Source organism: Acinetobacter sp. YH01008, assembly GCF_013420435.1.
Taxonomy (GTDB): domain Bacteria; phylum Pseudomonadota; class Gammaproteobacteria; order Pseudomonadales; family Moraxellaceae; genus Acinetobacter; species Acinetobacter pseudolwoffii.
In genome coordinates, this window is record NZ_VOYD01000012.1 from 1 (window position 1) to 57,671 (window position 57,671).

The window sequence follows — 57,671 nt, forward strand, 5'->3', positions numbered from 1 at the left end:
GAATAATTCAAGTGAATTTGTTTGAAAGAAGAACTTTAAAAGCTTTATTTTCACCCGATAAAATACCCATAAAACAAGAGGAAGCACAAATGAGCTTCCTCTTGTGAAAAATTGTGGGACAGCAATGCCTTAAGGTGCTTTTTTTATTGCTGGGCTAAATTATAGCGCAACGATATTGATCGCGTTCGGGCCTTTTTGACCTTCAACTACGCTGAAAGAAACGCGTTGGCCTTCAAACAATGTTTTGAAGCCAGAACTGCTAATTTCTTTAAAATGAGCAAAAACGTCAGGACCTGATTCTTGTTGAATAAAACCAAAACCTTTAGTTTCGTTAAACCATTTCACTGTACCGGTAACTGTAGTAGACATAATATAACCTATCAAATTTTTAATAATTTTAGCCATTGAAATGACTATGGATAACTTTGAAAAACAACAAGAATTGAAATAAAGATCTGAAAAAACTGAGGATTATAAAATAACACTGCGGTACTTAAAGAAGTTTAACTAAACAACACTTTTTTCTAGTTGAGTACAGCATAACCTAAATCAGCAAATATTCAAGTTTTTTATATTTATTATTTATTTTTCTTATAAATATGGGTGGATCTTTCTTTTTAAATATGTGCTGGTCAATTTTTTTAGTATGACTGACTGTATAAAAGATTTACTCAAGCAAAACAACAAACATACATTTTACTTACGTTACTTTATGTTAATCAAACTGAACCAGTACGCGGCAATATTTTTCTAAGTGAATGTATTTTATAACATTGGGTAAATTTGTAGCTGGCTTGTTTAAGATAGTTCTGGTCATTGTTCAGCTATTCAAAGGCCCCTATATTAAAAACACATGGAAAAATTAACTATAAGAATTTCTTAATTTTAATTTAAAACCAGAATAAGAGTGAGTCTCATGGATTACTGGAATTGTGTTTTATTAATCTCCATTATTGCAGTTGTAGGCCTAACGATTATTATCCTGCTAGTCGGCTGTAAAATCTGGAAAAACCTGATCGTCACTTTACTGATTTCGACCATAATGAGTTTTTTGATTATCTATGCCATCAACTTTATCTTTGGAAAGAGTCTGCATTTCCTTTGGGGTCACCGGGAAGTCGGGAATCTTGACTTTATGCTTGAAATTGGGCTGATGAGTCTGGTGATTGGTGGGGTAATCACCTTTATGATTATGTTAGGCACCTTGATTGCCAAAAGTAATGATAAACAGAGTGAGGAATAGAAACAGAGAGCAGGCAGTAGCAATGCTTTCTCTGGACAATACACAGCCTCCTTCTCTTGAGTCAATTTAATAACAGCCGACGAAGTATGAATGGGTTTTTCATACTTCGTCGTGGTCTTACCTTTTATCTTAAAAATGATAATCCGTCCTTAAAACATCATTTTAAGTCCTAAAGCATAGATCCAGACCCGGTCAGAGCCGGATGCCTGCTGCCAGACAGCCTGTTTGTTTCCTTTGCTATATTCATAGCCAACCTGCAGATAAGGCATGACTTTTTTACTGATCTCATAACGGGTTTCCAATCCTAATGTCGCATGACTCAGACCAGATTTTTTCGCACTCGCAGCTTGATCATTGAAAATGATATCCAGTTCAATAAAGGGCTGCATAATCAGTTTCTGAGTCAGCAACAGGTCACGTTCTGTTTCCAGTTTGAATCCGACAAAATCATCTTCACCGACATAGAGATAGGCATCGGTTTCAAAAAAATAAGGGGCCAGGCCATGCAGTCCAAGCACTGCATCGAAACGTTCATTTTGTAGGGAAGCTGTATGCTGGCTTATATTTTCCTGACGGTAGCGCAAACCGGTTTGTACATCCCAGAAATCGGAAATATTACGGCTATACAGGATTTCGGCCGCATAGTCAGCCTGACTCGATTCAGATTTATCTGCCTGCAGCTTGAGAAAAACCTTGTTTTCATCAGTACCAATTCTGGCTTCATTCTCTGATTTAAAAGCGCCATTTCCAGCTGAATTGATTTGCCATTTCTGGTCCAGAATGACTTGGCTATAAATCTGTGCACCATGTTCTTTCCGATGGTCATGCTCCGCAGTAGCGCCAACAGGTTTTTCGTGCCCTACAGATTCTTGATCAGATAAAGATCGAGCTTGTTGGGTATGTGAGCGTAGATCCGGCACTGCAATAGGAGCGCTGTGATGTACTGCGGTTTTGCTAGGATGATGATCCTGATGATCCTGATGATCCTGATGATCCTGATGATCCTGATGATCCTGATGATCCTGATGATCCGCTGCCAATATACCGAAACTCGCCACGAGCAGTGCACTGCTTAATACCGATTTTAAAAAGAGCTTAGTGATGTGCATGGCTTTCTCCTTGATCCACTGCTGGCTTTGACGGCATTTGTTGCGGCGAAGCATGAGAAGCTTGATCGTCATTCACATGTGCCACAATCAGCTTATTCATCATGCCGGCACTCATGTGATAGAGCAGATGGCAGTGAATCGCCCATTCTCCCAGTTCATCTGCCGTTAATAAGGTTGTGAGCGTTTTTCCAGGTGGCACAATCACGGTGTGTTTATTTGGCATCTGTGCAGCAGATTGACCATTTTCCAACTGCATAAACATGCCATGTAAATGCATCGGATGCGCCATCATGCTGTCATTGATAAATTTCAAACGGATCCGTTCGCCATATTGCACCTGCAATGGTTCGGCATCACTGAATTTTTTACCATTGATGGTCCAGATATAACGTTCCATGGTTCCACCCAGACGAATCACCAGTTCACGTTCTGCGGCTCGGGTATCGGTTTGTGGCGTCAGGGCTTTGAGGTCTTGATATTGCAATGCTTTATGCCCTGCAGGCGTAGACATATTGACCCAACCCTCAACCGGTGGATGAGACGGATTTGTCTTGGGTATAGCACTGTGACCTGCGTGCATGTCGTGCTGGGCATGCTCATCATGTTTAGGCGTATCTGTTGCAGATTTCGTGGTCTGACTGCTGTGTGCGGTATGAGACATGTCATGCGGTTCGCCATGTCCCATATCTTCCATGGTCAATAAGGCACGTGGACGTGGCGTCGGTAATTGAATCGGATGTGTCGCTGGATCAGCCTCATTGTGCAAGCTGCCAATGGCAAAGCCTGAACGGTCGATCGATTCGGCTTCAATCTGGTAATGAGGTGCAGTTGGTTCCACAATCACATCATACGTTTCAGCAGTTCCGATACGGAATTCATCTACAGCGACCGGCTGTACAGCTTGTCCATCGGCGCTAACCACGGTCATTTTAAGCTGGGGAATACGTACATCGAAAAACGACATGGCCGAGGCATTAATGAATCGCAGACGAACCTTTTCATTCGGTTTAAATTGGCCGCTCCAGTTCTGTTGCGGGGTTTTGCCATTGATTAAAAAGGTATAACCGCTGACATCAGACAGGTCGGTTTTCAACATGCGCATCTGGTTCCACATTTTGCGATCTGACCAGGTGGCCTTGAGACCGTCACGTTTTACCTGCTGGAGTACATCGCCCACGGTTTCACGCTGATTCTGATAATATTCGGCCGATTTTTTTAAATTATTCTGAATCTGTTGGCTGCCCTGTTCATGAAAATCCGACAGCATCACCACATAATCCCGCTCGGTTTTTTCATGCTCAGGCACCGGTGTTTGTGCTTTGGGATAAATCACCAAGGCACCATATAAACCGTCCTGTTCCTGACCTTTGGAATGCGCATGATACCAATAGGTACCGTTTTGACGAACCTTGAAACGATAAGTAAAAGACTGCTTCGGTTTGATACCCTGAAAACCATTAAATCCAGGGACACCATCCATTAGGCCGGGCAGGAGCAGGCCATGCCAGTGCAGCGAGGTATCTTGATTTTTCAGGTTGTTTTGCACATGAATCACCGCATCATCACCTTCTTCAAATTCAAGCAAGGGGGCAGGGAATTTTCCGTTTACGGTAATCCGTTTGACCGTCTTGCCGGTGAGATTGAGCGGGCTTTCATCAATGACCAGATGATATTCTTTAACAGCTGCAAAAACTGCAGACGATGACATCAGGCAAATGCCCAGACATAGGCATTGGGGAATTTTAATTAACATCACTTAATCCTTAATTAATAAAAAATTGAATATTCAGGATTAAGTTTTGGGTGGGCGCAGGATTTCCTGCCAATAACCGGCAAGGTGTTTGGCATGATAAGTTGGGAGGAGGGTTCTTTCTAGAGAATGATGGTCGAATACTGTCAGTTCAGGGACTGAAATTTGCAAGCCGCTCATCTGGCTTTGACAGGCCATCGTACTGCAATCCAGACAGTCTTGTGAGTGCTGTGGCATATCCGGAAAACAGTCAGCCTGTGTCAGGTCTTGATCTGAGTTATGCGCAGATTCATGCATAGCATGAGAGGTGGAGGCTTTTACCATATCCAGACAATGGCTGCTCATCTGTTCAGACGACATGACCAAATGCATGGTTGTTGCAGAAGCAATAGACACACTGCTCCAGCCTATGGCAAAAACCATAAGCATCACCAACCAGATTTGTTTGACGAGCCGTGTGAGCAAAGTCCACCCTGAAAAAATACGCTGCATGTTTGAGCAATAAAAGCATAAACGCAGTGACTGCAATTAGCAAATCCTGTGCGAGATTATTTTTAGTCAGCTACATCACACTTTTATAGGTTCAGGTTTCAGTTTCGCACTTTTCACATTTTTTACAATCCAGCAGCATGCCAAGCTTTTCTTTGCGACCTTGCTCGGTCATCACCCAGGGCCGATTTTGCCACGGCGGGGTATGCCGTACATGCTGGCCATGTCCGCAGGCCAGCTCTGCAACCCAATGCTGTTCTTCATCCAAATGAAAACCGATAATTGCCTGTTGCATGGCAAACCTCCTTTTGAGCTCAATCTGCCTCAGTACTTATCTAAAAATCTATACAGAACAAGTCATGCAAAATCACCATAAACAAAAGAATCCACACAAGCTATACTCCTTGCTAAGTCATTTTTTGAAAAAGAGCAGAGACACATGCGCGTACTTGTTGTGATGGATCCCATCGAAAATGTAAACCTGAAGAAAGACTCGACCATGGCCATGCTTTGGGCAGCAGCACGCCGTGGGCATGAGCTTGGTTATGCATTACAACAAGATTTATATATTGAGCAGGGCAAAGCTTTTGGTTTGATAGCGCCGCTACAGGTGTTTGAAGACTATGATCACTATTATGAACTCGGTGAAAAAAAGAAAGAATCCATCGCTGCTTATGATGTGGTGTTAATGCGTAAAGATCCACCTTTTGATATGAATTTTGTCTACACCACTTATATTCTGGAGCAGGCAGAACGCGAAGGTGCATGGATTATTAACAAGCCACAAAGCCTGCGTGACTGTAATGAAAAACTGGTTGCGACCCAGTTCCCGCATCTGCAAGTTCCGACACTGGTGACTTCGCAGCAAAGCCTGATTCGTGAGTTTCTCAAAGAACAGGTCGATGTGATTGTGAAACCGCTGGATGGCATGGGGGGTACTGGAATTTTCCGCCTGTATCAGGATGGCATCAATATTGGTTCAACCATTGAAATGCTGACCAATAACGGTACCCAGCCGATTATGGCACAGCGTTATATTCCTGAAATTGTCGAAGGCGATAAACGTATCCTGATGATTAATGGCGAGCCAGTACCATATTGCTTGGCCCGTATTCCACAAAATGGTGAAGTGCGCGGCAATCTGGCGGCAGGCGGTCTGGGAGAAGCACGTCCACTGACTGAAAATGACCGCGCCATTGCGGCAAAAGTAGGCCCTTATCTTAGAGAAAAAGGTCTGGTTTTTGTAGGACTGGATGTGATTGGTAATTATGTCACTGAAATTAATGTAACCAGCCCAACCTGTATTCGTGAAATTGATGACCAGTTTGGAACCTCAATTGCCGATGATCTGTTTGCTGTATTAGAGGCAGGCCGTTCGCAGCAGGTTTAAACCAGACAGAAAAAGAGCCTCATCTGAGGTAATGCTGATCAGTTAAGGAGTTTAGAAATAGACTCTTTAATTTTTTAGTCATTCAATGCGGAGTATTAATGTTATAAATCAAATTCTTGTAAATAATTTGTTACTTTGGTTTCGCCCAAATGAGAAGCGAAGCTTCGCAAGGAAGGCATCTTGCGGAGCAACACTCCTCACCGCAAAACTCGTCAGCCTCCATCGACTAGTAAATTTGTCGCAGAAACAATCATTTTTAAATCTAGTCCTGCCTCAAACAGTTGCGGATGACTTTTCTACTTGTCAAATATGATCATGAATTTAAAAAAGAAAATTCTAGTCAATTTCTTAACTGACTGGCATTACTCATCTGAGGCTCTTTTTTATTGAGCATAACGCTTAAATAAAAGCAGCGTCATCAATATTCCTAAGATAGAAAGACAGGCTGTGACTGTCGCGATATGGGCCCATTGTTGTGTCGTGGATACCAGTGCCGCACTCAGAGGAGGTACAAAGAATTGCCCACAGGCTGAAACCTGTAAAACCAGACCGACACTGGCGGCTGCGGCATTGGCATGCGGTGCATAGCGCAGGGTAATCGCAAAAATTGTGGTCGGAATCATCCCGCCAATGAGTGAAAACAGTACGGCACTCACAAGCTGTAATTCAAATAACAGCCAAGAGCTTGCCGCAAAAGCCAGCAAACTGCTGCACAGCATGGCGATAAATCCTGTGCTTAACAGGGTTTTGGGTTTCCAGCCACCTTGCAGCAACATACCTGCGCCAAAGGTACCGCCTAAATTGGCAAGCACCACCATCGAGACCAGAGCCCCTGCGACTTTTAAGTCAATCCCATGTTCGACATACAGGGTAGGCAAGAATCCAGTCACGGTTATCCACTGACTGGTATAACAGGCAAAAATAATGGCCAAACACAAAATCGGTGGGTGAGTCAGGGTCACTTTAATAATTTGCCAGAAGGAGGTATTTTCTGTGCCGGCTTGCGGGTGATTCGGCTGTACCGGTGTGACCGCTTCAAGATATAAATACCGTTTAATCATCACTGCAATGAGCAGACAGAGACTCCCTAAAATGGCCCAAATGCTTTGCCAGCTCAGGTATTCAAGCAACATGGGAATGGTAAAGACAGCAAGACTGACACCAACCCCCATATAGGAACTCCAGAGTCCCATTTTAAAATTGAGTGTTTCAGCTCGGCTGATACGTTTGAGAATGGCAGGGGCACATAAGGAGATGGTTAAAAATCCGATCCCTTCAGTAAAACGGAAGAAATACAACGCCGCGACATGCTGAATCCAGAGGCCTGCCATACTGCTGAGGCCTAAAATGATCAACGCCAAGATCAGGCAGCGTTTTAAACCGACTTTTTCTGACAATGCACCAATACACAAGGCAAACAGCATCCCCGCGCCTTGAACCAGAGACAGGGAAAAACCGGCTTGCGTAAAGCTGAGACCTAAATCCTGTTGTAAAATGGGAATAACCGCAGAAAGTTTCCCGACATGAATAGCCGCCAAATAGCCGGCCAAAATAATCCATAGGTCATGAATTGATATTTTTGACATTTATAATGATTTAATCCATTCAATCAATGTGCTAATACAGCTAAAAAAATGTATATAGCGATATGGATAACATAAAATTTTATTAAGATTTATATGATTTAGGCATAAGTTAATAGAGCAATTAAACTGGCGAATGAATAGGAATTGTTGAGAAAATCCTGGAAAACAAATAGATCTAACAAATACCGTGAGGGAAAGATTAAATGAAAGAGGGTTAAAATTGTGTTTATATGTCACTTAAGTCTAAGGAAAAATGCCTGCCTGATAACAAAACTAGTTTAAACTTTAAAATCGTATGAAAAAAACAATTAATGCCTTGTTGAAATAAAGTAAATAAACTTTCAAGGCCCTACAATTGTGATTACAATTGACCACTTAAATCAGATTTCCTGTTCCATTTTTTAAATTGAAGAATTAGACCGTGACCGACGCTCAGCAAAAACAGCCTAAACATGTCATGATGATGGCCGCAGGTACGGGTGGACATGTGTTTCCAGCGTTAGCCGTGGCAAAAGATTTACAACAACAAGGGATTGAAGTGTCTTGGCTGGCTACGCCTGCAGGCATGGAAAATCGTTTATTAAAAAATCAGAATATTCCTATTTATCAAATTGATATTCAGGGTGTGCGTGGTAATGGTTTTGTGCGTAAGGCCTTGGCCCCTTTTAAAATCATGAAAGCGACTTTTAGTGCCATGAAATACATGAAGCAGCTAAAAGTCGATGCCGTAGCCGGCTTTGGTGGTTATGTGGCAGGGCCGGGTGGTTTGGCTGCGCGTATTCTAGGCATTCCGGTGCTGGTTCATGAGCAGAATGCGGTGGCCGGTTTTACCAATAGCCAATTGTCGCGTGTTGCCAAGATGGTGTGTCAGGCGTTTCCGGACACCTTTCCCGCACAGGATAAAATCGTGACCACGGGCAATCCGGTGCGCCAAGAAATTAGTGACATTTTAAATCCGTCCTGGCGTTATCAGGAGCGTGAAAAAGCAGGATTACCCTTACGCATTTTAATCGTGGGCGGATCTTTGGGGGCGCAGGCCTTAAATGAACGGGTGCCTGAAGCCTTAAAACAGTTCAATGTGCCTTTAAATGTCTATCATCAGTGTGGTCAAAACCATGCTGAGGCGACGCGTGTACGTTATGCCAATGCTCCGGCAAATCTGCACGTCGAAGTCCAGCCCTTTATTGAAGATATGGCCAAAGCCTATTCTGATGCCGATCTGGTGATTTGCCGTGCCGGAGCTTTGACGGTGACCGAAATTGCCACTGCCGGCGTAGCTGCGATTTTTGTACCGCTTCCAAGTGCGGTGGATGATCACCAGACTGCCAATGCCGGCTTTCTGGCCAAGATCAATGCAGCAAAAATCTGCCCACAGGCCAGCATGACCCCGGAAAGTTTAAAAACCTTATTAGAGCCGATGCTGAATCGCCAGCTATTAATGGAGATGGCGGTAAAAGCACGTCGACAGGCTCAACCCGATGCGACTCAACATGTGGTCCGTTTAATTCAAGAATTATCATTCGAGTAAACTATGTCTCCAGTAACCCCAGCTGAACAAGCGAAAAAATTAATTAAAGTGCCGGAAATGCGCCGTATCAAACACATTCATTTTGTGGGCATTGGTGGTGCAGGCATGTGTGGTATTGCCGAAGTATTGAAAAATCAGGGCTATAAAGTTTCCGGTTCAGATATCAAGGCATCCAATACCACGGCGCAGCTGGAAGAAAATGGGATCAAGGTTTATATCGGGCACACTGCAAATAATATTAAAGGGGCCAATGTGATCGTGGTGTCTACTGCGATTGACAAGGAAAACCCGGAAATTAAAACCGCGATTGAAAGTCGTATTCCCGTGGTTCGCCGTGCAGAAATGCTGGGTGAGCTGATGCGTTACCGTCATGGTATTGCGGTTGCCGGCACTCATGGTAAAACCACCACCACCAGCCTGATCACCTGTATGCTGGCCGAAGAAAACATGGATCCAACCTACGTGATCGGTGGTTTGCTGAATCGTACCGGCATGAATGCTGCTCTGGGTGCCAGTCGTTATATCGTGGCAGAAGCCGATGAATCGGATGCCTCTTTCCTGCATCTGGAACCGATGGCTGCCGTGGTCACCAATATTGATGCCGACCATATGGACACTTATGGCGGTAGCTTCGATGTGCTGAAAGATACCTTTATCCAGTTCCTGCAAAAGCTGCCATTTTACGGCTTGGCTGTGGTCTGCGGTGATGATGCCAATATCCGTGAAATCATGCCGCGGATTGCGCGTCCGGTGCTGACTTATGGTTTCAATGAAGACAATGACATCCGTGCGATCGATGTCGATCAGGATGGCATGCAGACTCATTTTACCGTATTGCGTAAAGACCGTGAGCCATTACGTGTCACCGTCAATCAGCCGGGCTTGCATAATGTCCTGAATGCTTTGGCCGCGATTGGTGTTGCGACCGATGAGGGCGTGTCTGATGCTTCAATCTGCCGTGCACTGGAAGGGTTTAGCGGGGTAGGTCGCCGTTTCGAAGTTCAGGGCGAGTTTGAAATTGACGGTGGTAATGTGAAACTGGTGGATGACTATGGTCATCATCCGAAAGAAGTTGAAGCCACCATTAAAGCCGCGCGTCAGAGTCATCCGGATCGTCGCCTGGTGATGATGTTCCAGCCGCATCGTTATAGCCGTACCCGTGACTGTTTTGATGACTTCGTGGAAGTGCTTTCTAGTGTAGACCAATTATTATTACTGGATGTTTATCCTGCTGGTGAAAAACCGATTGTGGGTGCTGACAGCCGTACTTTAGCCCGCAGTATCCGTTTGCGGGGTGAAGTCGAACCGATTCTGGTCGATGCGGTGGACGGTAATCTGAATCAGATCATGAGAAAAGTATTGCAAGCAAATGACTTGTTATTAACCCAAGGCGCAGGTAATGTTGGAGCAATCTCAGTTGAACTTGCGCAAAATCACTTATATATAAAATAGTCATCTTGCATGACTGAATTGAATTGACCAGATTGAAAAAAGTTTAAGGATATAAACGTGTCAAATGCTTCAAAATTCGGAAAAGTTGCCGTGTTGCTTGGTGGTAAATCTGCAGAGCGTGAGGTTTCTCTAGACAGTGGTACGGCGGTACTTGAGGCATTAGTGCGTTCAGGGGTCAATGCGGAAGCTTTTGACCCGCAGCAACGTAGTGTCACAGAACTGGTAAATTATGACCGTGCTTTCATTGTATTGCATGGTCGTGGTGGTGAAGACGGTCAGATTCAGGGTGTACTGGAATGGCTAAATGTGCCCTATACCGGTACGGGGGTACAAGGCTCTGCAATCGGCATGGACAAGGTCAAGACCAAGCAGGTCTGGCAGGGTTCGGAATTGCCGACAGCGCCTTATCGTATTGTTACCAAAGATTCCGATGCAGCTGATATCGTCAATTCTTTAGGCCTGCCTTTGATTATCAAACCGGTACATGAAGGTTCCAGTATCGGCATGAGCAAGGTTGAAAAAATTGAAGACTTTGCAGAAGCAATTGCCAAGGCAACTGAACATGATGCCGTGGTGATGGCAGAACAATGGATTACCGGCCGTGAATTCACCATTGTGGTTTTAAATGGTCAGGCGCTGCCAGTGATTCGTCTTGAACCACCTCAAGATGTTGCTTTCTATGATTATGAAGCCAAATATAACCGTAACGATGTGCAATATGGCATTCCATGTGGTTTGACCGAAGCTGAAGAGCAACAGTTAAAAGCCTTGAGTCTGCGTGCATTTCAGGCAGTCGGTGCCAGCGGTTGGGGCCGGATTGATGCCATGCAGGATGAACGGGGCAACTTCTGGCTGCTGGAAGTGAATACCGTACCGGGCATGACCAGTCATTCTTTGGTGCCAAAAGCGGCAGCTGCAGTCGGTTATAGTTTTGATGACCTGTGTGTTGCGATTCTGGAACAGACCCTGACCGGGTCGGCACACTAAATATGGCTCAACTTCCTGTTTCCATGCGCCGTAAACGTGCTGCGATTACCTCAATTCACGACAAGCCGCCGACACGCAAAGAAAAGCTGTCCAATTTTGGTGGCTGGTTATTGTTGTGTATTGCAGTGCTAGTGCTGGCCTTTGGAATATTGGGCTTATATAAAGTCATGACCAATACCGAAGTGGCAGAGCTGGGCGTGTTAGGTACCCGCTCGGCTGCTGAACAGCGTCAGGTCATGCAATATGTGTCACCGGTTGTGACCGAAAACTATTTTACTTCGGATCTGGAAGCGATCCGAGATCGTACCCTGGAGCTGTCCTGGGTGGATCGGGTGGTGGTTTCCCGAGCATGGCCAAATGGCATTCGGGTACGGATCATGCCACATCATGCGATTGCACGTTGGGGCACAGGACGTTTATTGAGTGACAGTGGTGTCATTTTCACCGAAGTCACACCCAAGAATTATGAGGCATTACCGTTACTACATGGGCCGGCGAGCCATGCAGAAACCATGATGCGTCGTTATAATGAAATTAATCAGTTATTTTTGCCACACGGCATTCGTCTAAAAGAACTCTATCTCACCGAGCGAATGACCTGGTTTATGCAGTTTGATTCGGGTTTAAGAATAATTGTTGATAAAGATCAGACCATGAGCAAATTACAGCGCTTGAGCCATCTGTCTCAAAGCGACTTAAAGTCGGTCTGGTCTAAAATTTCGGCCATCGACCTGCGTTATCGCAATGGATTGTCGATACAGTGGAAAAATTCAATTCCGCCTAAAATTGTAAATGGGCATTTTATTGTAACCATTGATGACACGGGCGTTGAGAATAATGTAACAGTAAAGCCATAATGATCGGCTTTAAAAAATAGAGGCATTCAAGCCATAAATCTAACAAACATGTAATGGTAGTAGTGAATAATGAGTGAAGCTGTTCCCTCGGTTGTGGCGATTGACATTGGGACACACAAAGTTTCAGTTTTGATTGGCAAGGTACACGCGCCAGACAATATCCAAGTGATTGGTATGGCTACCGCTCGTAACCGAGGCATGAGTAAAGGGAAAATTGTCAGTCTCGATAAAGTTATTACCGCAATTAAAAATGCCGTCCAAGAAGCAGAAGATATGGCGGAGTGTCGGGTGCATTCTGCTTGGGTTTCTATTCCAAGTGCCGAATTAAAAAGCTTTTATGCTTCAGGTCGAACCTCGATCGACAATAGCGAACATGCGATTACCACCAGCGAAGTGGTTCGTGCACTGGAGTTGGCCAAAGCCAGTCATTTGACTTCAGACCATTATCTGGTCAGTGCTGTGCCTCTGGGCTTCGAGCTGGATGACTCATCAGAGTGGGTGCTGAATCCGATTCGCATGTCTGCACATAGCATGACTGGTCATTATCATCTGATGATGCTGCCGATTAGCACCATGCAAAATATTGACCGTGCCCTCAAGGGCGCCAATATTGGTGTGGAAAAAATGGTGGTCTCAAGTCTGGCAACTGCTGAGGCCAGTCTGCTCAAAGATGAAAAAGAATATGGCGTCTGTCTGGTCGATATCGGTGCCGGCACCACCAATGTGGCGGTGTATGTGGATGGTCGTCTGGCCTTAACCCATACCTTCCAGCGTGGTGGCGAGCATGTGACCCGTGATATTGCGGCGGTGTTGCAGACCACGACCGAAGAAGCTGAACGCCTGAAACTGCTGTATGGCTGCGTAGACCTGAAAGTGGTTAAGCCTGACCATATGATTCAGTTCCAGGGGATTGATGGGCCACAAACCATCAGCCGGATTGAGCTGACCGAAATTATCATGGCGCGTTATGACGAAATTCTTGGATTGGTGCGTGATGAACTGGTGAAAAATGGCGCGATGCAGGGCTTGTATCATGGTGTGGTCCTGACCGGTGATGCCAGTCATATTGAAGGTATGGTGAGTTTTGTACGCCGTACCTTGGGTGTGTCAGCTCATTTGGGTAATCCACCAACGCAGGTGTATGCCGATGAACAGCATCAGGCGGCGCTACGCCGTTCGCAATATAGTACGGTCGCGGGTTTGCTGATGTTTAGTCAGAGTGATACTCAAGACACGATTGTAGAACAGGATGATGTAGAGCGATTATCGTTAACTCAGCGCGTCAAGCGGGCTTGGTCTGGCTTTAATGACACCTTGAAATCAATCTTTTAAGTCGATTTTTATTGTGAATATTGTTGAGAAGATGTAGTTAATCGGGCTTGTACTTGACAAGTTAACGCATGAGCAGCATTCTTAAAAACAATTTTATTAAGATTAAGGCAGTGTACGGGCTTAGTGACTGCCAATTATGAATTAGGAATTTTATAGGTCATGGCCTCATTTGAATTTTTCGAAGACGATCATAGCGATAGCAATGGTCAAGCCCGTTTCACTGTGTTTGGTGTAGGCGGTGCGGGTGGTAATGCTGTACAACACATGTTGCAGTCTGATATCCAGGGCGTAAAGTTTGTTTGTGCCAATACGGACAAGCAGGCACTCGATCGCATGGAAGCCGAATTTAAAATTCAGCTGGGTGAGCAAAGTACCCGTGGTCTGGGTGCAGGTGCCAATCCGCAAGTGGGTCAGACTGCCGCAGAAGAAAGCCGTGAACTGATCCGCCAGCAGCTTGAAGGGACCGATATGGTCTTTGTCACTGCGGGTATGGGCGGTGGTACCGGAACGGGTGCTGCGCCAGTGGTTGCTGAAATTGCCAAAGAAATGGGTATCCTGACGGTTGGTGTAGTGACGACGCCATTCAACTTTGAGGGCAAGCGCCGTTTACAATCTGCGGAAAAAGGCATTGAAGCGCTTGAGCAGCATGTCGACTCATTGATTATCATTCCAAATCAGCGTTTATTGAAAGTCTTCCGTGATATTTCAATGAAAGATGCCTATAAAAAAGCGGATGATGTGCTACTGAATGCGGTACGCAGTATTTTTGATCTTGTGGTACGTCCGGGTCATATTAACCTTGACTTCGCCGATTTGAAAACAGCGATGAGTACTCGTGGTTATGCCATGATGGGTGTTGGTTTAGGCCGTGGTGAAAACCGTGCCCGTCAGGCTGCTGAACAGGCTATTCGTAGCCCATTACTCGATAACGTAACCATCATGAATGCCAAAGGTATTCTGATTAACGTAACGGGTGGCGATGATGTCACTTTCGGTGAAATTGAAGAAATCACCGATGTTGTTAACCAGATTGTCGATTTGGATGAAGGTCAGGTGTTCTACGGTACGGTATTTGATCCGGATGCACGTGATGAAATCAGTGTGACCGTGATTGCAACGGGTTTAACCCGTCATGCAGCGGATTCAGTTGAACCGACCAAACGTACCAATGTACAGGCAACGCGCCCAGCAGCAGCCTCACAGGCTGTGGTAGAAGATGATGATGTACCAGCGATTCAGCGCCAACAGCATGAAACCGCTACGCCAGCGAATGCTGCAGCATCAGTTTCAAGCCCGCGTCCAACGCCAATGAGTATTCAGGATTATCTTAAGAATCAACAGCGTAAATAACATGTAACATCATGTGTTTACCATGATTACACAGGAAAGGTGGCTTTTAAGCCACCTTTTTGTTTTTTCTCAATGGCCAAATATGCTAACGTATAGCGGTTTTATTGATGAACAGATGAAAGAAGCATGTTGAAACAACGTACCCTGAAACGTATCGTGAAAGCGAGCGGAATCGGTCTTCACAGTGGGCAAAAAGTCATGATTAACTTTGTGCCGCACCATGCCGATGGGGGAATTGTGTTTCGTCGTATTGACCTGAATCCGCCGGTCGACATTCCTGCCGATGCGATGCTGATTCAGGAAGCTTTCATGTGCTCGAATCTGGTTCAGGAAAATGCCAAAGTCGGTACGATTGAACATGTCATGAGTGCGATTGCCGGTTTAGGAATTGATAACCTGATTATCGAAGTCTCTGCCTCGGAAGTGCCGATTATGGATGGCAGTGCAGGCCCGTTTATCTATTTGCTCATGCAAGGTGGTCTGCAAGAACTGGATGCTGCGAAAAAATTCGTCAAGATTATTAAACCGGTTGAAGCACTGATTGATGATAAGCGTGCCATTTTTAGTCCGCACCATGGCTTCCAGCTGAATTTCACCATTGATTTTGATCATCCTGCTTTTAAAAAAGAACATCAGTCCGCCAGTATCGATTTCTCGACTGAAACTTTTGTTTATGAGGTTAGTGAAGCACGTACCTTTGGTTTTATGAAAGATCTGGATTATCTCAAAGCCAATAATCTGGCACTGGGAGCCAGTTTGGAGAATGCCATTGGTGTGGATGAAACCGGAGTGGTGAATGAAGAGGGTCTAAGGTTCTCTGATGAATTTGTACGCCATAAAATTTTGGATGCAGTCGGGGATTTGTATCTGCTTGGACATCAGATCATTGCCAAATTTGATGGTTATAAATCTGGACATGCTTTGAATAATCAGCTGTTGCGCAATGTGAAAAGTGACCCAAGCTGCTATGAAATTGTAACATTTGATGACGAGGCCAATTGTCCAATCATGTATGTGAATGTGACATAAGTCATTGTGTTTGTGTCTTTATGTTTTAGTTATTGCGTCAATAGTGTGACATGTGTCGCATAATACTGCTTTTCTAATTTATTACATTTGATTGCTATGTTACTTTTTATTGCTTGCCAAACGTAGCAAAGCTTGGCTAAGCTTAGGGTCGCTTATAAAGTCAGCTGCACCACGAAGTAATTCCTGTGTTTCTGCATTTAAGGCTCTTTCAGGTGTTGCTGCAACAGGTTGCGTTTGTGAAGGATTCCGCAAACAAACTTGAAGTTTTGTAAGATCTGTTAATTCATTTATTTGAGAGAGTTGTGAAATGTATTGCTTTTGAAGATAGGCCAATTGACTGATCATGGCCTGGTTTTCACCGGTAATCGTTAACACACCATTTTGATAGCACACAACTTGCCAGCGTTCCGGTTGGGGCAATAGCGGTTGTACGAGTTTCGTAAGTTTCTGCCAGGCAGCAACTTGTGATGAGAGAAACGAAAAGTTTCCTGTTTTTATCTGTTTTCTGGTTTGTTGAAAAACGTTGACAGGTTCTGACATACATAATTCCTACATGTTTATGTCTTAATCTTATGCGCTTCTTTTAGTGGATATCAAGGATAGAGATCTTCAAGGAACTCGATTAAAGCAGTTTAGAGAGGTTTTTTATGCATATGCGACGTATTTTGTTGGCATTTTCTTTATCAGTTTCAGCTGCTTCGGTAGCGTTTGCAGATTTAGTCAATCTAAATCAAGAAAATGGTTCAACAGATCGTATCGAGCAATTGACGCGTACTCTGGCACAGGGTGCATATACTCATCCAGATGATATCGATATTCCAGCGCAAACCAAATTGAATGTCCAGCTACGTGAAAAGCCAGTTGAGCTTAACAATCGCACGCTGGCACAGAAGTATGCAAATACCTCATCTAATCGAGCTGCTGCAAATAGTGCTTATTCCTGGCTGATCGCTCATCCCTTACCCAATTCTCGCGTAAGTTCAAATTACGGTGGTCGTACCATGGGTGGCCGTGCTGAAAATCACTCAGGTCTTGATCTTGCAGCGCCAAGTGGTACACCAATTTATGCCACAGGCCCAGGTATTGTAACCAAATCAGGTTGGGGTACGGGTTATGGTCAATATGTTGAAATCAATCATGGCAATGGCTATTTAACACGTTATGCTCATGCTTCACGTCTTATTGCACGTGTGGGAGAGCAGGTACAGGCAGGTGATCATATTGCCAATGTAGGCTGTACTGGCCGCTGTACCGGTCCACACTTGCATTATGAAGTTGTAAAAGACGGTCAACGTAAAAACCCATCTACTTATTTGGCTATGTTACCTTAAGTATAGACCTGAATTTCTATTAGGCTCTTTATACATAAGCATCTCTCCAATAAGCATTTCAAAGCGATTAAGCTAAGGCTCTTCAACCCACATTGAAGGGTTCTTCAGATAATCGCTTTTAAGTCTGATATTATCACCAACTATTATAATGAATGTATAATAAATCTCCTATATTGACTATTTTTTGTTATGTTGTGTAATTAAACGTCACCAATCATTTAGTTCCTAAATAGTACTGCCAAATCGCATTCAGCCAGAGCCATACCTGCTGAGGTCTCAAATATGGTACATATAAGACATTAAATTAGGCTTTTAGGAACTGTAGATTATGGCGTTTTATGGCGATACAGACGCGCAAGAAACCCAAGAATGGCAAGATGCATTTGACTCTGTTTTGCAACACATGGGTACCGAGCGTGCAGCATTTTTATTAGAAAAACTTTATCAACGCGCAATTGCAAAGCATGTTCCTATTCAGCGTTTAAATACTCCCTACTTAAATACGATTTCCGTTGAAGAACAACCGGCAATGCCGGGCGACCAGGACATGGAGCGCCGGATTCGTGCGCTGATCCGCTGGAATGCCTTGGCAATGGTATTGCGCGCGAATAAAACCGGTGATGACCTCGGTGGTCACCTGGCAAGTTTTGCTTCTTCCGCAACCCTTTATGATGTGGGCTTTAACCACTTCTTCCGCGCCAATAGCGACAACTTTGGCGGCGACATGATCTATTACCAAGGGCACTGTGCACCGGGTATTTATGCGCGTTCATTTTTAGAAGGCCGTTTGACGGAAGAGCATCTGAATAATTTCCGTCGTGAAGTGGGCGGTAAAGGTTTGCCATCTTATCCGCATCCTTATTTGATGCCGGACTACTGGCAGTTCCCGACTGTATCGATGGGTCTGGGCCCGATCATGTCGATTTATCAGGCGCATATTCAGAAGTACCTGATGAACCGTGGTCTGATCAAAGAAGAAGATCGTAAGGTCTGGGCATATTTGGGCGATGGCGAGATGGATGAGCCGGAAAGCCTGGGTGCAATTTCTCTGGCAGGTCGTGAAAAGCTGGATAACCTGATCTGGGTGGTGAACTGTAACTTGCAACGTCTGGATGGTCCGGTACGTGGTAATGGCAAGATCATTCAGGAACTGGAATCCTTGTTCCGTGGTGCAGGCTGGCGTGTGATTAAAGTCGTGTGGGGCCGTCACTGGGATCCACTGCTGGATAAAGATAAGTCCGGCGCTTTGAAAGCGGTGATGGAAGAAGCGGTCGATGGCGATTTCCAGCGTTACCAGGTCAAAGGCGGTGCCTATGCACGCGAAAAGTTCTTTGGCAAATATCCTGAAGCTGCAGAGCTGGTGAAAGATTTAAGCGATGAAGATATTGATAATCTGAACCGTGGTGGTCACGATCCGTACAAAGTTTTTGCTGCTTATGCTGAAGCATGTACGGCCAAAGGTCAGCCAACGGTGATTCTGGCGAAAACCGTCAAAGGTTATGGCTTGTCTGAAGAAATCGAAGCAGTCAACAAAACGCACCAAATCAAGAAGATGCAGATCAATTCTTTGAAATATGTGCGTGACCGTTTCAATCTTCCGTTCACCGATGAGCAACTGGAAGAAGTACCGTTCTATCGTCCAAGCGAAAACTCACCTGAAATCAAATATATGAAGGCGCGTCGTGAGGCGCTGGGTGGTTATCTGCCGGCACGTCGTAAGGAAAGCGAACAGCTGGCGATTCCTGGACTTTCAGTATTTGATTCGGTCTTGGCCGGTTCAAATGGTAAAGAACAATCGACCACGATGGTGATGGTACGTTTAATCTCTGCGCTTCTTAAAGAGAAAGCAATTAAAGACCGTGTTGTTCCGATTGTGCCAGATGAAGCACGTACTTTTGGTTTGGAGGGCATGTTCCGCCAGCTCGGTATCTATGCTGCGCATGGTCAGAAATATACGCCTGAAGACCAAGAACAGTTGATGCATTATCGTGAAGCCAAAGACGGACACATGTTGCAAGAAGGAATTAACGAAGCCGGCGCCATGAGTGCCTGGGCCGCGTTAGGCACCAGTTATTCAACCAATAACCTGCCAATGATCCCGATGTACATGTACTACTCGATGTTCGGTTTCCAGCGTATCGGTGATATTGCATGGGCAGCCGGTGATGCACAGGCACAAGGTTTCTTGCTCGGTGCAACTGCAGGTCGTACTACACTAAACGGCGAAGGCTTGCAGCATCAGGACGGTCATTCCCATATTCTGGCCAATACCATTCCAAACTGTGTCTCTTATGACCCATGTTTTGGTTATGAACTGGCAGTGATCGTGCATGACGGTTTACAACGTATGTATGTCAATCAGGAACGTGTGTTCTATTACCTGACCGTGATGAACGAAAACTACGAGCATCCGGAAATGCCAAAAGGTGTTGAAGAAGGCATCAAGCGTGGTATGTACTTACTGGAAGAAGATGAAAAAGCCACGGTTCAGTTACTGGGCTCGGGTGTGATCCTGCGTGAAGTGATCAAGGCGGCGAAGATTCTGCGTGAGGAATATCAAATTCACTCAAATGTCTACAGTGTCACCAGCTTCAATGAACTGGCACGTGATGGTATGGCATGTGAAGAATACAACCGCCTGCATCCACTGGCTGAGGATGTGAAAGAAGCATGGATATCGAAACAGCTACGCGGTACCGAAGGTATTGTGGTGTCTGCAACTGATCATATGCGTGCCTATAGCGAACAGATTCGTGCCTATCTTCCAGATGGCCGCCCATTTGTGGCACTCGGTACCGATGGTTATGGCCGTTCAGATACACGTGGTAATTTACGTAGCTACTTCGGTGTCGATGCTGCCCATATTGTGGTGGCAACTCTGAAAAAACTGGCAGATGAAGGTGAAGTTGATCCGCGCCTGGTGAAAGACGCGATCTCGACGTTTGAGCTGGATACCGATCGTCCGGTGGCTTGGGCACCGCAAGACACCCCATCTGTACATGCTGTTGCTGACTACAAAGAGGAGAACTAAGCATGCAAATTACGACTCCCGATATTGGTGTAGATCAGGCAACCGTGGCCGAAATTCTGGTCAAAGTCGGTGATACGATTGCGATTGATGACAGCATCGTGTTGCTTGAATCCGATAAAGCCTCTGTTGAAGTGCCCAGCACTTCAGCAGGGGTGGTGAAAAGCATTCTGGTCAGTCAGGGTGATGAAGTGACTGAAGGCGCGGTACTGATTGAACTGCAAGCTGAAGATGGCAGTACGGATGTGGTCGAGCCACAGCAAGCAGATGCCTCACAAAAAACCTCAGAAAATACACCTACGTCTTTGCCTGATCAGGAAATCATGCAAGAACTGGCATCACATCAGCCAAAAGTTTCTGCTGCGCCTGAGGCTCAAGCAAGTTCACAAGTGGTCGATGTTCAAGTCCCCGATATTGGTGTAGAGAAAGCCACTGTCGGTGAAATTTTGGTCTCTGTCGGTGATGAAATCGAGGTGGATCAAAGCATCGTGGTGGTGGAATCGGACAAGGCGACTGTTGAAGTGCCAAGTACGGTTGCAGGTACGGTGGAATCCATCGACATTAAAGAAGGCGACACGATTAAAGAAGGTGTGGTGATTCTAAAAGTGAAAACTTCAGGATCGACCCCGACTGTTGCAGCAGAAGCGCCAAAAGCTGAAGCTGCGCCAGTTCAAGATGCTAAAGCGGAGCCAGTGGCTCAAGCTGCAGCAGCACCTGCGGGTGATGTTGAAGTGATGGTGCCTGATCTGGGTGTAGACAAAGCAGCTGTGGCTGAAATTCTGGTTTCTGTCGGTGATACGGTTGAAAAAGACCAGAGCATCATCGTGGTGGAATCAGACAAAGCCACGGTTGAAGTGCCAAGCACAACTGCTGGGGTGATCAAGGCGATTCATGTTGAGCTGGGACAAAATGTCTCTGAAGGCATTGCACTGATGACAATTCAAGCTGAAGCGCAAGCAGAGGCTGCACCTGTTGCGGCTAAAGCGGAAGCACCGAAAGCAGCTGTTGCACCAGTAGAGACCACCAAAGCAGCACCTGCGGCATCTTCTACTCCAGCGGTGGCGACCTCTGACAATGCCGACAAGCTGACGAAAGAGCAGAATGTCGCCAACTCGAAAGTCTATGCCGGCCCTGCTGTACGTAAACTGGCACGTGAACTGGGCGTAGTATTGTCAGAAGTTCAGGCTTCAGGTTCCAATGCCCGGGTGATGAAAGAAGATCTGAAGGCTTATGTCAAAGCGCGCCTGACTGCGCCGCAGGCTGCTCCTGTAGCCGCTGCTGTTCAAGCCGCAGGTCTACCAAAATTGCCAGACTTTAGTGCTTTTGGTGGTGTGGAAGAAAAAGCCTTGACGCGTTTGCAACAAGTGTCTATTCCGCAGTTGTCGCTGAATAATTTCATTCCGCAAGTGACCCAGTTTGATGCAGCCGATATTACTGAACTGGAAGCGTGGCGTAATGAGCTGAAAGGCAACTTCAAGAAAGAAGGCCTGAGCCTGACCATTATGGCCTTCATCATCAAAGCAGTTGCGCACTTGTTAAAAGAAGAGTGCGAGTTTGCTGGTCACTTGGCCGATGATGGCAAGTCAGTCCTGCTACGTAACGAGATCCATATGGGGATCGCGGTGGCAACGCCAGATGGTTTAACGGTTCCGGTATTGCGTCATCCCGATCAGAAGTCGATTAAACAGATTGCCACTGAGCTGGGAAGCTTGGGTCAAAAAGCGCGTGACAAGAAATTGTCGCCGAAAGATCTGCAAGGGGCGAACTTTACCATTACCAGCCTGGGCTCAATTGGTGGTACGGCATTTACGCCGCTGGTGAACTGGCCGCAAGTGGCAATTCTGGGAATTTCACCTGCCACCATGCAACCGGTCTGGAATGGTGAAGGTTTTGATCCACGCTTGATGCTACCGTTGTCTTTGTCATACGATCACCGTGTGATTAATGGTGCAGATGCTGCGCGTTTCACCAACAAGCTGACCCAGCTGCTTAAAGATATTCGTACTTTATTGATCTAATCTGATCAGATCATTTCAATCATAAACCTTGCTTCGGCGGGGTTTATTTTTGCCACATTGAAAAATAATGGATTTGATTCTATACTTGGCGCACTTCATTGGGGAGTAGCCGCCTTTTGCGCAAAGCAGAAGGGTGATGGTCAACATATTTGTCCTGAACCGGACATGGTCATCATAGCAAAGAACCAAATGAGCTTCTCGAAGCTTTCTTTTGTTGGCAAGACCTTTGATTTACCACTCTGCAGATTTTGGCTAGCAGGAGCGGTGAGTCATTGGTATTGGATGCTAGCCAGAGAAAGACCTCATGTATGAATTCTTACTGTCGACCGCAATCGTGGCACTGGCTGAAATGGGTGATAAAACCCAACTGCTGGCTTTGCTGCTTGCCGCACGTTTTCGCAAACCCATTCCTATTTTAGTTGCTATTTTATTGGCGACGCTGATTAACCATGGCCTTTCTGCGGTATTGGGGCAATGGATCACCACGGTGATTGGGCCGGAAGTGTTGCTGTGGATTGTGTCGATTGGTTTTATTGCGATGGCGGCCTGGATGCTGATTCCGGATGAACTCGGAGATGAAAATGCCAGTATCAATAAATGGCAAAAATTCGGGGTATTTGCTGCAACCTTCATTTTGTTCTTTCTGGCAGAAATTGGCGATAAAACCCAGATTGCCACAGTCGCGCTGGCAGCACGTTTCGATAGTATATTCTGGGTGATGCTCGGTACCACTTTGGGGATGATGCTGGCCAATGCACCTGCGGTATTTCTAGGAGATAAACTGGCGAACAGGCTGCCGATCAGCCTGATTCATAAAATTGGCGCGGCCATTTTCCTGGTGATTGGTGTCGCCACTCTGCTTCAATATTATTTATTTTAAAAATACAGTAATAATTGCATGAATCCTGAGCTAAAAGCTCAGGATTTTTTATGCCTAAAATAAGCTTAAAACTTTGATAAGTAGTGTGATATGGCCAGTTTTATTGATTGTAAGTTCAACTAAATACTTATATGTTATATGGGTATAAAACAGCACTTTTAAATTTAAATCGGGGAATATATACATGGTTTTTGAACGCACCACATCGCAGGTCCTGTTTGATAACGGGACACATAAATGCATCAGTTTTACCAGTCTGGTCAAAGGTGAAGGCGTTCAGGCAAACCAGTTTTTAATCATTGATAACGAGCGGGCGGCGGTACTCGATCCGGGTGGTGATCTCACCTATGTTCCGCTAACCATGGAACTGAATAAATACACCCGGTTGACCAATCTGGATTATGTCATGGCTTCGCATCAGGATCCTGACATCATTACTTCGATGCCACGCTGGCTGGTATATACCGATGCCAAAGTGGTGGCTTCCAAGCTCTGGGCGCGTTTTTTGCCACATTTAAACTCGGCCTTTATGAGTGACCGGATGAAAGGCAACTGGCTGGATCGGCTGGTCGAGCTCCCGGATCACGGCCAGATCGTTCCCCTGGGCAATGCCAATATCGTGGCGGTGCCAGCGCATTTTCTGCATTCGGTGGGCAATTTCCAGTTTTATGATCCGATTGCCAAGATCCTGTTTTCGGGAGATATGGGTGCATCGATGGTCGATGATGCTGCCAAACCATTGGAAAACTTTGCTGCGCATATCCCAAAAATGAAAAGCTTTCATCAGCGTTATATGTGCAATAACAAGGTGATTCGTCTTTGGGTGAACATGGTGCGGGGCATGGATATCGAGATGATTGTGCCGCAGCATGGCACGCCTTTTATGGGTAAAGAGCAGATCACCCAGTTTCTGGACTGGATTGAAACGCTGCAATGTGGCACCGACCTGATGGACGAAACTGTTTTTACCTGTCCTGAATAGTTCACAGAAAAATAAAATTTTTCTTGTGTAGAAAAACAACATTTTTCTTGTGTAGAAAAACAACATTTTTTATATTTCTTCTCCAAAAAACTTTTTTTTGATCATGAGAACTTATAAGAAATGTTATCTCAAGTTCCAACACCAGATGCATGTTTAAGCTGCGGGGCGTGCTGCGCCTATTTCAGGGTTTCGTTTTACTGGGCTGAAGGGATTCATATGCCTGAGCATTATACGGAACCTGTAACAGCAGTTTATTCATGTATGGCTGGAACCAATCAAAAAAATCCACGCTGTATTGCACTGGATGGCACCATTGGCCAGCAGGTCAGTTGCGGTATGTATGAGCTGCGCAGTTCATCCTGCAAAGAAGTACAGATCGCCGATGATCAATGCAATAAAGCCCGTTTGGCACATAATATGTTGCCTTTTATTCAGATTGAAAATGATGAAGCTGACAATGATGACAGTTTTGAATACGTCAGCTAAATCGACCCAAAGCAGAGTTTAGGCTCTGCTTTTTAGCTTTTCAAAGTATCGGGATTGAGTTCAAGCATCAGGCTACTGTGGTCAGTTCTTTTCTGATGTCGTAGTTCTCAAATTGATTCACTGGAAAAAATCCAGCCCTCAAAACTATTTTAATGCAAAAATAATTTTGCAATTGCAATGAAATTTAAGTCGATATTTGTTTATAATAGTGCACGGAAATTACCAGTGAGACTGTTATGTTGACCATCGTTCAAGACGCGTTAACCTTCGATGATGTCCTATTACTCCCTGCCTATTCTACTGTTCTCCCAAAAGATGTCTCTCTAAAGACACGCCTGACCCGTGGCATTAACCTGAATATTCCTCTTGTGTCTGCAGCGATGGATACGGTGACTGAGTCCCGTATGGCAATTGCAATGGCGCAAAACGGTGGTATCGGTATTTTGCACAAGAACATGGATATCGCTGTTCAGGCTGCAGAAGTGCGCCGTGTGAAAAAATTCGAAGCGGGTATGGTCAAAGACCCGATTACAGTTACTCCTGAAACCACAGTACGTGAATTGATTGCTTTGACTCAAGCCAACAATATCAGTGGTGTACCAGTGGTGAAAGACGGCAAAGTGGTCGGTATTGTGACAGGTCGCGATACACGCTTTGAAACCAATCTTGAGCAGCCAGTCAGCAACATCATGACTGGTCAGGATCGTCTGGTAACAGTTCGCGAAGGCGAATCGAAAGAAAATATCCAAGCCTTATTACAGCAGCACCGTATTGAAAAAGTATTGGTGGTGAATGATCAGCAAGAGCTGAAAGGCTTGATTACGGTGACAGATTTCCGTAAAGCTGAACTTTATCCAAACAGCTGTAAAGATGATTTAGGTCGTCTACGTGTCGGTGCTGCAGTCGGTACCGGTGCAGAAACTCCAAGCCGTGTTGAAGCGCTGGTTGAAGCCGGTGTCGATGCGATTGTTGTCGATACAGCACATGGTCATTCTGCGGGTGTGATCGAGCGGGTACGTTGGGTGAAAGCCAACTATCCACAAGTTCAGGTGATTGGCGGTAACATCGCAACTGGCGATGCTGCATTGGCCTTACTTGATGCAGGTGCGGATGCGGTTAAAGTCGGGATTGGTCCGGGTTCAATCTGTACCACACGTATTGTGGCCGGTATTGGTATGCCGCAAATTTCTGCAATCGATTCTGTGGCCAATGCGCTGAAAGATCAGATTCCGTTGATCGCGGATGGTGGTATCCGTTTCTCTGGCGATATGGCCAAAGCGATTGGTGCGGGTGCAAGTACCATTATGGTTGGTTCATTGATGGCCGGTACTGAAGAAGCACCGGGCGAAGTTGAATTCTTCCAGGGCCGTTACTACAAAGCCTACCGCGGTATGGGTTCGTTGGGTGCCATGGCGGGTGCAACCGGTTCGGCTGACCGTTACTTCCAGGACTCTAAAGCCGGTGCCGAGAAACTGGTTCCTGAAGGCATTGAAGGTCGCGTACCGTACAAAGGTCCAATGGGCAATATCGTGCATCAGATGATGGGCGGCCTACGTTCTTCGATGGGTTATACCGGTTCTGCCGTGATTGAAGACCTGCGTCAAAATGCCAAGTTTGTGAAAATCACTTCTGCCGGTATGTCGGAATCACATGTGCATGATGTGACCATTACCAAAGAAGCACCCAACTATCGCGTGGGTTAATCTCCTGTGATTTAAAATTTTTAAAAGCCGTCATGCAAATGACGGCTTTTTTATTTTGGTGTAAAGTGTGGCACAGGGAAAAAATGGGTGAGATCAATCATCCGCTAAGAAGTGAGATAAAGATGAGTTATTTTGGTACGGATGGTATTCGTGGAAAGTTTGGCGAATTGCCGATTACCCCTGAGTTTGCCCTGAAATTGGGGTTTGCAGCCGGTAAGGTTTTAAAGCGTCATAGTAAAAAAGCCAAGCCCTTGGTGGTTTTGGGTAAAGATACCCGTTTGTCTGGCTATATCCTGGAAGCCGCCTTGCAGGCAGGTTTAAATGCGGCTGGCGTCTATGTTCATCTTTTAGGCCCACTGCCAACACCGGCGATTGCCCATTTGACCCGCGCCTTGCATGCCAGCCTGGGAATTGTAATTTCTGCTTCGCATAATCCGTATTTCGATAACGGTATTAAGTTTTTCTCGGCGGAAGGCAAGAAATTACCGGATGCCTTGCAAGAAGAAATCAATCAGGAACTTGAACAAGATTTCATCATTGAAGATACCGCGAGCCTGGGTAAAAGTATCCGGGTCAAAGATGCTAATGGTCGCTATATTGAATTCTGTAAATCGACTTTCCCCTATCATCTGGACTTGAATGAACTCACCATTGTGGTGGATTGTGCCAATGGTGCCGCCTATAACGTCGGGCCTGCTGTGTTCCGTGAGCTGGGCGCACGTGTGATTGCCATTCATAATGAACCGACCGGGTTAAATATCAATAAAGACTGTGGTTCGACTCATCCTGAAAGCTTGCAACAAGCCGTGATCCAGCATCAGGCCGACTTAGGTGTTGCTTTTGATGGCGATGCCGACCGTGTAGTTCTGGTGGATAAGTCTGGAAAGCTGATTGATGGCGACCATATTCTGTATATTCTTGCCACGCAAAGCTCGAAAAAGCCGGCAGGTATCGTCGGTACCTTAATGAGCAATATGGCACTGGAACTGGCACTGGAAAAAGCTCAAGTGCCATTATTACGTGCCAAAGTCGGCGACCGTTATGTGTTGCAAGGTCTGGAAGAAAACGGCTGGACGATTGGTGGCGAGCCTTCTGGGCATATTCTGACCTTGGACAAGAGCACCACCGGCGATGCCATTATTGCCGCCTTGCAAGTGCTGACAGTCATGGTTGAACAGAAGAAAGCCCTGCATGAGCTGGTGGCTGATTTTCAACTGTTGCCAAATGTCCTGGTCAATGTGCGTTTAGATGCCATGTTTGATCCTTATTCAGTACCGGCCTTGGCCGCTGAATTTGAAAAAGCCGAACAGCAGCTTAAAGGGCGTGGCCGCTTGTTGATTCGTAAATCAGGTACTGAACCGGTGATTCGTGTCATGGTGGAAGGCGAAGATTTAAGTGAAGTGACTGCACTGGCAAATTCATTAGCTGATGCTGTACGTGCCAATGCCGCTTAGAGGAAGAAAGAATGAGTGATCTGATCAAAGATCTGAGTGAGCTACGCCTGAATTATCAGAAAGGCGAGCTGCAAGAACAGCAGGTCAACCCGAATCCGCATATGCAGTTCTTGCAATGGTTTAACCATGCACTAGAAGCGAAGCTGCATGAACCCTATGCCATGTCATTGGCAACGGCGGATGCTCAAGGTCGTCCGCATGTGCGTACCGTATTACTGCGCGGGGCGACTGAAGCCGGCTATGACTTCTATACCAATTATGACAGCCAAAAAGGTTTGGATCTGGCCGAAAATCCGTATGCTGAATTATTGTTCTATTGGCAGGATCAGGAACGTCAGATTCGGGTGAGTGGTAAAGTCATCAAGATTTCTGAACAGGAGTCGACTGATTACTATCATAAACGCCCACGTGACAGCCAGATTGCTGCGCATATCAGCACCCCGCAAAGTGGGGTAATTGCCAGCCGTGAAGAGCTGCAACAGCGTTTCTGGGATTTGCATAATCAGGTGGCGAATCAGCAACAGCTGGATAAACCGGAGTTTTGGGGCGGTTATCGTCTCGAACCCGATTATTATGAATTCTGGCAGGGCCGTCCGAACCGTCTGCATGATCGTTTAAGCTATGAGAAAATTGACGGTGCATGGCAATTGCAACGCTTGATGCCTTGATTATGCCAAAAATCATGCCAAAACTTGACATCAAACAGCGCCCCTTTCTGACCCGTCCTGAAAATTTTCAGGGTGTTCCAGCATTTGTGGCTGAAATTCTGGCCCGTCGCGGGGTGGAGTCCGAGCAGGAACTTGAGCTTAAACTCAAGCATCTGCTGGCACCGACCATGAAAGGCCTGACGGATGCGATTCAGTTGATCGATCAGGCAATTGATCGTGGCCAGAAAATCGTGATTGTCGGCGATTACGATGCCGATGGTGCAACCAGTACTGCACTCATGGTGCTGGCTCTACGTGATATGGGCGCCAAGGTCGAGTATCTGGTACCAGACCGTTTTAAGTATGGCTATGGTCTGACTGCTGCCATTGCCGATCTGGCTTTCGTCAATTTCACGCCTGATCTGCTGATTACCGTGGACAATGGTATTTCCAGCCATGCAGGAGTGAAACAGGCGCAAGATCATGGTATGCAGGTGATTATTACCGATCATCACCTGACCACCAAGCCGACACCTGAAGCCGAAGCGGTGGTCAATCCGAATCAGCTGGGTTGTGATTTCCCCAGCAAAGCCTTGGCCGGGGTCGGGGTGGCGTTTTATGTGCTGGCCAATCTGTCGACCCATCGCAAAAAACTTGGAAAATCGACCACTCAAATTATTCATTATCTTGATCTGGTAGCACTCGGTACTTATGCCGATGTCGCCAGTCTGGACTATAACAACCGGATTCTGGTCGATGCGGGCTTGAAACGGATTCAGCAAGGGCAGTGCCGCGCGGGGATCAGTGCGCTACTGGATATTGCAAAACGTGATCCGGCAGGTCTAAAAGCACAAGATCTTGGTTTTGTCTTAGGGCCGCGAATTAATGCAGCCGGACGGATGGAAACCATGGACATCGGGATCGAGTGTCTATTGGCACCGGATCTGGCCACGGCTTATCCATTGGCTGAACAGCTGAATCAACTGAATGTTGAACGCCGTCAGGTCGAAGCTAAAATCAAGCAGGACGCTTTAAACGAACTTGAGAAAATCCAGCTAGACGAAACTGAATTGCCGGCTGCATTAATCATGTTTGAACAGCATTGGCATCAAGGTGTCATTGGTATTGTGGCGGGGCGTTTAAAAGAGCAGTTTCATCGTCCGAGTATTGTCTTTGCCGCAGATGAAGATGGGAGACATATCAAGGGTTCGGCGCGTTCGATTGAAGGGATTCATATCCGTGATGCGATTGAACAGGTGGCGGAGCAATATCCACATTTAGTCAGTCATTTTGGCGGGCATGCAGCAGCAGCGGGTTTAACCCTGAAAAAAGAAAATTTTGCTGAATTTAAGCAGGTCTTTGAAGCACTGATTGCTACGATGGACGCGGATTTATTCACTGCGACTTTATGGACGGATGGGGAGCTATCCGCTTCGGCTTTCCAGATCGAAACAGTCGATATCCTGCAACATTTAAGTCCGTGGGGGCAAAAATTCCCTCCACCTATTTTTGAAGGGATCTTCAAGATTATGGACTATCGTTGGCTCAAAGATGTACATCTTAAATTACGCGTGGCTTTGGAAAATGGGCAGGTGATTGATGCGATCGCCTTCAATGCAGCCGATAAATATGAATTTGATCCGATGAAAGATACGCGTTTGGTCTATGAGCTGGATAAAAATGTCTTTAATGGCAATGTCAGCTTGCAAATGCGGATTATTCATTTAGAACAATAGGCCATAAAAAACCGCTCGAGTGAGCGGTTTTTTGACTTTTAATCGGAATGATTAGAAGCGGAAAGTACCATTGATACCAAACGAGTCAATACCGTCAGTTGTGTGGTAATTTACACCTGCTGCAATAGTTGGCGTAAAGAATTTTTGAGCTTTAATACCGAACAGTGTATCTGAACCATCTGCAGTAGAATCAGCAATAGATAGACCTACACTGAGAGTTGGATCGATATAAAGATCAGCAGCTAAGCGATAGGTTGTTTCATCACCAATATAAGTTAAACCTTCAAAATTGGTGAAATGATTGCCAATTTGAGTCACGTATTTGGCACGTAAAGATAATGAAGTGTCATCACCTACAGTAAGTGCATTTGAAAGATTTGCGGTGAAACCATAGTTTGCCACTTGAACTGGGTCTACGCTTTCATTTGCGGCACCTACTGCTAGCAACAAGCCAGTAACTGGTAGGTAACCTACTTCAAGCGCATAACCGGTATTATCGTCACCTGCAAAATCAACTTGGTTAATAGTACCGCTTACATAAAATTGAGTATTTGGAATATAAAACTCACCACTTACACCAAACACATCAATATCTTCATCGCCATCACCGCTGGCATTGGCATAACCTAAGCCAATATTACTTGCTTTATTTAGGAAAGCCGCTTCTGCAAGTGGAGAGTTTTTAACTTGGACAGCGTTTAAGTAGTATTTTCCATTGATGAAAAATGTATCTAGATCCCCAACATTATCAATATCAGTATTTTCATACCCAACATTAAGTTCAGTTTGGTAAGCATGTGCAGTTCCTAGGCTAGCAATAAGTGCTGTAGCAAGAGTAAGTTTCTTAAGCATTTAAATTTCTCTCTTTGTTATAAAAATATGACTGTATTATTAACAGTTGTAACAAATTGTACAGTTTATATTCGCCGAGTCAATGTGCAAAAAATACCTAAATGCTGGTTAAGAGTGCAATAAAAAAACCCATCCGAGGATGGGTTTTTTATAAATGACTAATCTGTGGTTTTAGATTAGAAGCGGTATTTCGCTGCTACACCAAAAGTATTATAGTCATTGTTGAACTGTTCACCAAAGCCGACACGGCCTTCCAGGCTCACTTGCTGGTTAATGAACTTACGTGCATTGATACCGAATTCGCTGCGATCCGTAATATCATTGTTGTGATAATCAGCACCGACACTGAAGGTTTTGTCAATGAAATAATCTGCTGCCAGATTGTATTCATCTAGATCACCAAAAGCTGCACCTGCTTCCAGGTTGATATCTTTACCATTACTAAGTGTAGTCACGTATTTGGCGCGAAGTGTTGGATCTACACCATCATCATTGTCGTTATCCCAACCTTTTACACCCGCCGCAATCAATAGACCTGGAGCTGGTAAATAACCAACTTCTACACCGTAAGTAGTTAAATCGTTATCAATCTCATCATTATCTTGCAGATCATGACCATTCACGTTACCGCTCAGGTAAAAGTCAGAATTCGGTACGAAATACTCTGCACCTACGCCATAACGATGCGCTTCACTGTCACCAATCTCATTATATTGATAGTGAGCATTTACGTTACTGGCACGATCAAGGAAAGCTGCCTCTGCTAATGGTGCATTACGTGTTTGAACTGGATTGAAGTAATATGTACCATCAACACCGAAAGAGCCACTGGTTCCACCGTTATCAGGATCAAATACGCCTGCTGATGCACCAATTTCTGCCTGGTAAGCATGTGCTGCTGTACCTGTCATTGCTATTGCTGAAAGTAGTGCCGAAGCAATCGCTAATTTTTTCATGGTTACTACCCCTCAAATCTTTAGTTAAAAACATTACACTTTTTGTTACAACTTTCAGTCTAGAGTAATTTCAAAGATCGTCAATCAAAGGAAAGTTACAGCAATGTGAATAGCGTAATCTTATGTAATCTTTTCTAAATAAGTAACTGAATAATAAAATTAAATTTATAATGTAGTGTTTTATTAAAACTGTGTAGATATTGTGGAATGTATTGAATTTGCTGATTTTTTATTCAATTTGGTAGGTTTTTTTAGACGATAAAATTAAGTGAAAAAGTATATTTTGATAATGAATGCGAGACGTGAAATCCGATCAAGCTTCAGATCAAAACGACATTTAATAACCGATTCAATTGTCAAAAATTTTCTGACGAAAACATAACTCTAAATTGGGATGACATTCGAGCTTTGGACTGGATCCATCACACTGAAATAGCAGAAATAGACTGTGCTATAATATGGGGCTAAATAATTTGTGCCTAATTTTGATTGAGAGTAATTCACGTGGAAATTAATCCGTATCTAAACCAATTAAAAGACTTAAACGAACGTGGTCAAACACTACGGGGGTATCTTTGACTACGATCTGAAAAAAGAGCGTTTAGAAGAAGTCCTGCGTGAATTAGAAGATCCCACCATCTGGAATGACCAGAGTCGTGCCCAGGCCATGGCCAAAGAAAAAGGCGAACTTGAGAACGTATTAAATGTGCTGGATGGTTTGACCACACAGCTTGAAGATGCGCAGGCCTTGCTTGATCTGGCAGTGGAAGCGGATGATGAAGGCTTACTGGAAGATGTACAGGCTGAACTGACTACAGCTGAAGAAGAACTGGCTAAACTTGAATTCCGTCGTATGTTCAACAATCCGATGGATCCTAATCCTTGTTATTTAGAAATTCAGGCCGGTTCGGGTGGTACTGAAGCGCAGGACTGGGCATCCATGCTCATGCGGATGTACCTGCGCTGGATTGAACGCCATGGCTTTAAAGCAGAAATCATGGAAGAATCGGACGGCGATGTCGCAGGGCTTAAATCAGCGACGATTCGTGTAGACGGTGAATATGCCTATGGCTGGTTACGTACCGAGTCAGGCGTACATCGTTTAGTGCGTAAATCGCCATTTGACTCGGGCAACCGTCGTCATACCTCATTCTCGGCTGTGTTTGTTTCGCCTGAAGTCGATGACAATATTGAGATCGAAATTAATCCGGCAGATGTGCGTACCGATACCTATCGTGCATCGGGTGCCGGTGGTCAGCATATTAACAAAACGGATTCTGCGGTTCGTTTAACGCATGCACCGACCGGGATTGTAGTGGCCTGTCAGAACCAGCGTTCACAGCATGCCAACCGCGACCATGCCTGGAAGCAGTTACGCGCCAAACTTTATGAACGTGAAATGCAAATTCGTAATGATGCTGCAAAAGCGCTGGAAGATACTAAGTCTGATATCGGCTGGGGAAGCCAGATTCGTTCATACGTTCTGGATGATTCACGTATTAAAGACTTACGTACCAGTGTCGAAAGTTCCAATACCGGCGCGGTTCTGGATGGCGATCTGGATAAATTTATCGAAGCAAGCTTGAAACAGGGCTTGTAAGAAATTGTTTAAATAGCTGGCGTAACCAAGTTAGTACAGACTGTGACTCTTATATCTAAATTTATCGATATATAAATCGATAAAATGCGATATAATCGGTTTAGATGCTGAAACAAATTTTGTTACGCTACAGATTGTGATGTACCTATGGATCTTGATCTAATTTTTAAAGCCTTAGCCAATCCGATACGCCGGCAGATTCTGGAATGGTTGAAATCGCCAGAACAATATCTGTCTGTGGAAGAGTGTGGCGGCTTTCAACGCGGGGTCTGTGCAGGGCAGATTGAAAAGTTAGGACAAGTCTCTCAGTCCACCATGTCCAATCATTTGTCTGTCTTGCAGCAGGCCGGTTTAATCACCGCGACCAAGCACGGACAATGGTCTTATTTCTCGCGTAATGAAGCTTTGATTCAGCAATATATCGACTATATGCAACAACACCTTTAATCCAACAGGTGGGAGTACCGATGGCTGAATTAAATTCTCCTTTAACGCTTGGCGCGTTAGAACTTAAAAACCGTGTCATCATGGCGCCGCTTACGCGTAGTCGTGCAACTGACGACCGCGTACCAACGCCAATGATGGCCGAATATTATGCACAACGTGCAAGTGCCGGTTTAATCATTTCTGAAGCCACGGTGATTTCTGAAGAAGCCAATGGTTACCGCAATACTCCGGGGCTGTTTACTGATGCGCAGGTAGCAGGCTGGCAGCAGGTGACTCAAGCGGTACATGACCAAGGTGGCCTGATTGTGGCGCAGCTGTGGCATGTGGGCCGTGTGTCTGATCCAGAACTGTTAAATGGTGAAACGCCAGTATCGGCGAGCAGTGTACAACAGGCCGGTCATGTCAGTTTATTGCGTCCAAAACGTCCTTATGTGTTGCCGCGTGCGCTGGAAATTTCAGAAATTCATACCATTACCGAACAATATAAACAGGCGGCAATTCGCGCCAAAGCTGCCGGTTTTGATGGGGTTGAATTACATGCAGCCAATGGTTATCTGATTGACCAGTTCCTGCAAACCAAGACCAACCAGCGTGAAGATGAATACGGGGGGTCAGTCGAAAACCGTGCCCGTTTCCTGCTGGAAGTCATGGATGCACTGATTGATGTCTGGGGTGCAGACCGTGTCGGAATTCATTTGGCACCGCGTGGCGATGAACACGATATGGGCGACAATGATCCACGTGAAACCTTCGGTTATGTCATGGAACAGTTGGGCAAGCGCCAGATCGCGTTCTTCTTTACCCGTGAATATCTGGCGGAAGACAGTATCTCGGAGTATATGAAACAGCGCTCAAATGGCGTGCCGTATATGGCCAATATGCGTTTAAGTCGTGACGATGCGATTGAATTGCTGGCTTCAGGCAAAGCAGATGCGGTAGCTTTTGGTAAGGCTTATATTGCCAATCCGGATTTATACGAGCGTCTGCTCGAAGATGCACCGCTGAATGAACTGAAGCTGGAAAATATGATCGGAACCAATGTCGCAGAAGGCTATATTGATTATCCGACATTGGCTGAAGCAGACGCTTTAACTACTGTAGAATAATCTAAAAATGAGCCACATCGATTAACATGTCGATGTGGCTCTGTTATATTTTGTCGATTGAATCTGTTTCGAGGCGCATTTGGCTACTCCATTTTGGTATAACGCAGCGTTAGCTCTGATTAAACCCTTATATCAATCGCGTATTCGTAAACGTGCGACCGATCCTGAACAATTACAACAAGAACTGACAGAACGTTTCGGCCCATTTCAGCCGCCCAAAAATCTGCATGCCATCTGGTTTCATGTGGTCTCGGTCGGTGAGACCAATGCTGCCCAGCCTCTCATCGAACATTATTTAAAATCGGGTCATCCGGTACTGGTCACCAATACCACCAAAACCGGTCAGGCACGGGCCAAATCACTTTTTTTAAAAACACCTTATCTGGATTTATTTCAAGCCGTCTATTTACCCGCTGATCAGAAAGTACTGATCCGTGATTTTTATCAGCAGTATCAGCCAAAACTGTTATTGCTGATGGAAACCGAGCTTTGGCCGAATCTGCTGGATCAGGCACCAGAATTTGATGTAGCCACGATTTTGTTAAATGCGCGTCTTTCGGAAAAGTCGGCCAAGGGCTATGCCAGGGTTAAAGGTCTGACCCGGAGCATGCTACAGCAGTTAAGTCAGCTTTTGGCACAGGATACTGCCACCCAGCAGCGTTATATCGAGTTGGGAATCACCGCCGAAAAAACCCAGGTTTTGGGCAATATCAAATTTGATATTACTGCACCACAAAGTTTTGTAGAACATGCTGCAAACTTGAAGCAAGCATGGCAACTGGCAGGTCGCAAAATTATGATACTGGCCAGTACCCATGCGCCTGAAGAAAAAGACATTCTAAGCGCTTTAAAATCGGCTTTAGATAGCAACCCAAAACTTTTATGTATCGTCGTACCCCGTCATCCGGAACGTTTTGATGAGGTGTTTCAGGCTGCACAGAGTTTAAATTTAATAACTCAGCGCCGTAGTTTGGCCCAGAACATTGAAGCAGATACCCAGGTTTATCTGGCGGACTCGATGGGGGAAATGTGGCTCTGGTATGCTTTGAGTCAGGCCTGTTATGTCGGTGGCTCGCTGAATGAGCCGGGTGGCGGGCATAATATTCTGGAGCCGATTGCTTTGAATGTATCGACTGTTTTAGGCAAAAACTATTTTAATTTTCAGACCATTGTCGATGAATTCGTTCAAGCAGATGCAGTAGAAGTTGTGCAGGATGCGCAGCAGGCGGCAGAGGTATTGCTGGAACTTTTGCAAGATCAAATCAAGGCACAACGTTTAAATACAGCAGCGCAGAGAATTATGCAGTTAAATACGGGATCGCTTGCCAAGCATATTCAGGTGATTGATCAGTATCTTTAATTGATATTGATAAGTAACAGATATTGGATTTACCAAGACGGCAAGGATGCCGTCGTTAGGCTGTGTGGATTGAAGTTTTTTCAATATTTCTAAGCTGGCTTATCTAGCCTACTTTTCAAAGATGAAAAGTAGCAAAAATCTTTTGTATCACTGAAGGGATGTCCTTATCCCTCAGGGATACGCGCGACATCCATGTCGCCACCCTCTAGCGGATAGAGGTCATTCAACAGTTCTTCGGTATAAAATCTTCTATGAATATTGTCCTTCTTGACTATCGACAAACACAATCGGATCTCTGGACGATTTCATCGAAACGTCAACTGGAACATTTACAGCAGCATGTGCAGATTCAAGTTGGAGATACCTTAAAAGTGGGAGTGCTGGAAGGTCAGCGCTATCTCACCGAGATTGTCGAGATTTCTGAAAAAGCAGTGCGACTAAAACCGCTTCAAGAAGATGCTATTCCAAAAAAATTACCCGTAACTTTAATTGTGGCCTTGCCACGGCCGAAAGTGCTGCGTCGTCTGATCATGGACAGTGTCACTTTGGGCGTGGAAAAAATCATTTTACTGCATAGTTATCGCGTCGATAAAAGCTACTGGCAAACCCCATTTTTACAGCAGTTAAATCATTATATCGAGCTGGGACTGGAACAGGCCGGGGATACAATAGCTCCGAAAATCGAGCTGTATAAACGTTTTAAACCTTTTGTTGAAGATATTTTGCCAGGCTTGATTACGGCTGACCGACCCGCTTATGTGGCACATCCTTATGCCGAACAATCCATGCCTTTTGCGATTCCGCATCCTTGTACGATGATCATCGGCCCGGAAGGCGGATTCATTCCGTATGAAGTAGATTTACTGGTTAAAAACGGCTGTCAGGCTGTGAGTCTGGGCAACCGTATTCTCCGCACTGAAACCGTGATTCCCTATGTCCTAGGTCGTCTGTTTAGCACGAGCTGAGGCATCTTCATTGCCTTCGCCGCGATAGACTTTGACTTCCTGTACCGGATAAGGAATTGAAATATGATGTTCGGCAAACGCCTGAATCACGCGTTCCTGCACCGCACTGATTGAGGTTCCTGTGCCTGTCTCAGTGGTATCGACCCACCAGAGCGCTTTTAAGGTAATGGAAAAATCAGCCAGCGCCGTGACATTGACACTAAAGCCCGGCTGACTGAGGATGGTCGGGTCTTTATCTAAAATGGCGGTAATCAGGTCTTTGGCTTTCTGGATATCATCTTCATAGCCAATACCCACTACAAACTCACAGCGACGGCGGGTATAGGCCGTGTTTACCGTCACGGCACTGGTATAGACCGTGGCATTGGGAATCACGATACGGCGGCCATCCGGTGAACGCAAAAAAGTCGCACGAATCTGGATATCTTCGACTGTGCCTTCCATGCCATTGACGATAATATCATCGCCAATCTTGAATGGTTCACCGAGTAAAATCAGCACACCAGAAAGCAGGTTCTGGAAAATATCCTTGAAGGCAAAACCAATGGCGACTGAACCAATCCCGAGGGCACTCATGAGCTGACCCGGGGTAAAGCCAGGCACGGCAATGACCAGTCCAATCAAAACACCAAAGAAAATAATAAAGGTACTGCCGACACGGTTCAGGACCAATACCAGATTCTGGCGGGTATAAGAGCGGTTCTCTAAAGTTTTGCGCACAAAAAACTTAAACAGTTTTGACAATAGCCAGAAGATGACAATGACCAACAGCGCAATACAGAAATAAGGCACACGCTCCCAGAAACCTTCCATGATCTTGTCAATGGTGCTATAGGCATCGTTGTACTTGGCAGTATGTTCAATCACGGTCTGGGTGGTTTTTTCAGTTGCCTGATGCAACAACTCCGTGGTGCCCTCAGTGACCTGGCTTAAGGTATTATTTTGCTCTGCCACAAAAATTCCATCATTTAAATTTTGCCTATTTTGCCTGATGTTGAGCAAAAAATTAAGAAGCGCTATCCGCCAGGAATGGATATTTCCTAAAAATAAGCAGACGGCTGTTAAAAATATTGTGTGGTTTTTTGCATGATCTCAGGCGGGATATGTGGATGTTCTCCACCGCTCATATAACCCAATAAAGCCAGCGACCCAAATAGGCTCAGTAGTATCAGGACAATCATCAGCCAGGCCAGCATCTTTTCCCAGAGCAGGGTCATCCGCGCAGGGCCGTAGTCATTTATGCCGCGATCTCCCGAACCAAAAACGATATAAAGCCATACAAAAATGTTTACCAAGGGCAGCAACAGCAGCAGCGCCCACCAGCCACTGCGGTTCATGTCATGCAAACGGCGAACGGTCACCACTAAAGCGAAATAGGCATAGACCAGAATCATGATCAGCACGCCGATACCGGCCAAACCTTGTAGTGAAAGTAGCCAGTTAGAATCCATTGAATGAACTGCAATATTCACAATATCAATACTTAAGCCCAGTGCAATACTGCTAAACAGGAAGATGAAATGTAGAAATGCTGACCACGCAATAAAACTCAAACGCCCGAAACGGCCTTTTATCGACAAGGGATGATCCGTTGCCGCCAAAGCGGGAGGGGTGAAATAGGGAGATTCTGGCGATTTCATAAATATGATCCTGAACTGAACAAAATGAAATAAGAGCGAGAGCTAAATTCTATTTTTTAAAGGGCATTGCTACAGATCATACACAGTTATGCAGAATATTCTGTACTGTAAGTTATGCTTTATTTTGTTTGAATTTGAATAAATAATCTACGACGAAAGCATGATTGCCGGATTCGAAATAAGCAGGCCATACTGCCATTATGCATAAAAAACAATCAACAACACAGCATTAACCTCTCGTGATGAGATAGAACAAAATCAAGGAAGTGACATATGCAAGAGATCTATCCAGTACCCGAAGATTTTAAAAAAACAGCACGCACGCTTGAAGACCAGTATTTCGAACGTTATCAACATTCCATCGAGCAGCCAGAAGCATTCTGGACAGAACAGGCACAACGTCTGGACTGGATCAAGCCTTTTACCCAAGTCAAAAATACCAGTTTCGATCCCGACAATTTTAAAATTGAATGGTTTGCTGATGGTCAGCTCAATGTCAGCGCCAACTGTCTGGACCGTCATCTGAAAGAACATCCCTATAAGCCGGCCATTATCTGGGAAGGGGATCATCCTTCACGGCACAAGATTATTTCTTTTGCCGAGTTGCATGACGAAACCTGCCGTTTCGCCAATGTGCTGAAAAAAAATGGCATTGCTAAAGGCGACCGGGTAATGCTGTACATGCCCATGGTCTCTGAAGCCGCGATTGCCATGCTGGCCTGCGCGCGTATCGGGGCGGTGCATTGCGTGGTATTTGGTGGATTTTCACCGGATTCTCTAGCCAGCCGGATTGAAGACTGTCAGGCCAAAATGGTGATTACGGCCGATTCCGGTATGCGCGGCGGGAAACCGATTCCGCTGAAAGCCAATGTTGATGAAGCCCTGAAACTGGCTGGTACAGACTCCATTCAAAATGTAATAGTGGTGCATCGCACCGGCAATCCGATTGAAATGCAGGAAGGTCGCGACCTGTGGTATCACATGGAAATCATGTCGGTGAATGACATCTGCCCACCGGAACCGATGAATGCCGAAGATCCGCTATTTATCCTGTATACCTCAGGTTCGACCGGCAAGCCCAAGGGCGTGATGCATACCACGGGCGGCTATCTGACCTATGTAAATTGCAGTTTCCGCGAAGTGTTTGACATCAAACAGGATGATATCTTTTGGTGTACCGCAGATGTCGGTTGGATTACCGGACATTCCTATGTGCTGTATGGCCCCCTGTCGAATGGCACCACGACTCTTATGTTCGAGGGTGTTCCGCAGTATCCGAGCTGGGCGCGTACCGGACACATTGTCGATAAGCATAACGTCACCATTCTCTATACTGCACCGACAGCCATCCGCGCCATGATGCGTGAAGGTGATGCCTTTGTGCGGGAAAGTGACCGCAGCAGCCTGAGAATTCTAGGTTCGGTGGGTGAGCCGATTAATCCTGAAGCCTGGAACTGGTATTACACCGTGGTCGGTGAAAGTCGCTGTCCCGTCATTGATACCTGGTGGCAGACGGAAACCGGCGGTTTTATGATTACGCCATTGCCAGGCGCGACTGATTTGAAACCGGGTTCTGCAACACGGCCTTTCTTTGGGGTACAACCTGCGATTGTCGATGCGGATGGTAAGGAGCTGGAAGGCGAAGCTGAAGGCAATCTGGTGATTAAAGATTCCTGGCCGGGCCAGATGCGAACCATCTGGGGTGATCCGGAACGTTTTATCGAAGCCTATTTCTCGACTTATCCGGGTACTTATTTTACCGGAGATGGCGCGCGTCGCGATAAAGACGGTTATTACTGGATTACTGGCCGGGTCGATGATGTGCTGAATGTGTCCGGACACCGTTTAGGCACAGCTGAAGTTGAAAGTGCGCTGGTGGCGCATGAAGCAGTGGCTGAGGCTGCTGTGGTGGGTATGCCGCATGACATTAAAGGGCAGGGAATTTGTGCCTTTGTCACCTTACAGGCCGACGTGACCAGTTCAGATGAATTGCGTGCTGAACTGGTGAGCTGGGTGCGCAAGATTTTGGGGCCAGTGGCGACACCCGATGCACTGTACTGGGCACCCGCTTTGCCCAAAACCCGTTCAGGGAAAATCATGCGCCGGATCTTGAGAAAGATTGCAGCCAATGAGCTGGATAGCCTGGGCGATACCTCGACATTGGCTGAACCGCAAGTGGTGGATCATCTGATTGCAGAAGTACAAGCCAATCCTCGTTAAATAGCTAAAGTCCACAAGCAAAATACCGGCTGCACGCAGCCGGTATTTTTAGATCAGGAATAAGCTCTGCATGCTTTCGAATATAGCGCAACGTCTTGATCTGCTAAGCTGCCCACATGCTGAACATGAGTTAAAATAATGAATGTACGATCACCATATTTAGATCAATCTCCTGTCGATATTGCCCAGAAACTGGCAGAACAATTTGCCCAAACTGCCGCAGTGCGAGACAAGCAGGGCGGTAATCCCAAGCATGAACGAGACCTGATCCGTAACAGTGGTCTGCTCGGCTTGTCTATTCCTGTTGCCTATGGTGGACAGGGTGCAGACTGGCGGACAATTTTTAAAACCATTCAGACCCTGGCGCAGGTCGATAGCTCTCTGGCGCATGTTTATGGATTTCATCATTTATTGATTGCCACCGTACAGCTATTTTCCCAACCCGAGCAATATGGCAAATGGTTTGCACAGACTGCGCAAAATAATTTGTTCTGGGGCAATACTCTCAATCCGCTGGATCGTCGTACCACGGCAACTCAAGTCTCAGAACATGAATATATTTTCCATGGTGATAAAAGCTTTTGTTCTGGTTCGATCGATTCGGATATGTTGCTGTGTTCAGGTTATAACGAAGCAGGAAAATTGCTGATTGGCGTGATTCCTACCCAGCGACAGGGTGTGAGCTTTCTAGGCGACTGGAACAATATGGGCCAGCGCCAGACTGACAGCGGCACCAGTCATTTTGAACAGGTCAACATTCACCAGGATGAATTGCTGCTCAATCCGGGGCCACTGAGTACGCCGTATTCCAGTTTACGTCCATTGATTGCGCAGCTGATATTTGTGCATATGTTTCTCGGTGTCGCCGAAGGGGCTTTTGAAGTTGCCAAACAGACCGTACAAACCCAAAAAGCCTGGTCAAAATCCTTGGCTGAACATGCAGTGAATGATCCTTTTACCCAAAAGCATTTTGCCGAGTTTTATGTGCAGCTGGAAAGCGTGCGTTTATTGGCAGATCAAGCCATTCAGACCTTGCAGAAAGCTTGGAATATCGGCCCTGATCTGACTGCCGAGCAGCGTGGTGACGTCTCGATTGCGATTGCCACCGCCAAAATTGCCGCGACCAATAGCTCTTTATATATTACCCAGAATATTTTTCAGGTCATGGGCGCACGGGCAACGACTGTGCAACTGAATCTGGACCGGTTCTGGCGTAATGTTCGGACTCAAACCTTGCATGATCCGGTGGATTATAAATATCAGGAAGTGGGGGAATGGGTGCTGACCGGAAAAGTGCCTGATCCAAGTTTTTATTCCTGATTTGAATATTAAAACAGCCTCTATATGAGAAGCTGTTTTAATATTTTTAAGATGACGGGTCTTTTTTAAAGCTGCTTAAAAGCCTCGATTGCCCGGACACGGGAAGATTTTAAATCCACAAGCGGTTTTGGATAATCCAGTTCACGGTCAGGGTTTTTGGCATAGGGCTCATGAATGCTTTTGGCATCCAGATGCGCCAGTTCAGGCACCCACTGACGGATATAATCCCCATTCGGGTTGAACTTCTGTGACTGGCTGACCGGATTGAAAATCCGGAAATAAGGCACCGCATCCATACCCGTCGAAGCACACCATTGCCAGCCGCCATTATTGGCTGCCAGATCACCATCAATCAGCTGCTGCATGAACCAGCTTTCTCCCAAACGCCAATCGATCAGCAGGTTTTTGCACAGGAACATTGCGGTAATCATGCGCACCCGATTATGCATCCAGCCGGTGGCCAGTAGCTGGCGCATTCCGGCATCTACAATCGGGATCCCGGTTTGGCCCTGTTGCCAGGCTGCCAAATCTTCAGGTGCATGCCGCCACTGGAGTTTATCGGTATTTTCTTTAAACGGGCGATGTCTGGAAACGCGGGGAAAATCGAACAGGGTATGCTGATAAAACTCACGCCACAGCAGTTCATCCAGCCAGGTTTGTTGACCGAGATCATCGATCTGGAAATAGCCATGATGTTGTTTAAACAGCGCCTGAATGCACTGGCGGATCGAGAGAATGCCGATATTTAAATAAGGCGAGAGTTGACTGGTGCCATTAAGCGCTGGAATATCACGATCTGTTTGATAGCTGCTTAAGCGGTCTTCGATAAAATCATCCAGCATCTGTAGGGCATGAGTTTCATCTACGGGCCAAAGTTTTTCAGAATTTTCTATTGAATAGCGACCCGCAAACTTTTCCAGATCAAAATGTGTCAGCTCTACAGGCAATTCGAGCAAGTCCTGAGACGCAATCACAGGATAAGCAGAAGGCACATCGAGAATCAGCCGCTCATAGCATTTTTTCTTAAAGGCACTATAGACTTGATAGGGTTGATTGGACTGATTGCGGATACTCGCCAATGGAAAGAGGGTACGATCATGATACAGCTCGACCCGAATCTGCTGCTGTTCCAGTCGTTGCTGAACCTTGAAATCACGCTGTAGTTCATTGACCCCAACTTCAATATGCGCATGCACGCTATCAATCTGCAAGTTTTGGCAGAGTGCTAACATCTCATCAGCAAGATTACGCCACAAGCCGACTTCTCGCACAATTAAAGGAATATTCAGTTGTTCTAGTTGCTGTTTGAGAACCTGTAGTCGTCGCAGATAAAAATTGATTTTAATCGGCGCATCTTGATGTAACTGCCATTGCTCAGGAGAAAGCACCACCAAAGCCACACAGGGGCCTTGTTGAGTGGCATGCCACAAAGCGGCATGGTCTTGAATTCGAAGGTCTTGGCGAAACCAGATCAGATGCATGGTACTTTCTTAAATCAGGGGGTTAGCCTGCATTTTAGGCAATCTGCTACCGATGGAATAGTATTAAAATATTAATATGATAGGAGACTGATTTTTGCACGTACCAGTCTCTTTGTACCATTAAGCTTTGGCTTGATAAATATTTTCCAAAGTATCCACCAAAGTACGGGTCATCTGGTCAATTTCATAATTCACTGTATCGCCCACCTGAATGTGCTTCCAGGTGGTCAGGCGCAAGGTCTCTGGAATCAGGTCAATCGAAATTTCACTGTGGGCACGATCGACACGGTTCACGGTCAGGCTGCAGCCATTTAGCCCAATAAAGCCTTTTAGGAAGAAGTACTTGATATTGCCCTCTGGAATCTGTAAATCGATATGCAGGGTTTCACCGCGAGCTTCAATCTGGATGACCTTAGCCCTGCCTTCAATATGGCCATACAGATTATGTCCACCGTTTTCTGCACCGACTTTGGCAGAGCGTTCAATATTCACTTCATCACCAATTTTTAAGGCTTTCAAGGTGGTAAGCGCCAAGGTGACATTGGAAATATCAAAATGAATCTGTTTCTGCGCCCGGTCAATCGTGGTCACCGTGAGACAGACACCATTTACTGCCACACTGGCGCCAATAAACACATCTGCAAAAAAGCCGTGCTGATCACTGACCAACAGGGTAATAAAACCATCGCCTTTGCGAATCTCGATGACCTGTTCCAGGCCTTGGACAATACCGGTATACATAGTTAAAACGTCTATTCTTGCAATTGCATCCCATTGTAGGCAGGAAAGCTAAATCCGGCTAGCGCTTTACTGGACTGCTTGGTTTCTGTCCGGATAAAAAACCCCTCAAGCCGAGCCTTGAGGGGAAAATTTGCAATGTGCCGTCATTATTATAATATTTGGGCATAAGCACCACTTAGATTTAAGCGGATTTAGCCTGCACAACCTGCTGTTGTTGTACTTCTAGCTCACGCACCAATGGCAACACCTTTTCTCCAAAATATTCGACTTCTTCAACACAGTGCAAGAAACCGGAAAGCACCAGATCGACTCCAATATTTTTTAAAACTACAATACGTTCAGCAATTTGCTGCGGTGTGCCAATTAAATTGGTCTTGAAACCGTCGTTATACTGGACTAAATCTTCAAAACTTGATTTTGCCCAGTTGCCTTCGCCTTCAGTTGTCGAGGCACCGGCTTCACGTGTCGCTTCAGCAAAATTTTTCACTGCTTTGATATTGGCCTTATCAATAATTTCCTGTAACACCGCTTTGGCTTGTTCTTCAGTATCACGTGCGATGATAAAGGCATTGACCCCAATTTTCACAGTATGATTATTGGCCTGGGCTTTTTCGCGAATATCATCAATCTGTTTTTTCAGCTCTTCAGGCGTGTTGCCATTGGTGAAATACCAGTCTGAAACACGTGAAGCCATATCGCGCGCCGCACGTGAACTGCCACCCTGAAAAATCTCGACCGGTTTATCCGGGAGCGGTTGTGGGCGTAAGGTATAGTCTTTAAATTGATAGAACTTGCCATCAAAATTAAAGTGATCCGTATTCCAGATTCCGCGCAAACTGCGAATAAACTCTTCTGAACGGGCATAACGCTGGTCATGCTCTGGCCATTCTTCACCAATCGCATCAAACTCGCCCCGGAACCAGCCACTGACCACGTTAATCGCAATCCGGCCATTGCTGAGCTGGTTAATGCTGGCCAATTGTTTTGCCGCAAGCGCAGGTTTCCACGGCCCGGGTAAAATTGCTGCAATTAACTTGATCTTGCTGGTTTGTGCGAGCAAGGCATGACTGAAGCTGACAGATTCATGCTGGTTTTCTGCACCATAGCTTGACGCAAAACGAATCTGGGTCAGGCCATATTCAAAACCGCTTTTTTCTGCTGCTTGTGCCAGACGCACGTTATATTCATAGCTCCAGTCGGTACGCTGTTCGATGGTACTGACGACAAAACCGCCACTGACATTCGGAACCCAATACGCAAATTTGATGTCTTGCTGTATTTGCTGTTGTGACATATTTCAACCCTCGAAGTGAAAATCGCTGATCAAGCAACTTGCGTTTGCGCTGATTTTTTACTGTGCAAGCGGGATTCTGCTGCATCCAGACTTGGTACAGCCGCAGAGGGCAAGACTTCTTCTTGTTCGATTTGTTTATTGATGCTCAAGTTCTGGTTGGCCTGTTGGGTTTTTGCTTTAACGACTTCGGCACGTTGTCCTTTGGCCGGTGCCCATTCCAGAATAGGCAATGCACGCGCCACAGCCAGGGTAATCCTGTCGCGTAGCAATTCGCTATGAATGGTATATGCAGGGGTGAAATCGCGGTCGGTGGCATAGACGCCAATCGGTAAAGTCTGTGCCTGAAAGAAGCTGAATAAGGGACGCAGTTGATGTTCAAGCACCAGCGCATGACGGTCACTGCCACCAGAAGCCGCCAATAAGACAGGAACATCGACCAGCGCCGTTTGCTCAACAAAGTCAAAGAAATGCTTGAACAGGCCGGTAAATGAAGCGCGGTAAACTGGGGTGCCGACAATCAGCGCATCTGCGGCTTCTACTGCTGCCAGATCATCCTGAACGCGTTGCGGCAATTGATTGCGGTAAATTGCACCGCCCAAGAGCGAACCAATTTCGCTAAATTTAATGAAATGCACATTGATTGGTGTTGCTTCACCCAGCTCATCCAGAATGGCCTGAACCAAGGCTTCGGTTTTTGAGGGGTGATTTAAACCGCCAGATACGGCAACAATATTTAAGGGTTTTTGCGCATTAAAATTAGACATATTTAGAACCTGAAAATAGGGTTAATCTCGGAATGACCCTATTAATCCCGATTCAGCGAAGGGCTGTAAAATAACGAAAAGCTGAAAAGTTATCTGATTTTGCGATATACGACAAAGGCCTGATTCTTAAGGAGGGTTTTGTATATAAGTGAATGATATTTATATTTATATTGAATATAGCTAAGCTTTTTAATTTAGGAATACGTTATATATAAAAAAGTGATGAGAATTAAATAATTATTGAAATACCGCGAAAAATGGTGATTTTGAAGAAAAACTGCATATTATTTTAAAAATTGTAGAGTCTTGCATATCCTTAACCGGGTTGTGTGGTTAGAATAGGGGCTACCGTGCCAAGATCTCTCTCACGTTGCCTATGAATATTTTAATCGTTGATGATCATCCACTATTTCGTCATGCCTTGATTCAGGCTGTACGTTATAGCCTGCCACAAGCCCAGATTCATGAAACTGCGGCAGTCAATGAATTTTATGAACGTCTAGAAAATGGCCCCGAGCCTGATCTTGTGCTGCTGGATTTAAATTTGCCAGGCGCATCAGGTTTTTCTGCCTTGGTACACGTCCGCGCGCAATATCCGTCGCTGCCGATCATTGTCGTGTCTGCGCATGAAGAAGTCAGTATTATCCAGCGTGCCATTGCGCATGGTGCCATGGGCTATATTCCAAAATCTGCCCATCCAAGCCATATTGGTGAAGCGATTCGCGAAGTGCTGGAAGGTGAGATCTGGTTACCGCCAAATCTGCCAGCCAACATGAACTTTGACCCGCGTGCTGCCGATGAAACGGCTTTGGCGGAACGGATCCAGTCTTTGACCCCACAACAGTTCCGAGTATTGATGATGGTGGCCGAAGGCTTGCTGAATAAGCAGATTGCTTATGAACTGGACGTGTCAGAAGCGACCATTAAAGCGCATGTGACTGCAATTTTCCGTAAGCTTGGCGTACAAAACCGGACACAAGCGGTATTGGCCATTAATGCACTGAATATTGAAGACCGGAAAATGTAAGTTCTGTATATCCGCATGGAAAAAGGCCTCCTTGGAGGTCTTTTTTTATCTGAATAATTCAGTGAAAAAGCATGCATATATTAAGCAATATAATCCTGCTTGCGGGTGAAATCATCGCAGAATAACGGATTTAAAGCACATTGCAATTCATCGATCTGATCTTCGGTGACATAACCCTTGGATTTCAGATATTCGGCCACGCGATCATCTCGCAGGCTCAGGAAAGTCGCATCATAAACACCCAGATCGACAAAGAGTGCAGCCGTTTCCAGACTGTTAAAACGGTCTAGATAGACTTCATTGTCATACATCAGGAAGATATGATCATCGCGCGTGTTCGGATCGACATGTAAACGCTGCGCCAGCTCATGCGGGCAGGTTTTGATAAATAGTAAATCAGACAGCTCGTCAAACTGGCTAGTATCCAGACAGTTATCTTCGTTTTTGACTTTACCCAGCCAGGCCTTAAACACCAGGACGGCACCACCACGCAGCAACATGCTCCAGATCTGATGACGAGTTTGCACCGGAAGATCCGCCGTTTCAGCTTCTAAAGACTGAAGCAGTTTGTCTTCCTGCTCGGCAATCCGTTCAAACAGACCCAGTCCTTGCGGCTTGTAAGCATAAGGTTCAAAGACATCAAAATGTAATTCATCAAAAACTTGCAGTGCCAGCGGGACTGCACTCTGATACAGCGTTTCCAGCGCCTGATACTGGGCATCATTCAGCTTGCTGTATTTAAAGATCTGTGCCCAGTCAATGCTTGGCAATAAGGCATTGGCGCCATATTGACGGTGGAACTGCTGGGCCTGATTCAGGCCATGGTTTTGATCTATGTTCATGTGAAGAACTCCGATATGCAGAAAGATCAGCTACCCAAACAATCAAGGCATGTATGAGATGGAAACTGATCGTTTCTTATTCCTCTATTTTTAGAGCCAAGCATAGCTGATAAAAAATACGACTAAAGTTATAGTGCTGGAAAATTACCCTTTAATTATGAGTTAAAACAAATAGATAATTAATTGTAAATAAGTGTACTGCTGTACAGGTACAGATTGGTCATTTTTTGCCATGGTGAATTAGAAAATGAACATTTTGGTCAATTTATTCGGCTGTATTTTCGGCATATTTGCTGCTTTTAGCACATTAGAATAAATTTTATGCAAGCTAGGTGATTTTCTGTGGCAGTTGAGTATAAAAAATGCCCATTTTAAGCTTTAAAATGGGCATTCATGAATGCAATACAATCTTAGGAATCAGAAATTTTCAGTCCGGATAACCATGATCGTAAGGATGCAGGTTTCAGTGGTTTTTTCAGCAATACAATATTCAGCTCTTTCAGGCGCTGTGGCAATTCCGGATCGGAATCGGCAGTAATCAGCGCCACCGGAACATCATTGCGGCGCTGTTCCAGAATAAAGTCTAAACCGATCTTGTTCTGATTGAGATGCTGATCGACCAGCCAGACCTGAATATTTTCCTGCTGAATCAGCCTCAATGCCTGCTCTGGTTCGGTGGCTTTAAAGACTTGATAACCCCATTTGCTCAACAAGGTCGCCATCCCTTCCAGAATGGTTTCATCATTATCCAGACACAGGATTTTAAACGCCTTGGTTTTTAGTGGTACGGCCTGAACAGGTGCAGCGACGACTTTGGGTGCTGCAATGACAGGCACTTCAATCATAAAACAGGAGCCTTTGCCCAGCGCCGAATACACATGCACCGGATAGTCCAGCATGCTGGTCATGCGTTGCACGATGGCCAGACCCAGTCCAAGGCCCTGTTCACCCCATGGAGAGGTATGGCCGCAACGTTCAAACTCCTGAAACAGCTTGATACGTTGTTCTTCGGCAATCCCCGGTCCGGTATCCCAGACGCCAATGCGGATATGATTCGGTTTGGTACTGGAGCGTAAGACCCCGACCATCACTTTACCTTTGGCGGTATAACGCAGCGCATTACTGACAAAGTTCTGGATAATCCGGCGAATCCACTGTGGATCGGTATCAATCCAGAACTGCGCATCATGCACACTGAATTGAATGCCACGTTGTGCCGCAATGGATTTAAACTGCAGTTCCAGATCACTCAGCAGGTCATGTAGCGGATAGGCCTGACGTTTCGGCTGAATGGTACCGCCTTCCAGTCGGGCAATATCCAGTAGCGCAGACAGCATGCTTTCTGCACCATGCAGGGCACGATCCAGTTGCTGCAAGGTCTTGCGGTCTTCGTCATTTTGGACGCTTTGTTCCAAGGCAGTACTGAACAGACGCGCCGCATGCATCGGCTGCAACAGGTCATGACTGGCGGCGGCAATAAAGCGGCTTTTCGACATATTGGCTTTGTCGGCCTGTTCACGCGCCAGTTGCTGCTCGGACAGGGCATCGGCCAGCTGTTGAGTACGATCCTGAACCCGGGCTTCCAAGACGGCTTCATTTTCACGGAAGGCAGTAATATCGGCGAAAGTTGTAACGAAACCACCCCCTTCGATCGGATTACCACGCATCTGAATGACCCGGCCATCTTTACGAATCCGTTCAAATTCATGGGCACTGCCGACCTGCATCCAGTGAATACGCTTGCGGACATGTTCTTCGACCGAACCCGGCCCACATTCACCACGTTCGGCGTTATAACGGATCAGATCTGCGATTGGACAGCCGACATAGACAATATCGGTCGGATAATCGAACAGTTTCAGATACTGATTATTCCAGGCCACCAGACACATGTTTTCATCGACTACGCTGACCCCTTGGGTCATGTGATCAATCATGGTCATGATCAGATTCTGGTTAAAACGTTGCCATTGCGAGGCCTGATCGAGAATGTTGGCGACCTGACCCAAGGCCAGGCCATTATTGACCATGGCCGTGGTCAGCAGGGTACGTGCCGAAGCTGCCCCGATGGTACCGGCCAGATATTGTTCGGTAAAACGCCACCACATGCCATTGGCGCTGCTATTTTCATTCAGTTCGACACTGTTTTGGGTACAAAATTGCTGAAAAGCGCGGGTAGTGGGCCCTTCACCGGTAATGCGCTTGGCCAGGGTAATCAGATCGCCGACTTTTAAACGCGCCACATCCTGATGCGAATAACTGACTTCAGTTGAGGGACTCTGCGATGGCAGTGGCTTGGTTTCATAATAGAAGAAACTTTCAGCCTGAATCTGTTCGGCAATACTCGGACGGAAAATCCGCGAGATCCAAATATATAGGATTGTATTCAGGCCCAGTGCCCAGACCACCCCATGCGTCAGCGGATCAAACGATTCGAAACCGATCAGCGCTTCAGGACGTAACCAGTTCCAGCCAAAAGGGCCGTTAGTGAGCAGATTTTGGCTAAAGCGGTGATAGGCTTCTGGCAGGCTGCGCAGAATGGTGGGAAATAGCAGGGTATAGGACCACAAGGCAAAACCGGTCAACAGACCCGCATATACGCCCTGCTTACTACCACCGCGCCAGTAGAGGCCACCGATCAGGGCAGGGGCGAATTGTGCTACCGCACTAAAGGCCAACAGGCCAAAAACAGAAAGCTGATCAATATCATTAAAGAAGTTGAAGAACAGGAAGCCCATTAACATCACGCCCAGAATACAGATCCGGCGGGTAAATTTCAGTACCAGCGGCAAGCGTTTATCATGTCGGGAAATCAGTTTCAAACGCCATAGCGCTGGCATAATCAGATCATTACTGAGCATGATGGAAAGTGCCACAGAAGACACCAGCAGCATCCCGGTAGATGCGGAAAAGCCGCCCAAGAATGCCAATAAAGTGAGCCAGTCCTGATTATAGCTGAGGGGTAAGGACAGGACCGCCACATCTGGAATTGCCAGATATTGCGGCGCCGCATGCAATGCCCAGCTGGCAATCGGAATAATCGCCAGCGTGGTCAGAATCAGATAAACCGCAAACCAGCGCCGTGCACCGCGGATATGTTTTTCATCACGCAGCTCCACCACTGCCACATGGAACTGGCGTGGCAGGCAGATAACTGCCAGGGCTGCCAGCAAGGTCTGAACCCAGAAACTTTGCGGAACCCCAAACAGCTGGACATCACGGAAGGTGGTACTGATATCTGTGCTGATCTGTGCCATATTTCCTGGTGCTTCAAACATAAAGAAACAGGCGACTGCCAGCAGGGCAAAGAGCTTGACAAAGGATTCAAAGGCCACGGCCAGCATCAGACCGCCATGCTGTTCAGTATTGGCAATCTGCCGGGTGCCAAAGATCATCGCCAGAATGGCCAGTACACCGGTCAAAAACAGCACCCCATTGGTGGTGTTGGCAATTCCGGCAGATGGTTCCAGAATGACTGCGGCACTCAGGGCAATGGCGCGTAGCTGTAAAGCCAGATAAGGCACAATCGCGACCACTGCCAGAATGGTGACCAGCGATGCCAGCGGGCCACTTTTACCATAGCGCGCCGCGACAAAGTCCGCGATTGAGGAAATCGCATGATGCTGTCTCACCCGTCCCAGACGGCGCCAGATGTCATAGCCGACAGCAACGAAGAGCAGTGGGCCTAAGTAAATCGGCAGGAAAATAATCCCTTCACGTACCGCAGCACCTGTGGCGCCATAAAAGGTCCAGGAGGAACAGTACACTCCTAAAGTTAAACTAAACAATAGCATGCGCCCACGGGTACTCAGCCGGCTGGCATGTTTTTCCCCGTAGAAAGCGCAGATAAAGAGTAATGCGATATAGAGGGCGAGTACCCCTATGATGAGCCAACTGTTCATATAGCCTGATGTGTACTGAGCATGCCGCTATGATAACGCATCGTGAACGCTACAGTTTAAATTGATCATTTTTTAACGACCAAAGTCTAAATTACAAGCACCTACGATTATTGTTAATTTGCAACAGTGATAATTCGAATTAAAAAATAGTCGGCCCAAGGTTGGGCTTCAGGAGAGTAATTATGGATGAGGTACAAGTAGATCGCATTCTACAAAATCCAAAATTCAAAGAAATGGTTGCCAAGAAAAGTCGTCTTAGCTGGACGCTTACGGCAATCATGTTATTCGTTTATGTCGGCTTCATGCTTTTGGTCGGCTATAACAAAGAGTTTCTATTGTCTTCACTTTCAGGTGGTGTGACCACGTGGGGTATTCCACTCGGTCTGGGCATCATTGTTTTGTCGTTTCTCTTGTGTGGTGTGTATTCCTACATTGCCAATAACAAACTGGATCAATTGACCGAAGAAGCAATCCGTGAAGTTGAAGCAATCGCTCATGAAAAAGGACCACGTTAAGATGAAATGGAATTCTCTTATTGCCCTGGCGACCACCCTTATGGCTTCAGGTATGGCTTTTGCTGGTCCTGATCTGGGTGCCGCAGAACAGCAACCAACCAACTGGCCTGCAATTATCATGTTTGTGATTTTCGTAGGTGCAACACTGTTCATTACCAAATGGGCAGCGAAACAAACCACCAGCACCACAGATTTCTATACGGCCGGTGGCGGTATTTCTGGTTTCCAGAATGGCCTGGCCATTGCCGGTGACTATATGTCAGCAGCATCATTCCTGGGTATTTCCGCGATGGTGTTCCTGTCAGGCTTTGATGGCTTGCTGTATTCACTGGGCTTTATGGTCGGTTGGCCGATCGTATTGTTCCTGGTGGCAGAACGTCTGCGTAACCTGGGTAAATACAACCTGTCAGACGTAGTATCTTTCCGCTTGCAGGAAAAACCGGTACGTACCTTGGCTGCTTTAAGTTCACTGGTTGTGGTGGCGTTCTACCTGATTGCACAGATGGTGGGTGCAGGTCAGCTGATCAAACTTCTATTCGGTCTGAACTATAACATTGCAGTCGTGATCGTTGGCTTGTTGATGATGGCCTACGTAATTTTCGGCGGTATGTTGGCAACCACCTGGGTACAGATCATCAAGGCGGTAATGTTGCTGTCTGGTGCGACCTTTATGGCATTCATGGTCATGAAAGGCGTGGGCTTCAGCTTTACCAACATGTTTGAACAGGCGATTGGTGTTTATTCAAAAGTACATGACTTGAGCCTGACAGATGCGACCAAGATCATGGGTCCGGGTAGTCTGGCGTCTAATCCGATTGATGCGATTTCTTTAGGTCTGGCATTGATGTTTGGTACAGCAGGTCTTCCACATATCCTGATGCGTTTCTTCACGGTAAAAGATGCCAAAGAAGCGCGTAAATCAGTAGTGGTTGCTACAGGTTTTATTGGTTATTTCTACCTGCTCACTTTCATCATTGGTTTCGGTGCGATTCTGTATGTATCGAACAACCCGCAATTCCTTGATGTTGCAAAAATGGCGGTGACTGGCAAGCTGGAGCTTGTTGGTGGTAACAATATGGCGGCGGTGCACCTGTCTGATGCAGTGGGCGGCGACCTGTTCATGGGCTTCATTTCTGCAGTTGCATTTGCCACGATTCTTGCAGTCGTTGCTGGTTTGACTCTGTCAGGTGCCTCAGCTATTTCGCATGACTTGTATGCCAACGTGTTGAAGAAAGGCCAAACTACGCCTGCCTCTGAACTACGTATGTCTAAGATTGCGACTTTAGGTCTTGCGATCTTTGCAATGATTCTCGGGATTCTATTCGAGAAACAAAACGTAGCCTTCATGGTCGGTCTGGCATTCTCGGTTGCAGCATGTGCCAACTTCCCGGTACTGGTATTGTCTATGTTCTGGAAAGGCTTGACGACACGTGGTGCAGTGATTGGTGGTGTTGCAGGTCTGGTAACAGCAGTAACCTTGATTGTGCTGTCTAAAGCAGTATGGGTCGATACTTTGGGTATTTCTGATACGCCAGTGAACCCGTTCAATGGTCCTGCAATCTTCGCGATGCCATTGTCATTCTTCTGCTGCTGGTTGTTCTCTGTGACGGATAATTCGGCACAGGCTCAGGCAGAACGCAAAGCCTTTGATGCGCAGTTTGTACGCTCACAAACTGGTATTGGTATCTCAGGCGCATCGGATCACTAAGATCTCCGCTACGCTAAAAAAAGCCCCGTCAGGGGCTTTTTTTATGGAGATATCATCAAGTTTTTTCTTTAGTATAAACGCCGTATTGAATTGAGCTGGCTGGATTTGTGCAGCGTTATTTCAGTAATTTTCATACAAATCGCATATCTGCAAGCGACTTTGAGCATGCTATGTTAAAAGCGGCTAACCATAACAATGTGTTCCCTACATGAAGATAGTAACAAGAATAGCAACAAGAAGGGCATTATGAAGCAATCTTTGCAGCAGTTCTGGCACAGCTTTACCCATCTGCCCTCAGCATGGCTGCTTTGTTTACAATTGCTGATTTTGATCTTGTCCATGTTGAGTTATGAAAACCTGCCCTATCGGGCAATCACCTGGATGCTCGGTGTCCTGGTGTTACTGGTCATTGCCAAGGTCATTCGCCAGACGCCGATGTTTACCATTTTAGGACTCAGCTTTGTGGCCGGCGCAATTCTATTTTCTTCACTGATTGTTTTGGGCCTGCGCTATACCTGGGTCTATGTGACGGCGAATCTGTTTGAAGCCAGTGCATATTTTAGTGCTGCTTATGGCCTGTTGCGTTATATGTTTCATGACCGCTATCTTACCAAAGATGAACTCTTTGCAGCTGGAGCGGTATTTACCTTACTGGCCTGGGGCTTTGCTTTTCTTTATAGTGTCTGCCAGTTATGGGTGCCTTACAGCTTTTCAGATCCTGACTTGCAAGCCCATCAGCCTTGGCTAGATTTGATCTTTCTCAGCTTTAGTGTCCAGTCCGCCACGGGCTTGTCGGATGTGATGCCGGTCAGTCCGCTGGCACGGATGCTGGCAATTATCCAGATGTTTGTCGGGGTGATGTATTTGGCCCTGATTGTTTCTCGCTTAATTGCCTTGCAATATATCGCACGTCTACCTCATAAAAAGAACGTGAAAAATAGAGAAAACCCGCCTGAGTAATGAAGTTCATCCTTTTATTGTATTGGTTACAGTAACTTAACGGCTTTATTTTGTGTAACATCCTAAAATAGCAGGAGATCTAGCTTCCATAGACTGAATCTGTCTGATCATTTTGACCTTACCAATAATTATTTGACGCTGTTTGTCGATCCAATTTTTAAAAAATGGAGGAGGTATGCCTTCCACAAAACCATCCTGGTTTGCCAATATCAATCCAAATGTTTTTATTAGTACTGTCGCCATTATTGCGATATTTTTAGCGTTGGTCGTATTTGCACCCGATGCTTTTTCAGTTTTCACCCAGCAACTGAACCAGTGGATTACCACCTCCTTTAGCTGGTTCTATGTATTGTCGGTGGCGATATTTCTCATCCTTCTAGTTTATATTGCCCTATCGGATATGGGCAAAATCAAACTGGGACCCGACCATAGCCAGCCGAAATATAGCAGTGCCTCCTGGTTTGCGATGTTATTCACCGCAGGAATGGGGATTGGACTGATGTTCTTTGGCGTGGCCGAACCGGTGATGCATTATGTCACGCCACCTGCCGGTGAACCGGAAACTGTACTGGCTGCACAACAATCTATGCGGGTCACCTTTTTCCACTGGGGGCTGCATGCCTGGGCCATTTATACGCTCGTCGGTTTGTCGCTGGCGTATTTTGCTTATCGGCATCAACTCCCCTTAAAAATTCGCTCAGCCTTGTATCCGCTGATTGGCAAAAAAATCTATGGCCCGATTGGAGATGGCGTCGATACCTTTGCCACCATTGGTACGGTATTTGGTGTGGCCACCACGCTTGGTTTCGGGGTGACCCAAATCAATTCAGGTTTGAACTATTTGTTTGGCATTGAACAGGCACCCAGTACTCAGGTCATTTTGATTATTGTGGTCAGTGCCATGGCGGCGACTTCCGTATTTTTTGGATTAGACAAAGGAATTAAACGTTTATCTGAACTAAATTTGGTACTTGCACTGCTGTTGCTGATTTTTGTTTTTGTGGCAGGTCCGAGTATTTATCTGTTACAGACGACTATTCAGAATGCCGGCCAGTATGTTTCAAATCTGTTCAGTATGACCTTTAATCTGTATGCCTATCAGCCAAGTGGCTGGATTGGGGGCTGGACCATCATGTACTGGGCCTGGTGGATTTCCTGGTCGCCATTTGTCGGGATGTTTATTGCCCGGGTCTCGGAAGGGCGCAGTATTCGTGAATTTATCGTGGGTGTATTGCTGATCCCGACTGGATTTACCCTGATCTGGATGGGCTTTATGGGCAATGCTGCGCTGTATAGCATTATGCATGAAGCCAATACCAGCTTGCTAGAAGCAGTTCAACGTGATTCCTCTGTGGCTCTATTCGAATTTTTAGCTAATCTGCCTTTCAGCTCAGTGACCAGTATCATTGCGACTTTACTGGTGATGCTGTTCTTTGTGACTTCTGCCGATTCAGGAGCATTGGTGACTGATTATCTGACAGCAAAAAGTGAAAATTCACCGACCTGGCAGCGTCTGTTCTGGACCGTACTCATGGCTTTACTGGCTATCATCCTTTTACTGGCAGGAGGCTTAGAGGCTTTGCAATCGGCCACGATCATGAGTG

At 46.0% G+C, this 57,671-nt stretch carries 48 protein-coding genes and 1 riboswitch (1 of these 49 running past the window's edge); of the genes, 31 read left to right on the plus strand and 17 right to left on the minus strand.

The window, feature by feature from the left end:
* Positions 1-159 precede the first annotated feature (159 nt).
* Positions 160-369 carry a cold-shock protein gene (locus FTT75_RS08395; protein ID WP_005094999.1) on the minus strand — a complete coding sequence of 70 codons (210 nt, stop codon included), beginning with the start codon at positions 367-369 and terminating at the stop codon, positions 160-162.
* 547 nt (positions 370-916) lie between these two features.
* Between FTT75_RS08395 and FTT75_RS08400 the strand changes: the two genes are divergently transcribed.
* Complete coding sequence (locus FTT75_RS08400) at positions 917-1,243, plus strand: hypothetical protein (RefSeq protein ID WP_005095001.1); 327 nt, start codon at positions 917-919, stop codon at positions 1,241-1,243.
* Positions 1,244-1,392: 149 nt separating this feature from the next.
* Here the strand turns inward: FTT75_RS08400 and FTT75_RS08405 are convergent, their stop codons facing one another.
* From FTT75_RS08405 to FTT75_RS08420, 4 genes are all read right to left on the minus strand, one after another.
* Positions 1,393-2,352 carry a copper resistance protein B gene (locus FTT75_RS08405; RefSeq protein ID WP_180186242.1) on the minus strand — a complete coding sequence of 320 codons (960 nt, stop codon included), beginning with the start codon at positions 2,350-2,352 and terminating at the stop codon, positions 1,393-1,395.
* A complete protein-coding gene (locus FTT75_RS08410; RefSeq protein WP_100534535.1) occupies positions 2,339-4,105 on the minus strand; it encodes a copper resistance system multicopper oxidase in 1,767 nt (588 codons plus the stop codon). Before FTT75_RS08410 ends, FTT75_RS08405 begins: the two co-directional genes overlap by 14 nt.
* Positions 4,106-4,144: 39 nt before the next feature.
* A complete protein-coding gene (locus tag FTT75_RS08415; RefSeq protein ID WP_257223537.1) occupies positions 4,145-4,525 on the minus strand; it encodes a hypothetical protein in 381 nt (126 codons plus the stop codon).
* A 160-nt stretch (positions 4,526-4,685) separates the two neighbouring features.
* Positions 4,686-4,886, minus strand: a complete 201-nt coding sequence (locus tag FTT75_RS08420) for a DUF3565 domain-containing protein (protein ID WP_004281307.1) — start codon at positions 4,884-4,886, stop codon at positions 4,686-4,688.
* Between the two features lie 144 nt (positions 4,887-5,030).
* Here FTT75_RS08420 and gshB point away from each other — a divergent pair, with 144 nt between their 5' ends.
* The gene (gshB, locus tag FTT75_RS08425) at positions 5,031-5,981 is read left to right on the plus strand and encodes a glutathione synthase (protein ID WP_180040778.1); all 951 of its coding nucleotides are present in this window, start codon (positions 5,031-5,033) and stop codon (positions 5,979-5,981) included.
* A gap of 383 nt (positions 5,982-6,364) precedes the next feature.
* On the opposite strand, the gene FTT75_RS08430 is transcribed toward gshB, so the two are convergent.
* The gene (locus FTT75_RS08430) at positions 6,365-7,567 is read right to left on the minus strand and encodes a CynX/NimT family MFS transporter (RefSeq protein ID WP_180186243.1); all 1,203 of its coding nucleotides are present in this window, start codon (positions 7,565-7,567) and stop codon (positions 6,365-6,367) included.
* Positions 7,568-7,988: 421 nt separating this feature from the next.
* On the opposite strand from FTT75_RS08430, the gene murG reads away from it, so the two are divergent.
* The 7 genes from murG (at position 7,989) to lpxC (ending at position 16,102) form a co-directional block, all read left to right on the plus strand.
* Entirely contained in the window at positions 7,989-9,095 is a 1,107-nt protein-coding gene (murG, locus tag FTT75_RS08435; RefSeq protein WP_180186244.1) for an undecaprenyldiphospho-muramoylpentapeptide beta-N-acetylglucosaminyltransferase, read from the plus strand.
* Between the two features lie 3 nt (positions 9,096-9,098).
* Positions 9,099-10,547, plus strand: coding sequence for a UDP-N-acetylmuramate--L-alanine ligase (murC, locus tag FTT75_RS08440; RefSeq protein WP_180186245.1), 1,449 nt, complete (start codon positions 9,099-9,101; stop codon positions 10,545-10,547).
* Between the two features lie 57 nt (positions 10,548-10,604).
* A complete protein-coding gene (locus FTT75_RS08445; RefSeq protein ID WP_180040782.1) occupies positions 10,605-11,534 on the plus strand; it encodes a D-alanine--D-alanine ligase in 930 nt (309 codons plus the stop codon).
* Positions 11,535-11,536: 2 nt separating this feature from the next.
* Complete coding sequence (locus FTT75_RS08450; protein ID WP_180040786.1) at positions 11,537-12,391, plus strand: cell division protein FtsQ/DivIB; 855 nt, start codon at positions 11,537-11,539, stop codon at positions 12,389-12,391.
* A 69-nt stretch (positions 12,392-12,460) separates the two neighbouring features.
* Positions 12,461-13,723: a cell division protein FtsA gene (ftsA, locus tag FTT75_RS08455; RefSeq protein ID WP_005095026.1), complete on the plus strand. Its 1,263-nt coding sequence runs from the start codon at positions 12,461-12,463 to the stop codon at positions 13,721-13,723.
* Between the two features lie 159 nt (positions 13,724-13,882).
* Positions 13,883-15,073 (plus strand): cell division protein FtsZ, encoded by a 1,191-nt coding sequence (gene ftsZ / locus FTT75_RS08460; protein ID WP_005095029.1) that lies wholly within the window; start codon positions 13,883-13,885, stop codon positions 15,071-15,073.
* A 126-nt stretch (positions 15,074-15,199) separates the two neighbouring features.
* Positions 15,200-16,102, plus strand: coding sequence for a UDP-3-O-acyl-N-acetylglucosamine deacetylase (gene lpxC, locus FTT75_RS08465; protein ID WP_005095032.1), 903 nt, complete (start codon positions 15,200-15,202; stop codon positions 16,100-16,102).
* A 99-nt stretch (positions 16,103-16,201) separates the two neighbouring features.
* Here the strand turns inward: lpxC and FTT75_RS08470 are convergent, their stop codons facing one another.
* The gene (locus tag FTT75_RS08470) at positions 16,202-16,642 is read right to left on the minus strand and encodes a DciA family protein (protein ID WP_005095034.1); all 441 of its coding nucleotides are present in this window, start codon (positions 16,640-16,642) and stop codon (positions 16,202-16,204) included.
* A 107-nt stretch (positions 16,643-16,749) separates the two neighbouring features.
* On the opposite strand from FTT75_RS08470, the gene FTT75_RS08475 reads away from it, so the two are divergent.
* The 10 genes from FTT75_RS08475 to recJ all read left to right on the plus strand — a co-directional run bounded on the left by FTT75_RS08475 (position 16,750) and on the right by recJ (position 30,367).
* The gene (locus tag FTT75_RS08475; RefSeq protein ID WP_005173245.1) at positions 16,750-17,433 is read left to right on the plus strand and encodes a M23 family metallopeptidase; all 684 of its coding nucleotides are present in this window, start codon (positions 16,750-16,752) and stop codon (positions 17,431-17,433) included.
* Positions 17,434-17,761: 328 nt separating this feature from the next.
* Positions 17,762-20,464, plus strand: coding sequence for a pyruvate dehydrogenase (acetyl-transferring), homodimeric type (gene aceE / locus FTT75_RS08480; RefSeq protein ID WP_180186246.1), 2,703 nt, complete (start codon positions 17,762-17,764; stop codon positions 20,462-20,464).
* 2 nt (positions 20,465-20,466) lie between these two features.
* The gene (locus tag FTT75_RS08485) at positions 20,467-22,479 is read left to right on the plus strand and encodes a 2-oxo acid dehydrogenase subunit E2 (RefSeq protein ID WP_180186247.1); all 2,013 of its coding nucleotides are present in this window, start codon (positions 20,467-20,469) and stop codon (positions 22,477-22,479) included.
* A gap of 88 nt (positions 22,480-22,567) precedes the next feature.
* A riboswitch (yybP-ykoY riboswitch) is annotated at positions 22,568-22,710 on the plus strand.
* A gap of 73 nt (positions 22,711-22,783) precedes the next feature.
* Positions 22,784-23,359: a TMEM165/GDT1 family protein gene (locus FTT75_RS08490; RefSeq protein ID WP_159516485.1), complete on the plus strand. Its 576-nt coding sequence runs from the start codon at positions 22,784-22,786 to the stop codon at positions 23,357-23,359.
* A gap of 184 nt (positions 23,360-23,543) precedes the next feature.
* The gene (locus tag FTT75_RS08495) at positions 23,544-24,341 is read left to right on the plus strand and encodes an MBL fold metallo-hydrolase (RefSeq protein WP_100354932.1); all 798 of its coding nucleotides are present in this window, start codon (positions 23,544-23,546) and stop codon (positions 24,339-24,341) included.
* Positions 24,342-24,461: 120 nt separating this feature from the next.
* On the plus strand, positions 24,462-24,827 hold the full coding sequence (locus FTT75_RS08500; protein WP_074383866.1) for a YkgJ family cysteine cluster protein: 366 nt from the start codon (positions 24,462-24,464) through the stop codon (positions 24,825-24,827).
* Between the two features lie 236 nt (positions 24,828-25,063).
* Positions 25,064-26,530 carry an IMP dehydrogenase gene (guaB, locus tag FTT75_RS08505; RefSeq protein WP_005095051.1) on the plus strand — a complete coding sequence of 489 codons (1,467 nt, stop codon included), beginning with the start codon at positions 25,064-25,066 and terminating at the stop codon, positions 26,528-26,530.
* 122 nt (positions 26,531-26,652) lie between these two features.
* On the plus strand, positions 26,653-27,984 hold the full coding sequence (gene glmM, locus FTT75_RS08510; protein ID WP_034608847.1) for a phosphoglucosamine mutase: 1,332 nt from the start codon (positions 26,653-26,655) through the stop codon (positions 27,982-27,984).
* An 11-nt stretch (positions 27,985-27,995) separates the two neighbouring features.
* Positions 27,996-28,652, plus strand: coding sequence for a pyridoxamine 5'-phosphate oxidase (gene pdxH / locus FTT75_RS08515; protein WP_005173224.1), 657 nt, complete (start codon positions 27,996-27,998; stop codon positions 28,650-28,652).
* Between the two features lie 14 nt (positions 28,653-28,666).
* On the plus strand, positions 28,667-30,367 hold the full coding sequence (gene recJ, locus FTT75_RS08520) for a single-stranded-DNA-specific exonuclease RecJ (protein WP_180186269.1): 1,701 nt from the start codon (positions 28,667-28,669) through the stop codon (positions 30,365-30,367).
* A gap of 51 nt (positions 30,368-30,418) precedes the next feature.
* Here the strand turns inward: recJ and FTT75_RS08525 are convergent, their stop codons facing one another.
* Positions 30,419-31,219 carry a putative porin gene (locus tag FTT75_RS08525; protein ID WP_180186248.1) on the minus strand — a complete coding sequence of 267 codons (801 nt, stop codon included), beginning with the start codon at positions 31,217-31,219 and terminating at the stop codon, positions 30,419-30,421.
* A 176-nt stretch (positions 31,220-31,395) separates the two neighbouring features.
* Positions 31,396-32,175 (minus strand): putative porin, encoded by a 780-nt coding sequence (locus tag FTT75_RS08530; RefSeq protein ID WP_005095060.1) that lies wholly within the window; start codon positions 32,173-32,175, stop codon positions 31,396-31,398.
* Positions 32,176-32,679: 504 nt separating this feature from the next.
* Between FTT75_RS08530 and prfB the strand changes: the two genes are divergently transcribed.
* From prfB to FTT75_RS08555, 5 genes are all read left to right on the plus strand, one after another.
* Positions 32,680-33,775 (plus strand): peptide chain release factor 2 gene (gene prfB, locus FTT75_RS08535; RefSeq protein ID WP_100329506.1). Its coding sequence is split into 2 segments (ribosomal slippage): positions 32,680-32,751 and positions 32,753-33,775, totalling 1,095 coding nucleotides; the frame shifts between segments, so codons are not numbered across the junction.
* 147 nt (positions 33,776-33,922) lie between these two features.
* On the plus strand, positions 33,923-34,222 hold the full coding sequence (locus FTT75_RS08540) for a helix-turn-helix transcriptional regulator (protein ID WP_005173210.1): 300 nt from the start codon (positions 33,923-33,925) through the stop codon (positions 34,220-34,222).
* Positions 34,223-34,242: 20 nt separating this feature from the next.
* A complete protein-coding gene (locus tag FTT75_RS08545; protein ID WP_180040798.1) occupies positions 34,243-35,328 on the plus strand; it encodes an alkene reductase in 1,086 nt (361 codons plus the stop codon).
* A gap of 79 nt (positions 35,329-35,407) precedes the next feature.
* Positions 35,408-36,688, plus strand: a complete 1,281-nt coding sequence (locus FTT75_RS08550) for a 3-deoxy-D-manno-octulosonic acid transferase (RefSeq protein ID WP_180040800.1) — start codon at positions 35,408-35,410, stop codon at positions 36,686-36,688.
* Positions 36,689-36,939: 251 nt separating this feature from the next.
* The gene (locus tag FTT75_RS08555; RefSeq protein WP_180186249.1) at positions 36,940-37,653 is read left to right on the plus strand and encodes a 16S rRNA (uracil(1498)-N(3))-methyltransferase; all 714 of its coding nucleotides are present in this window, start codon (positions 36,940-36,942) and stop codon (positions 37,651-37,653) included.
* Here FTT75_RS08555 and FTT75_RS08560 read toward each other — a convergent pair.
* Entirely contained in the window at positions 37,627-38,607 is a 981-nt protein-coding gene (locus tag FTT75_RS08560) for a mechanosensitive ion channel family protein (RefSeq protein WP_180001008.1), read from the minus strand. The two genes, FTT75_RS08555 and FTT75_RS08560, sit on opposite strands and share 27 nt — an antisense overlap.
* A 107-nt stretch (positions 38,608-38,714) precedes the next feature.
* Positions 38,715-39,293, minus strand: coding sequence for a DUF805 domain-containing protein (locus FTT75_RS08565; protein WP_180186250.1), 579 nt, complete (start codon positions 39,291-39,293; stop codon positions 38,715-38,717).
* A gap of 273 nt (positions 39,294-39,566) precedes the next feature.
* On the opposite strand from FTT75_RS08565, the gene acs reads away from it, so the two are divergent.
* Both acs and FTT75_RS08575 read left to right on the plus strand, forming a co-directional pair.
* Positions 39,567-41,513, plus strand: a complete 1,947-nt coding sequence (gene acs, locus FTT75_RS08570) for an acetate--CoA ligase (RefSeq protein ID WP_074383876.1) — start codon at positions 39,567-39,569, stop codon at positions 41,511-41,513.
* Positions 41,514-41,651: 138 nt separating this feature from the next.
* The gene (locus tag FTT75_RS08575) at positions 41,652-42,833 is read left to right on the plus strand and encodes an acyl-CoA dehydrogenase family protein (RefSeq protein ID WP_180186251.1); all 1,182 of its coding nucleotides are present in this window, start codon (positions 41,652-41,654) and stop codon (positions 42,831-42,833) included.
* A 65-nt stretch (positions 42,834-42,898) separates the two neighbouring features.
* Here the strand turns inward: FTT75_RS08575 and FTT75_RS08580 are convergent, their stop codons facing one another.
* The 4 genes from FTT75_RS08580 to msuE all read right to left on the minus strand — a co-directional run bounded on the left by FTT75_RS08580 (position 42,899) and on the right by msuE (position 47,113).
* Complete coding sequence (locus FTT75_RS08580; protein ID WP_180186252.1) at positions 42,899-44,314, minus strand: deoxyribodipyrimidine photo-lyase; 1,416 nt, start codon at positions 44,312-44,314, stop codon at positions 42,899-42,901.
* A 120-nt stretch (positions 44,315-44,434) separates the two neighbouring features.
* Entirely contained in the window at positions 44,435-45,055 is a 621-nt protein-coding gene (locus FTT75_RS08585; RefSeq protein ID WP_100329499.1) for a riboflavin synthase subunit alpha, read from the minus strand.
* A gap of 181 nt (positions 45,056-45,236) precedes the next feature.
* Positions 45,237-46,349, minus strand: coding sequence for a dimethylsulfone monooxygenase SfnG (sfnG, locus tag FTT75_RS08590; protein ID WP_180071844.1), 1,113 nt, complete (start codon positions 46,347-46,349; stop codon positions 45,237-45,239).
* A gap of 29 nt (positions 46,350-46,378) precedes the next feature.
* On the minus strand, positions 46,379-47,113 hold the full coding sequence (msuE, locus tag FTT75_RS08595; RefSeq protein ID WP_180186253.1) for an FMN reductase: 735 nt from the start codon (positions 47,111-47,113) through the stop codon (positions 46,379-46,381).
* Between the two features lie 376 nt (positions 47,114-47,489).
* Between msuE and FTT75_RS08600 the strand changes: the two genes are divergently transcribed.
* Entirely contained in the window at positions 47,490-48,140 is a 651-nt protein-coding gene (locus tag FTT75_RS08600; protein WP_004281370.1) for a response regulator transcription factor, read from the plus strand.
* 80 nt (positions 48,141-48,220) lie between these two features.
* On the opposite strand, the gene FTT75_RS08605 is transcribed toward FTT75_RS08600, so the two are convergent.
* Entirely contained in the window at positions 48,221-48,982 is a 762-nt protein-coding gene (locus tag FTT75_RS08605) for a hypothetical protein (protein WP_005173201.1), read from the minus strand.
* A 410-nt stretch (positions 48,983-49,392) separates the two neighbouring features.
* Positions 49,393-52,884 (minus strand): PAS domain-containing hybrid sensor histidine kinase/response regulator, encoded by a 3,492-nt coding sequence (locus tag FTT75_RS08610; RefSeq protein WP_074383882.1) that lies wholly within the window; start codon positions 52,882-52,884, stop codon positions 49,393-49,395.
* A 182-nt stretch (positions 52,885-53,066) separates the two neighbouring features.
* On the opposite strand from FTT75_RS08610, the gene FTT75_RS08615 reads away from it, so the two are divergent.
* From FTT75_RS08615 to FTT75_RS08630, 4 genes are all read left to right on the plus strand, one after another.
* Positions 53,067-53,399, plus strand: a complete 333-nt coding sequence (locus FTT75_RS08615) for a DUF485 domain-containing protein (RefSeq protein WP_004890697.1) — start codon at positions 53,067-53,069, stop codon at positions 53,397-53,399.
* A gap of 1 nt (position 53,400) precedes the next feature.
* On the plus strand, positions 53,401-55,107 hold the full coding sequence (locus tag FTT75_RS08620; protein WP_100354923.1) for a cation acetate symporter: 1,707 nt from the start codon (positions 53,401-53,403) through the stop codon (positions 55,105-55,107).
* 246 nt (positions 55,108-55,353) lie between these two features.
* Entirely contained in the window at positions 55,354-56,067 is a 714-nt protein-coding gene (locus tag FTT75_RS08625; RefSeq protein ID WP_005095099.1) for an ion channel, read from the plus strand.
* A 175-nt stretch (positions 56,068-56,242) separates the two neighbouring features.
* Positions 56,243-57,671, plus strand: the 5' portion of a protein-coding gene (locus FTT75_RS08630) for a choline BCCT transporter BetT (RefSeq protein ID WP_180041151.1). It continues 542 nt past the right edge of the window; only the first 1,429 of its 1,971 coding nucleotides appear in the window; the start codon lies at positions 56,243-56,245; its stop codon lies off the right edge, out of view.

Excerpts from the sequence above, each read along its gene's own strand:
- FTT75_RS08395 (WP_005094999.1), bottom strand. The coding sequence starts at position 369 with ATGTCTACTACAGTTACCGGTACAGTGAAATGGTTTAACGAAACTAAA.
- FTT75_RS08400 (WP_005095001.1), top strand. The coding sequence starts at position 917 with ATGGATTACTGGAATTGTGTTTTATTAATCTCCATTATTGCAGTTGTA.
- FTT75_RS08405 (WP_180186242.1), bottom strand. The coding sequence starts at position 2,352 with ATGCACATCACTAAGCTCTTTTTAAAATCGGTATTAAGCAGTGCACTG.
- FTT75_RS08410 (WP_100534535.1), bottom strand. The coding sequence starts at position 4,105 with ATGTTAATTAAAATTCCCCAATGCCTATGTCTGGGCATTTGCCTGATG.
- FTT75_RS08415 (WP_257223537.1), bottom strand. The coding sequence starts at position 4,525 with ATGGTTTTTGCCATAGGCTGGAGCAGTGTGTCTATTGCTTCTGCAACA.
- FTT75_RS08420 (WP_004281307.1), bottom strand. The coding sequence starts at position 4,886 with ATGCAACAGGCAATTATCGGTTTTCATTTGGATGAAGAACAGCATTGG.
- gshB (WP_180040778.1), top strand. The coding sequence starts at position 5,031 with ATGCGCGTACTTGTTGTGATGGATCCCATCGAAAATGTAAACCTGAAG.
- FTT75_RS08430 (WP_180186243.1), bottom strand. The coding sequence starts at position 7,567 with ATGTCAAAAATATCAATTCATGACCTATGGATTATTTTGGCCGGCTAT.
- murC (WP_180186245.1), top strand. The coding sequence starts at position 9,099 with ATGTCTCCAGTAACCCCAGCTGAACAAGCGAAAAAATTAATTAAAGTG.
- FTT75_RS08450 (WP_180040786.1), top strand. The coding sequence starts at position 11,537 with ATGGCTCAACTTCCTGTTTCCATGCGCCGTAAACGTGCTGCGATTACC.
- ftsA (WP_005095026.1), top strand. The coding sequence starts at position 12,461 with ATGAGTGAAGCTGTTCCCTCGGTTGTGGCGATTGACATTGGGACACAC.
- ftsZ (WP_005095029.1), top strand. The coding sequence starts at position 13,883 with ATGGCCTCATTTGAATTTTTCGAAGACGATCATAGCGATAGCAATGGT.
- lpxC (WP_005095032.1), top strand. The coding sequence starts at position 15,200 with ATGTTGAAACAACGTACCCTGAAACGTATCGTGAAAGCGAGCGGAATC.
- FTT75_RS08470 (WP_005095034.1), bottom strand. The coding sequence starts at position 16,642 with ATGTCAGAACCTGTCAACGTTTTTCAACAAACCAGAAAACAGATAAAA.
- FTT75_RS08475 (WP_005173245.1), top strand. The coding sequence starts at position 16,750 with ATGCATATGCGACGTATTTTGTTGGCATTTTCTTTATCAGTTTCAGCT.
- aceE (WP_180186246.1), top strand. The coding sequence starts at position 17,762 with ATGGCGTTTTATGGCGATACAGACGCGCAAGAAACCCAAGAATGGCAA.
- FTT75_RS08485 (WP_180186247.1), top strand. The coding sequence starts at position 20,467 with ATGCAAATTACGACTCCCGATATTGGTGTAGATCAGGCAACCGTGGCC.
- FTT75_RS08490 (WP_159516485.1), top strand. The coding sequence starts at position 22,784 with ATGTATGAATTCTTACTGTCGACCGCAATCGTGGCACTGGCTGAAATG.
- FTT75_RS08495 (WP_100354932.1), top strand. The coding sequence starts at position 23,544 with ATGGTTTTTGAACGCACCACATCGCAGGTCCTGTTTGATAACGGGACA.
- FTT75_RS08500 (WP_074383866.1), top strand. The coding sequence starts at position 24,462 with ATGTTATCTCAAGTTCCAACACCAGATGCATGTTTAAGCTGCGGGGCG.
- guaB (WP_005095051.1), top strand. The coding sequence starts at position 25,064 with ATGTTGACCATCGTTCAAGACGCGTTAACCTTCGATGATGTCCTATTA.
- glmM (WP_034608847.1), top strand. The coding sequence starts at position 26,653 with ATGAGTTATTTTGGTACGGATGGTATTCGTGGAAAGTTTGGCGAATTG.
- pdxH (WP_005173224.1), top strand. The coding sequence starts at position 27,996 with ATGAGTGATCTGATCAAAGATCTGAGTGAGCTACGCCTGAATTATCAG.
- recJ (WP_180186269.1), top strand. The coding sequence starts at position 28,667 with ATGCCAAAACTTGACATCAAACAGCGCCCCTTTCTGACCCGTCCTGAA.
- FTT75_RS08525 (WP_180186248.1), bottom strand. The coding sequence starts at position 31,219 with ATGCTTAAGAAACTTACTCTTGCTACAGCACTTATTGCTAGCCTAGGA.
- FTT75_RS08530 (WP_005095060.1), bottom strand. The coding sequence starts at position 32,175 with ATGAAAAAATTAGCGATTGCTTCGGCACTACTTTCAGCAATAGCAATG.
- FTT75_RS08540 (WP_005173210.1), top strand. The coding sequence starts at position 33,923 with ATGGATCTTGATCTAATTTTTAAAGCCTTAGCCAATCCGATACGCCGG.
- FTT75_RS08545 (WP_180040798.1), top strand. The coding sequence starts at position 34,243 with ATGGCTGAATTAAATTCTCCTTTAACGCTTGGCGCGTTAGAACTTAAA.
- FTT75_RS08555 (WP_180186249.1), top strand. The coding sequence starts at position 36,940 with ATGAATATTGTCCTTCTTGACTATCGACAAACACAATCGGATCTCTGG.
- FTT75_RS08565 (WP_180186250.1), bottom strand. The coding sequence starts at position 39,293 with ATGAAATCGCCAGAATCTCCCTATTTCACCCCTCCCGCTTTGGCGGCA.
- acs (WP_074383876.1), top strand. The coding sequence starts at position 39,567 with ATGCAAGAGATCTATCCAGTACCCGAAGATTTTAAAAAAACAGCACGC.
- FTT75_RS08575 (WP_180186251.1), top strand. The coding sequence starts at position 41,652 with ATGAATGTACGATCACCATATTTAGATCAATCTCCTGTCGATATTGCC.
- FTT75_RS08580 (WP_180186252.1), bottom strand. The coding sequence starts at position 44,314 with ATGCATCTGATCTGGTTTCGCCAAGACCTTCGAATTCAAGACCATGCC.
- FTT75_RS08585 (WP_100329499.1), bottom strand. The coding sequence starts at position 45,055 with ATGTATACCGGTATTGTCCAAGGCCTGGAACAGGTCATCGAGATTCGC.
- sfnG (WP_180071844.1), bottom strand. The coding sequence starts at position 46,349 with ATGTCACAACAGCAAATACAGCAAGACATCAAATTTGCGTATTGGGTT.
- msuE (WP_180186253.1), bottom strand. The coding sequence starts at position 47,113 with ATGTCTAATTTTAATGCGCAAAAACCCTTAAATATTGTTGCCGTATCT.
- FTT75_RS08600 (WP_004281370.1), top strand. The coding sequence starts at position 47,490 with ATGAATATTTTAATCGTTGATGATCATCCACTATTTCGTCATGCCTTG.
- FTT75_RS08605 (WP_005173201.1), bottom strand. The coding sequence starts at position 48,982 with ATGAACATAGATCAAAACCATGGCCTGAATCAGGCCCAGCAGTTCCAC.
- FTT75_RS08610 (WP_074383882.1), bottom strand. The coding sequence starts at position 52,884 with ATGAACAGTTGGCTCATCATAGGGGTACTCGCCCTCTATATCGCATTA.
- FTT75_RS08615 (WP_004890697.1), top strand. The coding sequence starts at position 53,067 with ATGGATGAGGTACAAGTAGATCGCATTCTACAAAATCCAAAATTCAAA.
- FTT75_RS08620 (WP_100354923.1), top strand. The coding sequence starts at position 53,401 with ATGAAATGGAATTCTCTTATTGCCCTGGCGACCACCCTTATGGCTTCA.
- FTT75_RS08625 (WP_005095099.1), top strand. The coding sequence starts at position 55,354 with ATGAAGCAATCTTTGCAGCAGTTCTGGCACAGCTTTACCCATCTGCCC.